The sequence below is a fragment of the Vibrio sp. RM-69-4 genome (assembly GCF_024743775.1).
Lineage (GTDB): Bacteria > Pseudomonadota > Gammaproteobacteria > Enterobacterales > Vibrionaceae > Vibrio > Vibrio anguillarum.
Map to the genome: position 1 here is coordinate 171,128 of NZ_JAMQXI010000070.1, position 57,671 is coordinate 228,798.

The window sequence follows — 57,671 nt, forward strand, 5'->3', positions numbered from 1 at the left end:
GCGTGACTTGACCTTTTTCTTTACTCACGCGCGAAATGTAGTTTGCAACGGCCGTGCGGTTTTCGTCGGGTGAGTCAAAGGCAACAAATTGTGCGCCCGTGCCTGCAAATTTATTACTATAAGCGCGGTAGTTATTGGTGGCGACAATAAAGGTCTGTTTTACATCGATAGGTTTACCTTGATAAGTTAATCCTACAATGCGCTCAGCATCTTTATGCGCCACTTTACAATCACCATCGTATTTGGCGGGTTGAGTCACATCGATTTGATAATTCACCCCATCCATCACATCAAAGTTATACGTGCGGAAATCAGCCCAATTGATCAAGGATTGTGGTTGAGTGCTGTGCGGATCAATCTGATTAAACTGCCCCGCGCTGCATTCCAACCATTCCTTCACTTCTTTACCCGTCATTTTCAGCGCTACTAATGTATTAGGGTAAAGATAGAGATCTGCTGCGTTACGAAATGTCAGTTGGCCAGCTTCGACTTCGGTGAAACCGGCAGGATCATCTTTACGGCCACCGACTTTAAAAGGTGCCGCGGCGGATAACACCGGCAAACCATCAAGATCAGGGTCGCCTTGAATAAAGCGTTCCACATAATCTTTTTGTGCAAGGTTAACGATTTGCACGGTTGGGTCATCTTGTACCAAGGCTAAAAAGCTGTACATCACATCATTCGCTTGGCCAATCGGTTGATTCACGAAATCTCGCGTGCCTTTATGGTCCGACTCTAAGGCTTTCACTATGCCTGTATCGGCTGCTGCCAATGATTTCTTATTGGCTTTATCGAAGATTGGGCGAGCTTGGGATTGACCATTCACGACTGACCATTGGCCATCTTTGCTTTGCAAAGTCAGATCCATCACACCAACATGGCTACCCCAGCGCCCCGGCATGACAGCGGTTACGCCATTAATGGTGCCTTTAGTTACATCTGCTCCTGGCAGTTTGGCAAAATCTTGGCTAGGGAATACCGCGTGAGAGTGACCAAAAGCAATTGCGTCAATGCCTTCTACTTGGGTGAGGTAGTAAACCGAGTTTTCTGCACCAACGGAATATGGGTTAGCTGAGACACCAGAGTGCGGGATTGCCACGATCACATCGGCACCCTCTTTTTTCATCTGCGGGATCAGCTCCTCGGCTGTTTGCTTGATGTCTTTGGCAAACACTTTGCCATCCAGGTTTTTCTTATCCCACACCATGATTTGTGGTGGGGCAAAACCAATGTAACCCACTTTAATTTGGTGCTCTTTGCCATCGGTATCTTTGAACGTGTGCGTTTTAATGAGATAGGGATTGAAGAGGTGTTTGCCCGTTTGTTGGTCATAGACGTTGGCATTGACATACGGGAATGCGGCGTCGTTAATACTCTCCTTTAAAAAGGACAAACCGTAGTTAAATTCATGGTTACCAATGTTACCCACATCGTAGCCGAGCTGATTCATCGCTTTGTAAACTGGGTGAACCTCACCAACCTTGATGCCTTTGGCGGCCATATAGTCGCCCATTGGGCTACCTTGGAGTAAATCACCGTTATCGACCAAAATGCTGTTTTCGACTTCGCTGCGCGCTTGCTTCACTAACGTCGCCGCACGGGATAAACCAATCTGGTTCGATGGCTTGTCTTTGTAGTAATCGTAATCCATCACATTGGTGTGAATATCGGTCGTTTCGACGATACGCAGTTTAATGGTGTCCGCCATTGCTGGGCCAGCCATTGCTAACATACCGCTCAAAATCGCGATGGAGAGAGGTTTCACTGCCACTTTCATTGTGTACTCCAGTTAGGGGTAGGGAACAAATAACTCGTCTAATGTAACAAAATCTTATGAAACGATGATTTCAATGAATATCAATTTGTGATGTTACGCGTTAACTCACCGGCATTCTGTCGACAAGATCTCATCATTGATTGGCTTTTAATCAGAGAGATAGTCACTTCTTATTCGGAATTATCCATTCCCTTATCAGCTTTTGATATAAAAAATGAAATTTTAGAATTTCAGGTAATATGAAGAGCCCGCCATAATGCATCCATGAATTAAGTTATGGATAACAACAATGAGTACGACGGAAACCATTTCTCAGTTGCCAATCAAAGGGCCGCGCTTAGTTGCGGTCAACAATGATGCTTTGGCAAGTAGCGCTCCATCGTACGTCAAAAGCCAATTGACCTGTGGTGAAGTGGCTTTGATTGGTGCAGGGCCGGGCGACCCAGAACTGCTGACGCTCAAAGCGCTGAGCTTTCTACAACAAGCTGACGTGGTGTTGTACGACTACCTAGTGTCTGATGAAATTATGGCGCTGGTGCCGAGCGATACCATCTTAGTCTGCGTGGGTAAGCGCGCTGGACACCACAGTGTTCCTCAAGAAAAAACCAATCAATTGCTGATCGATTTTGCGCAGCAAGGTTACAAAGTCGTGCGTATTAAAGGCGGCGATCCGTTTATGTTTGGCCGCGGTGGTGAAGAGTTGGAAGTGCTGTTTGATGCGGGAGTGAAATTTCAGGTGATCCCCGGTATTACAGCGGCGGCAGGCGCAACAGCCTATGCGGGAATTCCACTGACTCATCGTGATTATGCGCAATCCGCTCTGTTTGTCACCGGTCACCTTAAAGCGGAAAACGATGACATGGATTGGTCAACACTGGCACGTGGTAATCAAACCTTAGTCATTTACATGGGCTTGATGAAGTCGAGTTATATCCAGCAGCAGTTGATTGAACATGGACGCCAAGCCAACACACCAATCGCGATTATTGAACGCGGTACTCAGCGTTCACAAAAAGTCTTCAAAGGGCAGCTCAGTGACTTATCACAACTGGCGGCGCGGGCGCAGGCTCCGGCCTTGATTGTGGTGGGCGAAGTGGTGGCGCTGTCGGAAAAACTGCATTGGTTTGGTGAACAACCCGCGCAGCAAAACCAAGTGAATTACGCCTGATTGCAAGGCTAGTCAGTTAGTTCCAACTCAATACTCAAACCAATTTCTCATTGCACAAGGCTCGCAATGCGAGCGAAAAGGAAGCATGCAGATGGATCAACAACGCTTAACCCATTTACAACAGCTCGAAGCCGAAAGTATTCATATTTTACGTGAAGTGGCCGCTGAATTTGATAACCCAGTAATGATGTATTCGATTGGTAAAGACTCTTCGGTGATGCTGCATTTAGCGCGCAAGGCTTTTTATCCGGGGAAAATTCCCTTCCCACTGCTGCATGTGGACACCGATTGGAAATTTCGTGAGATGATCGAATTTCGTGATCGTATGGCGCACAAGTATGGTTTTGAGCTTTTGGTACACAAAAACCCAGAAGGGATTGCGATGGGGATCAGCCCTTTTGAGCATGGATCTTCAAAGCATACTGACATCATGAAAACCCAAGGTTTAAAACAAGCGTTGAACCAATATGGTTTTGATGCTGCTTTTGGTGGTGCGCGTCGTGATGAAGAGAAATCACGCGCGAAAGAGCGTGTTTATTCTTTTCGTGACAAGAACCACACGTGGGATCCGAAGAACCAGCGTCCGGAGCTATGGAAAACCTACAACGGCCAAATCAATAAAGGTGAGAGCATTCGTGTTTTCCCGTTGTCGAACTGGACTGAATTGGATATTTGGCAATACATCTATTTGGAAAACATCGAGATCGTACCGCTGTATTTATCGGACATTCGCCCAGTTGTCGAACGCGATGGGATGCTGATCATGGTCGATGACGAGCGGATGAAGCTGCAACCTGGAGAAGAAGTACAGCACAAGAGTGTGCGTTTTCGCACGTTAGGTTGTTATCCACTCACTGGCGCAATTGAATCAGAGGCCAATACGCTAACGGGCATCATTGAAGAGATGCTGGTGGCCACTTCCAGTGAACGACAAGGCCGCGCGATCGACCACGATCAATCAGGATCGATGGAATTGAAAAAACGCCAAGGTTATTTCTAAGCCTCTAAGGAAAGATTATGAATAGTGCAGTTCAGGCTCAGCTTTCTGAGATCGGTATTGAAGCTTATCTCACGCAACACCAGCACAAATCGTTACTGAGATTTCTGACTTGTGGCTCGGTTGATGATGGAAAAAGTACCTTGATTGGTCGTTTGCTTCATGACACAAAACAGATTTATGAAGATCAACTGGCCGCCGTCCATTCCGATAGCCAGCGTGTTGGCACGACGGGTGAGCGCCCCGATTTAGCTCTGTTAGTTGATGGCCTGCAAGCGGAACGTGAGCAAGGGATCACCATTGACGTGGCGTATCGCTATTTCTCTACTCAAAAGCGCAAATTCATCATTGCCGATACTCCGGGGCATGAGCAGTACACGCGCAATATGGCGACGGGCGCATCCACTTGCGATCTCGCGGTGATTTTGATCGATGCCCGTAAAGGCATTTTGGATCAAACGCGTCGCCACTCATTCATTGCCAATCTGTTAGGTTTGAAGCATTTTGTGGTGGCGGTGAATAAGATGGATCTGGTCGATTACTCACAAGATCGTTTTGAGCAGATCCGTCAAGACTACGTGGAATTTTCAAAGCATCTGCAAGGTGATACTGATATTCAGATCATCCCGCTTTCTGCTCTGGAAGGGGACAACGTGGTCGAAGCAAGTCAACATATGCGTTGGTATCAAGGCCCATCACTGCTGGAGCTGCTTGAAACGGTGGACGTAGATCAGCAAAAAGGAGCCGGTGAGTTTCGTTTTCCAGTGCAGTATGTGAACCGACCGAATCTCGATTTTCGCGGTTTTGCTGGCACGATTGCAGCGGGCAGCATCAGCGTTGGAGATGCAATCACTGCACTTCCGTCCGGAAAAACATCCACCGTGGCACGTATTGTTACTTTCGATGGAGATTTGCCGCAAGCGCAAGCAGGCCAAGCGGTGACGTTAACGCTCAGCGATGAAATTGACATCAGCCGTGGTGATCTTATTGTGCTGCAAGGAGCGCAGGTTGAATCAACTAACCATCTATTAGCCGATGTGGTCTGGATGACAGAACAACCGCTCAAAGCCGGGCGTGAATACAACATCAAAATTGCAGGTAAGAAAACCGTCGGCCAGTTGCAAGCAGTACGTCACCAGTACGATATTAATAATTTATCGACTTATCACAGTGAAGAGTTGCCGCTCAATGGCATTGGCTTGTGTGAATGGTCGCTAACAGAGTCGATCGCGCTGGATAAATACTTAGACAGTGCCAATACTGGTGGATTTATCATCATCGATCGCCTGACGAATGTGACGGTGGGGGCGGGCTTAGTTCGAGATAGTTTGCAAAACATCGCTCATGCTCAAAGCGCCCACTCTGCATTTGAAGTTGAATTGAATGCCTTGATCCGCAAGCACTTTCCACACTGGGAAGCCAAAGATCTTCGTCAGTTACTCAAGGCTTAACTGTGGTGATTCGGTGGGAGGGATTGCCGCTTACAGCGTCCCTCTATTGGCTAGTTTGAGGCAACAAAGGATTGAGTAATGAGTACGAATTTGGCCAATAAAGATGAAAATGTTGTCTGGCATCAGCATACGGTGGATAAGTCGTTCCGCGCCAACTTAAAACAACAACAGCCAGCAGTATTGTGGTTTACGGGGTTGTCAGGGGCGGGAAAATCAACCATTGCTGGTGCGTTGGAACAGCGTTTAGCTCAACTCGGGTATCACACCTATTTACTCGATGGGGATAATGTACGCCACGGCTTGTGCAGCGACCTTGGGTTCTCAGAGCAAGATCGGCGAGAAAATATTCGCCGTATTGGTGAACTCGCGAAGCTGATGGCCGATGCTGGGTTAATCGTGTTATCAGCATTCATTTCACCGCATCGCGCTGAGCGTCAATTAGTGCGCGATATGCTGCCACAAGGTGAATTCATCGAAGTGTTTGTCAATACCAAGTTGGACGTGTGCGAGCAGCGTGACCCGAAGGGGCTGTATAAAAAAGCGCGCGCTGGTGAAATCAGTAATTTTACGGGCATTGACTCTGAGTATGAGTCGCCGCAAAGCCCTGAGATCGATCTTGCGGCTGGCGAAAAAAGCATTGATGAGCTGGTGGAAATTTGCCTAACAGCGCTGCAAGTGCGAGCGATTATCGCCTAATGTAGAAGAGGGCTCATCAGCTTGAGCCCTTTATTTTTTGAGGCTAGACGGCGTGATGAAAAGAGCTGCTGGCAACTTCGGTGTGGACAGTGAATTTCTGGCTAAGCACCGCCAACATCTGATCGTAGTACTGCATATTCGGTTTATTACCCAGTAGCTTACACAGCTCATTGCCAGTGGGACTGAAACGGTAATAGAGCAGCCTTACCCCTTTACTCATCGATTGCAGTGACAGATTCTTGCCTTGATAGGTCAACAGCAGTGCCGGTTCAAGTTCAATTTCTCCAGATTCCAGTTCAGTGGCATGCAGTAAGCCAAGCTCGATCAGTACCAACAGGCTCGAATAGGGTAATTGGAAACTACCCATATTGATGACAAATGTGCTGATGCGCTTTCCTAAACTAAAAATACCGTTAGTAGCACGAATGCCGACCAACAGCTTGCGGCTGTTATCGCTACCAAAACAGCAGGCTAACGCTGAGGCTTTTTGGAGTATCTGCGCCTCTTTTGGTGTCATGTCTTGTAATACTTGCAGCGCTTTCATTGAGGTTGAACCGGGGTTGGTCACCTCGCGTTTGAGTACTTGCGCCCAAAGTCGCTGCATCGAAGAGTTGTGGATGTCTTGCGCCATATCGAAAAAGCGGTGTAACCAATCTTGATCAGGCTCTCCCGCGGTCTCATTTTTACAAGAGATATGCGCCAGTTTGACGATCTGCTCTAGGTTTTTTTGTCGCTGCTCTTTACGTTGCTGTTCTCTAAATAAGGCGCGATCAAGCGAGGTTTTTTCTGGCGGATCCGTTTGTAGCAGCGCATCTAAGCCGTGATATTGAGCAATATTCAAAATGCGACTACCACTGTCTTTGATGTAGCTCGATTTTTTTTCGTGGCTTTGACCTGAGTTGGCTTGATGTTCAATCACTACAGGGTTGTTGGTATCTGCCATTTTATGTCCGCTTCAATCACCCATTTCATTCATGGATTAAAATGTAACGTGTAACGTATTTTCCATCTAGGAAAAACATTCGTTCTAGATCATAAATTTGCGCTATCCCTAATGATAATAACTTGTTAAAATTGTTATCGGAATTTGTGGGGCGCTTATGAAGTGTTGGAAAGAAAATAGACTGAAAAAGCACCTATCGATTACTTTACTATTGTTGATATATGTCGCTTTGCTAGCGTATTTATCTAAATATATCGTTTAGTTTAGATGAATCAATAGGTTGCTATTTTGTTAACTACATGTCGTCGTATTCTTCGATCGCAGTGCCTTCGATCACATACGCTGTTTCGGCCAGATCGTGGCTAACACTTTCGGTTTTCAGTGTCCCAATCAGATAAATTACATCCCAGAGCTGCTGGATTGGAGCACCTTGCGGATATTTCACATAAATAATTTGGTTTGGTGGCGGTGGCGGCACGTGAATGCATGCGCCAAAGTAGGGCACCAGTAGAAACTCAGTAACGTTATTGGCGTCACCTTCCAGTGGGATCACAAAGCCGGGTATTTTGACCACGCTGCCATTGAGCTCTTTTCTAACTCCGCCGATTTTTGATTGTGCAGCCGTCATTTCGCCATCATGGTTCAATGCTGGCATGCCATCGGCGTTGAATTGGTTACGTTCGTTCTCGGGGATCAGATCGATCCAATCGAGCGTCAGTACTTGTTCATTACTCTGTGCGTACATCGGTAACAAGCCTGATAGCAGCAGCGTGCTGATAAGCAGTAGTTTTTTCATCGTTAAGTCCTAAATTCGAATGGTCATTCCATCGCTAAGTGATTGTCTATAGGCGCGTAGAGCCGGGATAACACCAATAATAATGCCAGCCAGCTGTACATAAGCTAATAATTGCCACTCATAGCCGCTTAAGGTGCTGAGTGTGATTTGAATGCCATAATGCTGCGCAATAAAAGGTTGCGCCAGTGCGAGCAGTGAATATAACCCCGCTAATCCAACGCAGATGCCAATGAAGGTCAGCGTCGTCGCTTCGCTGATAAGCAGAGCAAAAATATGTTTAGGTTGTGCACCCATGGCGCGCAGAATCGCCATTTCACGGCGTCTTTCCTGCAAGCTTGTCAGTAAGCTGCTGAGCATACCAAGTAACCCTGCCGCCACCACAAATACCGACACTGCCATTAAAGCTTGTTCTGCTATCGACATCATACCCCACAGTTCTTGCAGAGCGACGCCGGGCATAATGGCGCTCAAGGGTTCTTGGCGATAGTTATTGATTTCACGTTGCAGTGCAAAGGTTTGAATTCTCGATTTTAAACCGATCAACATGGCGGTGATCTGCTTGGGTTGAAAGTTGTGTTGTTCAAGCTGCTCTTTGGATGGCGAATTGCCTAAATGCGCACCCGATTCCCAACCCACGTGAATGGCTTCAATTGCTTCTAATGAGACATGCACTGTTTTGTCTACGGGCGTTCCCGTTGGCGCTAAAATCCCCACTACTTTGAAAGGGAGGTTGTCGTGGCGGCTAAAACCTACATCGCTGATCCCATGCGCAATAATGATGTCACTGCCAATATGGTAACCTAAGGTTTCGGCGACATCTGAACCCAATACCGTTTCAAATAAACCATGAAACTCAGTGCCTTGAGAGAAGGTGAGTGGTTGCTTACTTCCATATTTGAAATGCTCGAAATAATGGTGATTAGTGCCCATAACGCGAAACCCTTGGTGTGAGTCACCCAAGGAAATGGGGATCGCCCACTTGACGCTGCGATGCTCACTGAAGGCTTGGTAGCTTTTCCAGTCGATATTATTGGTGGCATTGCCAATTCTAAATACCGAATAGAGCAGCAAGTTGACTTGTCCAGAGCGGCCGCCGACGATTAGATCCGTCCCTGAAATGGTATTGGCAAAGCTCTCTTTAGCTTGAGTTCGAATGCGTTCAACCCCCATTAACAGAATGACTGAAATGGCAACCGTCAGAATGGAGAGTAGCGCTGTGGTTTTGCGGTTAAGTACGCTTTTCCACGCCAGATTGGTAATTACATTCATGCTGTCACTCCTGCCTGATTCAATTGAGGGAGGTAAACTGCGCGGTCAAATAAAGCTTCTAAGGTGGGATCGTGGCTCACAAACACCAGTGTTGAACCTGCCCGATTCGCCTCTTCCAATAACAGTTCGATAAACGCGAGTCGATTGTCGTGATCCAGCGCCGAGGTTGGCTCATCAGCGATGATCAGCTTGGGTTCGCCAATCAGTGCTCTCGCCGCCGCGACACGCTGCTGCTGGCCAATACTCAGTTCGATAACCGGTTTAGTCAGTAGTTCAGGTGCAAGATGTAGGCGAGTGAGTAACTGTTTTGCTTTCTCAATCAGATCGCCTGCCACATTCTGCTTGCGAGTGCTGGAAAAATGGCAAGGTAGCGTAACGTTTTCAATCACTGAGAGATAAGGCAATAAATTAAATTGTTGGAAAATGTAGCCAATGTGATCGGCTCGAAAACGATCCCGTTGACGGGAAGTTAACGTCGACAGGTTGGTGCCTAAAATAGAGACCTCCCCTCGTTGTGCTTGGTTGATCCCAGTCAGTAAGCTCAGTAAGGTCGATTTGCCACAACCACTTGGCCCTTTAATAAAAAGGTGCTCTCCACGTTTTACACAAAGATCTTGGATAGATAAGGCTGGTTGTGAGCTATTCGGCCAACGAAATTCGACCTCTTTCAATTCAATGACAGACGTCAGCGATAGAATATGCAAATCACTCATTGTGAATTCCTTTAACGACAGTGAACCTAGAGTAAGTATGTGCTTACTCTAGGTTGTTGCTTATACGCCTTAAAACGTAATGCGAGTGCTGTTTGTTTTCAACTCAGAGGCAGATTGTGCTTTGTCTGTCAGTACATTGGCAGAGATTGTTTGGGTATTTGGGAACAAGTTAAACCATTGCGTGTCGAGGTACTGCAATTGCGGCATGTTATCGCAGTGATATTGGTACTGAATCGTGAATTCACCGTGACCACTGTGCTCGCCTTCATCATGCACATCTTTTTTATGGTCATGGTTTGCGTGTTGAGCATCTTTATCTTGATGTTTATCATCATGTTTTTCATGATGGTCGTGGTCGTGGTCGTGGTCGTGGTCGTGGTCGTGGTCGTGGTCGTGGTCGTGGTCGTGGTCGTGGTCGTGGTCGTGGTCGTGGTGCTCACCATTTAACGTATGGGCGATACGACTTTCTTCTAAATGACACTTGGCCGGAGCGGGCAGTTGGAAAATGCCATCGGCGTGGCTGAACTGCTCCAGGACTTTATTTAAGCGCTGTTGTTGTTCATCATTTTGTGGTGCATGTTCAAAGCCGACTACATCAGAGCCGGGGGCGGTGATTTCAATCAGTAAATCTTGCCCATCTTGAGCAATATTGAACTCGACGTGGCCATGTACATGAGCCTCATGTTGGCGAAACTCTTCATTTGCCAGTGCTGGCATGCTTAAAATTAGGCCGATAGAGAGAGCGAGTTTACGTTGGATAAACATTGGGTGATTCCTTTTAAACATCAAAATAGCCCTTAGCGCGTTGGCTTTGGGTAACAAATCATAAATAACTAGATAAGACGTCTAAAAGTGAGGAGGTGAGCGAGCAAGATAAGCGTAATGAACTGAGGGGCGACGTTGAGTTTTCTCTACTGATGATCGAATTTCGCAGCCACTAACGGCAGGAAGGATAGGCAGCGCACTGCTTAGACCATTTTGAAAGCCAGAAAAAAGTTGGCAATGATGCTGCGCGTGATGCGCAGGATTAGTATCGAGGTGATGATCTACATAAGCGACATTCAACCATAGCATCAACAGCATGGCACATAATGCAATGCTTTGAGCTCGGTAATGGGGGCAACGTAGACGGGTAAACATCAAACCAATACAGTAGTAAAATGATAATTGTTATAATATAACAATATTGTGAGAGTAAAGCGTACTCTTATTTTTATAAAAGCACCTTTCACCACGATATGTTTAGCAAAGGCAGCCGTGTTATCGGCCACCTAAGGTTATTATAAATTCTGTTTGATCAAGCCTAAAACCGTTTGAATTTCCTCATCACTCAATGCACCTTCCTTAACAAACAGTACCTTACCTTGCTTATCTTGAACGATGATCGCTGATGATTCCTCTTTTAAATCCCACGCTTTGGCTACATTTCCCGCTTCATCTAGCACCATGGAAGACCACGGAAACTCTTTCTTGCTGTCTTGAGCGGAAGATTTGACAAACGATCCTGTGCCCCAAATCGCATCATCTTGGTTGATGATCGAGGTGGTTTGATAACTTTCTGCGGGAAATTGTGCGGCCGTAATGGCAGCCATCAATGGTGCATTTAACGCTTTAGCACTGCTGCGACCAGCAATGGCTTGAATGACGCGCACTTTGCCTAGCAGTTGGCTGGTATCCCAAGTTTGAAAGGCCGTTTTATCATCTTGTAGGATGATTTCACCATATTTTTCCACTGAAACATCAGCAACTTGCTGACCTTGGGTAATGTTGTGTGCCATGGCAAGCGCTGGACAGCAGGCCATTAGAATGGCGATCACTCGTTTACTTTTCATTGTAGGGGTCCCTTTTAGTTGAGCAACAAAGGTATAGCATAGAATCAATAAAACCACGAAAAGAGGCCATGAAGCGGTTAACAAAATGCTAACAAAGCCTCAATTCTACACGCTTTATTCGCTGAGCTGAGGTGGGAAGCAGATGCCTGTTCCTCCTAACCCACAATAACCATTCGGATTTTTAGCTAAATATTGTTGATGATAGCTTTCGGCGTAGTAGTAAGGACCAGCGGGTACAATTTCGGTGGTAATTAAGGCTCGTTGACTGGCTGACAACGCCTGCTGGTATCGCTGCTTTGAGGCTTGTGCTATTTGCTGTTGTTGTTCTGAATAGGTATAGATAGCGGAGCGATACTGAGTGCCTTTATCGTTACCTTGACGCATGCCTTGGGTCGGATCGTGCTTTTCCCAAAAATGACTTAATAGCTTTTCTAATGGCAAGCGCTGTGGATCAAAAATTACGCGTACCACTTCAGTATGGCCAGTTTCACCACTGCATACTTCTTCGTAAGTTGGGTTTGGGGTAAAGCCGCCGGCATAGCCTACTGAAGTCGACACCACACCATCGAGTTGCCAAAATAAGCGTTCAGCGCCCCAAAAACAGCCCATACCAATCACTATTTGTTGCTGATGCTCATTAGGCTGCTCAGTGATGTTGCTGTGGTTAACGTAATGAATTTCCTCCACTGGCATAGGGGTTTCTCGTCCTTTCAGTGCTGTTTGTGCGCTGACCATTGTTTGTTTATTGAGCATGAGCTTTCCTTTCGTGTGTCTATTTTGGGCTTTATTTATTGTTGTTGAGCGACTGTTTCACATTCAGCCCGAATAATTGACTGATTTCATACAGACGAAGCGTGCTATTGGCGGTATGATTTCCAGCCATTAACGATCTGTTTACTCAACTGTTCCTTTAATTAAGCATGAGACGAAAATCATTACCAGTTCTATTCACGATGCTACTTATTTCCACTTCCGCGTATGCCAAGGTGGCGTTAACCATTAATGGTTTAGAGGGTGAATTAGAAAACAACGTTGAAGCCTATTTATCGTCGATTCCAGAGAGCGACTATTCAACGCATCTTCGTTTTCAATCTCGTTTAGAGAAAAGCATGACGGAAGCGCTTGTCGCGCTGGGTTACTACCATCCTCAATTTGAGTTTGTGGTGGTGAGCGATGAGCAAGAGCTGATGGTCAATATCAATCCTGGACCGCTAACAACCATTAAAGAGATGGATGTGGTGATCAGCGGGGAAGCTGAATCTGATGCTGATTTTGCCAATCTCATTAACCGCAATGCCCTTAAAGTGGGCGCGGCGGTTAACCATGGTCAGTACGATGCTTTGAAATCGGGTATTCGTAACTTAGCGTTGCAAAAAGGTTATTTTAACGGGAATTTTGAATTAAGCCGTTTGGAAGTTGCGCCAGAGTTGAATGAAGCTTTCGTACGCCTTCATTTTAACAGTGGTATTCGTTACCATTTTGGTCCCTCGCTCATTACTGGCAGCCAAATTGAAGATCAGCGAGTTCGCTCACTTCAGCCCTATAAAACCAATGATCCTTACCTTGTTTCCAAGGTAGGGGAATATAACCAAAACTTATCCAATACCGATTGGTTTTCCTCTGTTTTTGTTGAACCCGATCTTAGCCAACTGGAGAACGGTCGTGAACTGCCGATGAAGGTTTCCCTTGCACCGCAAGCTCGAAATCAGCTTGAAACCGGTTTAGGTTACTCAACGGATGTGGGAGTGCGTGGTTCATTCAAGTGGAAGAAACCTTGGGTTAACAGCCTCGGCCACAGTTTTGATAGCAGTTTCTCCCTTTCTGCCCCAGAGCAGACCATTACCGCTGGCTACAAAATACCGCTAGAAGATGTGCGGCGTGAATATTATCGAATTCAGTATGGAATGAAGAATGTCGATAACCGTGATACGAAGAGTTTGGAGTCTAACTTATCGTTTGAACGCCACTGGTTGCGTGATGGTGGTTGGCATCGAACCCTATTCGTTCGTTATTTGATAGAAAACTACGAACAAGGTTTGCAAAGCGATGTCGGCCAGTTTGTATTACCGGGAGCGACCTATTCTCGTTCGCGTGTTCGTGGTGGTTCAATGCCGATGTGGGGCGATAAACAGAGCATCACACTTGAGTATGGCGATCCAAATTTCGTCTCTGAAACGCGCGTGGTGCGGTTGTTGGCGGGCACGGCTTGGATACGCAGCGCTGGGCAAAACCACCGTGGTTTATTGCGTTTAGACGGCGGCGCAAACTTCAGTGAAGAGTTTGACAAACTCTCGCCTTCTCTGCGCTTCTTTGCTGGTGGCGATAACAATTTACGAGGGTATAGCTATCAATCTATCTCACCTAAAGATGCCAGCGGCGCACTGACTGGGGCCAAATACATCGCCACCAGTTCGTTGGAGTATCAATATCGCTTGGTTGGAAATTGGTGGGGAGCACTGTTTGTCGATTATGGCGATGCCTTTAATGACTCACCGGATTGGAAAACCGGTGTGGGAGCTGGGATTCGCTGGGCTTCTCCGGTTGGACCGATCCGATTAGATTTTGCATGGGGGCTTGACGCTAATCCCGGCGATGAATTTCAGCTGCATTTCACCTTGGGGCCTGAACTATGACCAAAGTGATGTTGAAGATAACCAAATGGGCATCGGCGATTTTATTCACCTTGTTGGGCGCGGTATTTATTGCACTCGCAGCCTTGTTGTTTACCAATACAGGGCTTAACGGTCTGTTGTGGGGAGCGCAAAAAGCGCTGCCACAACTGCAGGTTGCCAGCGCTAAAGGTGCAATTTTTCCACGTTTCACGCTCAACCAAGTCACCTTTTCCGATGAAGCATTAAAGCTCGATCTCGATGTGCAGCGCGTGACATTAGCCATAAGTGCTAGCTGCTTATTGGAGCCTTCAATTTGCTTAAATGAACTTGCGATCAGTGGCTTAAGGCTGGCGCTTCCTGAGCTTCCCCCTTCGACGCAAGGTGAGCCTTCGTCTGCCTCTGATCCCATTACGTCAATCTCTACACCGGTGCCAATTAAGGTTGGCCGTGTGGAGCTCAATGATATTCAGCTGGATATTTTGGGTAATACGCTGGCATGGAAGCAATTTTCTACTCATGCCTCATTTCAAGGTAATCGCTTACGGATTGGCAAAACCAGTTGGAGCGATATTCAACTGAAGCTTGCGACCAATGACGAGGCAGATTCAGCCTCAAGCGCACAATCCAAATCCACTCCATCCACAACCGTATCATCGACGGCGGCACCTGCGGTGAAAACGCCCATCACCTTGCCAGAGGTGATCATTCCGCTGCAATTGGAAGTGGAGCGTTTTGATATCAACCAGTTTACTCTTCAGCAAGCTGAGCCTTTGGTTGTCAAGCATCTTGGTTTGGTCGCCAATGCTTATCAGAGCAGTGTTTCATTAAAATCACTTGAGCTTGAGCTGCCACAATTGATTGCCAACCTAAAAGCTGATGCGCAGCTGAAGGGAGACTATTCGCTCAATCTCTCTTTAAAAAGCACGCTCAAAATGGCCGAAGCTCAGGGGCAAACACTGGCACTAGAGGCTTCGGGGAGCTTGGGTGATTTAACGCTCAACGCGAAATTGGGCGGGCTTGCGCAAGCAAACTTAAATGCGCAATTGGCGCTACTGCAACCTGAGATCCCGTTTGATATTTCGTTAGATGATGTTCAAGCACAGTGGCCATTGATTGGGCAAGGAGACTATTTTGTTCGCGTGCCGAGTTTAAAAACTCAAGGCTCACTCGACGGATATAGCGTGGTGCTCAATGGCCAACTGCAAGGTAAAGATCTGCCCGATGTGACGCTGGATGTTGCTGGTAAAGGTACTTTACAGCAAATCAACTTAGATTCTTTGCTAATCGATACCTTAGGGGGGCAAATTGCTGGCCAAGTGATGGCCAACTGGCAAGCCCCAATTCACTGGCAAGCGGCGCTGAATTTAGAACAGATTCAGCCGGGATTGCAGTGGCCGGAAGCTGAAGGCGTGATCAGCGGTAAGCTCGAAACCACGGGTGAGCTGACCGAGCAGGGCGGTTGGAACGTTGCGCTGCCTATTTTGGATATTGAGGGTGTGTTGCGTGGCTACCCACTGAATATTGAAGGTCAATTAAACGCATCAGATATGACAGGGAAAGGCGCTTTTACTGTGTCGACCAGCGGCTTAACGTTAGCCCATGGACCCAACCAGATTACGGCCAAAGGTGAGCTGGATAAAGAGTGGCGTATGGGCTTATCGGTTGATTTTGCGGATTTGGTGAAAAGTGTTCCTGATTTGCACGGCAAAGTGATTGGCGATATTTATCTGCGTGGTGATTTACAGCAGCCACAAATCAAGCTGCGCCTCAATGCAAATGATCTTGCTTGGCAGCAACAAGCGACCTTAAAGCAGGTGACTTTAACTGGTGATGTTACGCCACTTCCTGTGCCACAAGCCGAAGTGAAATTGCAGGCGAGCCAGTTGAGCTACCAGCAGCAGTTAGTTGATAGTGTGGACTTGCGTTTTTCAGGCACGCAGGCGCAGCATCAACTGAGCTTAGACGTCATTTCAAATCTGATTTCAACCAGCTTGGCGATCAGCGGATCTTTTGAAGATAAGCCGACGATGCAGTGGCAAGGTGCGCTGGAACGAGTACAACTGTCCACAGAACAAGGGCCGTGGCTATTAAACCAAGCGACACCTGTTGCGGTTAATATCGAGAAACAACAAGCCACGATTGCCGCGCATTGTTGGCAGCAAGAGGGAACATCGCTCTGCTTAGATAAAGACGCGACTGTGGGGCAAAGTGGTGCGGCCGAGTTCTCTCTCAATCATTTTGATTTTCAGCAAATCGCAATGTTTTTACCGCAAGAGACTCAACTTAAAGGCCAAGCCGATGTCAGTCTCACAGCTCAATGGGCGCCCAATGCCGCGCCTCAAGCGAAAGTGTCACTCAGCTTAAGCCAAGGTGCAGTCACGCAGCACATCGACCAAGCCATTACTTTAGGTTGGGATAGCGTCACTATTGAAAGTACGCTTGAACAGAACAAGCTGTTTGCTCGTTGGCTAGTGGATGTGACCGATAATGGCGATCTGTCGGGGCAAATCACCATTTCGGATCTAATGGCAAAAGAAAAAATGATGGATGGCGCATTAACGCTTTCCACTTTTAATATTGATTTTCTACAGCCGCTGCTTGGGGATTATAGCCAAGCGAAATCGAAGATTAGCAGTCAACTTGCCTTCAGTGGGCCGATGTTGCACCCGAAAGTGATGGGCAGCGTGGTGGTGGATGACATTGTCGTCAAAGGCGATATTTCGCCGCTGGATGTTACCTCGGGCCGAGTGACGATGGACTTTAATGGTTACCAAGCCTTGCTCAATGCAGCGATTCAAACTGCGGATGGCGAGTTGAGTATCAAGGGGGATGCCGACTGGCAGAAAATGGAGCAGTGGCGTGCCAACCTGCGTGTGTTGGCCGATGAGCTATTGGTGGATCTGCCGCCTATCGTCAAGATTAAAGTTATCCCAGACATGAGCATCACACTAGAACCTCAACTGGCCACTGTGACAGGGAATATTAACCTGCCTTGGGGGCGTATCGTGGTAGAAGAGTTGCCTCCGAGCGCGATTGGTGTCTCCAAAGATCAAGTGATATTGGACGCGGCTTTACAGCCCGTGAGCGAGCAAAGCGCCATGCCATTTAACGTTGAAACGAATGTAAACATCTCGATTGGTGATGATTTCCGGCTCAGTGCCTTTGGTTTGCAAGGCAGCTTGATTGGCCGCCTCAATGTGGCGCAAAAGGATAAAGGTCCTTTTATTACTGGAGAAGTAAACATCCAAAATGGTTCGTATCGATCCTTTGGACAAGATTTGCTGATCCAAGAAGGCAAAATTTTAATGAATGGACCGGTTGATCAACCTTATGTTTCGATTAAAGCGGTGCGCAACCCGGATAACACACAAGATGGCGTGATTGCAGGGGTAAAAGTGACCGGCTCTGCCGATGAACCCGCAGTCTCCATTTTTTCAGAACCCGCGATGCCACAAGCCAATGCACTTTCTTACCTACTTCGTGGTCAGAATATTGATGGCGAGGCGGGTGGCAATGCGATGACCACTGCACTAATTGGTTTGAGCTTGGCACAAAGCGGTAAGGTGGTGGGCGAAATTGGCCAAGCCTTCGGCGTGCAAGATCTGCAATTGGATACGGCCGGTTCCGGTGATGATTCACAAGTGACGGTAAGCGGCTATATTTTACCGGGGCTACAAGTGAAATATGGTGTTGGTATTTTCAGCTCGGTGGGCGAATTTACCGTGCGTTACCGCTTGATGAGGGATTTGTACGTTGAAGCGGTATCCGGCTTAGATAGCGCGGTGGATCTTTTGTATCAGTTTGAATTTAACTAGGGACAGTCATATGCAACATCTGGTTTTTGTCTACGGCACATTACGCCGTGGTGAAAGTAATGCGCATCTGCTTGAGACAAGCGAAATGTTAGGATCGTTCTACACGCCAGCTGACTATACGCTGTATGATCTAGGTCCATATCCTGGCTTGGCTCAGGGACAGCAATCGATAGTCGGTGAGGTATATCGAGTGGATGAGCAGACACTAGCAAAACTCGATCTTTTAGAAGATATTCCCATCGAATATCGCCGTGAAACGATCGAAACCCCATTTGGCCGTGCGTGGATTTATCTCTATCAAGATCACAGCCGTCTTACTGCTGTGATTAATTCTGGAGACTGGTGCCAACGGGTGTAACGAACGGCGTTGAAAATGGAAATAAAAAGCCACACAGCGTATTAGCAGGATGTGGCTTTTTATTTATAACGACACTTATACCCTTCCTACTTGAAGCTGCAGCGGTGTTGGCTACGTTCGTTCACCCCAATCACATAGTTTGCCTATGCTCATAGGGACTCACTCACTTGCCGCCTACCTGCAACTCCAAGTTGTTTGGGTATATAACTATCGTGACTGTTTAATGATGGTGACTATTTTTGAGCGCGTTCAAATGAAGTCAGGATTTCAGCTCGCGCGGCAGCGGCATCTTCCCATCCATCGACTTTGACCCATTTGCCCGCTTCAAGCTCTTTATAGCGTTCAAAGAACTGTGTAATTTGCGCCTTCAGTAGTGCTGGCAGGTCATTTACGTCTTGAATGTGGTCGTACTCTTTGGTGAGCTTGGAGTGAGGAACCGCCACCACTTTGGCATCTTCACCAGACTCATCGGTCATCTTCAATACGCCAACTGGGCGGCAGCGAATCACCGAGCCTGGCATGAGCGGGTAAGGGGTGGGCACCAACACATCGACAGGATCGCCATCGAGCGATAAGGTGTGATTCACATAACCGTAGTTGCATGGGTAGAACATAGGTGAAGACATGAAACGGTCCACAAATACCGCGCCAGATTCTTTGTCGACTTCGTATTTGATTGGGTCGGCGTTGGCTGGAATTTCAATCACCACGTAAATATCATCAGGCAGTGATTTTCCTGCCGGAACGTTGTTTAAGCTCATTTAGCATTTCCTTTTTCGTCGCTGGACTTGAATTGTTTTGGGTTGATTAACAGAACGTAAACGCTTGTGTTGCAACTTTAGCGGTAAATAGGAAACGGTGTAAACCGTAAAAAGAGAGTCTTGCCTCATATTTATCGATAAAAAAAGCGCCTAGAGTTAGGCGCTCATTGAGCTGATTTAATCGCAATTGAGTTCCAAGAACTCTTCCAATTTATGGACCATATTTTTTGAACCGCAGAAGAATGGCACACGTTGATGCAGTTCTGTCGGCTTAATATCCAACACGCGATTGACACCGTCAGAAGCAATACCGCCTGCTTGTTCAATCAAAAACGCCATAGGATTGCATTCATACAATAGACGCAGCTTGCCGTTTGGATGGCTTTGCGTGCTTGGGTATAGATAGATCCCACCTTTGAGCAGGTTACGGTGAAAATCCGCCACTAGCGAACCAATGTAACGTGACGTGTAAGGGCGATTATCTTCAGGCACATTCTCTTGGCAATATTTAATGTATTTTTTGACGCCGGTTGGGAAGCGGATGTAGTTACCTTCATTGATGGAGTAAATTTTACCATCATCGAAGGTCATCATATTGGGGTGTGAAAGATAGAAAGTGCCGAGTGACGGATCATAAGTAAAGCCATTCACGCCGTTGCCGGTGGTATACACCAACATGGTTGAAGAGCCGTAAATAACATAACCAGCCGCAACCTGTTTATTACCGGGTTGTAAGAAGTCTTCTTGTGTTGGTGGCGTGCCGACTGGCGATACGCGGCGATAAATAGAAAAAATCGTGCCGACAGAGACATTGACATCGATGTTGGATGAGCCGTCCAGCGGGTCCATCAACACCACGTATTTTGCGTTTTTGTTGAGCTCTTTGCTGAACGCAACCGCTTCATCTTCTTCTTCACTGGCGACACCACACACTTGATCGCGCGCTTCAAGCGCCGCTTTAAATTTTTCGTTGGCGTAGACATCGAGTTTTTGTTGTTCTTCGCCTTGAATATTATCCGTACCAACTGCACCGGTAATATCAGCAAGGCCTGCTTTGTTGATTTCTCTATTAACAATTTTTGCCGCAAGACGAATAGAGGACAACAGAGATGAAAGATCACCGCTTGCGTGGGGGAAGTCATGTTGTTTCTCAACAATAAACTCGCCAAGAGTGCGAATCTCAGACATGTTATTTCCTTAACATAGCTATATAGGGGGAAGTGATTGTTTCACAACGCATCCTCTTGTTGGGATGTCGGCCGAAACGAGGCACCCATTTGATAACGTTTGGGTAACACTGCGATTTTAGGGCTTAGATCTTTTTAATGGTAATGAAGTAACAGATTGAGATCTCAATTTGTTTGTCGACTTTTTAGAAGTTGCAAACATGCTCGCTTTTCTTAAATGGATGGTGATAATGGAGGCAATCACTCACAACGCCATGTGCGAGGCTAGGATTTATGCATATTCACATTCTTGGGATTTGCGGTACGTTTATGGGCGGTGTTGCCGTTTTAGCACGGCAATTAGGTCATAAAGTTACCGGCAGCGACGCCAACGTTTACCCACCGATGAGTACGTTATTGGAGTCTCAAGGGATCGAGATTATCGAAGGCTTTGACCCTGCTCAATTAGAGCCAAAGCCTGATTTGGTGGTGATTGGCAACGCCATGAGTCGCGGCAATCCGTGTGTTGAATATGTGCTGAACCACAACTTGCGTTACACCTCTGGCCCGCAATGGTTGCAAGAGTTCCTGTTGCATGACCGCTGGGTCCTTGCGGTGGCTGGTACACACGGTAAAACCACCACGTCGAGCATGTTGGCGTGGATCTTAGAAGATTGCGGTTACCAACCGGGCTTTTTGGTGGGAGGCGTACTTGGCAACTTTGGCATTTCTGCGCGTTTGGGCGAAAGCATGTTTTTTGTGGTTGAAGCCGATGAATATGACAGTGCTTTTTTCGATAAGCGTTCTAAGTTTGTCCATTATCACCCACGCACTTTAGTGTTGAATAACTTAGAGTTTGATCATGCGGACATTTTTGACGATCTTGAAGCGATTAAGCGCCAATTTCATCATCTAGTGCGCACTGTTCCGGGCAATGGCCGTATTTTTGCTCCGCAAAAAGAGCGCGCATTAGCGGATATTCTCGCACGTGGCTGCTGGAGCGAAACTGAGTTTACCGGTGAGCAAGCGCAGTGGAAAGCTGAAAAAATCACGCGTGATGGTTCGCAATTTGATGTGTTCTTTGACAATGAACGTGTGGGGCGCGTAACTTGGGATTTGGTTGGCGATCATAATGTCGATAACGCCTTAATGGCGATTGGCGCGGCGCGTCACGTAGGGGTCACTCCAGATTTAGCCTGTCAAGCTTTGGGCAAATTTATCAATACCAAACGTCGTTTAGAGCTTAAAGGCGAAGTGAACGGTATTACGTTGTATGACGATTTTGCTCATCATCCAACGGCCATTGAACTTACTTTGGGTGGTTTACGTAACAAGGTAGGCGATCAGAAAATTATCGCCGTTTTAGAGCCTCGTTCGGCTACGATGAAGTTGGGCGTGCATAAGCAAACTTTAGCGGCGTCATTACAGCAAGCCGATTCAGTTTATCTCTATCAGCCTAACAATCTTGCTTGGTCGGTGCAGGATGTAGCTGATCAATGCTCACAACCAGCGCAAGTGAATGATGATATTGATGCTTTCGTCGCGCAAATTGCGCAGGAAGCCCAGCCGGGCGATCACATTTTGGTGATGAGCAATGGTGGCTTTGAAGGTATTCATAACAAGCTCCTACTTGCATTAAATCAAGCCATGTAATGCCAGCGACACAAACGAAATAGAGAGTTATGACAACAAAACAGAAAGCCATCACTTTAGCCTTTACTGGCGCTTCAGGTGCTCCTTACGGACTTCGTCTGTTGGAGTGTTTATTGGCTGCAGATTACCGAGTGTATCTTTTGATCTCTTCGGCCGCGCGCGTTGTGCTTGCAACCGAGCACGGTTTGAAGTTGCCCAGTGGGACTGAGGCAGCCAAAGCAGCGTTGGTGGAACATTTACACTGCGATGCCTCACAGCTTGTCGTGTGCGGCAAAGAAGAGTGGTTTTCACCAGTGGCTTCGGGCTCTGCCGCGCCAAAACAGATGGTGGTGTGCCCATGTTCGGCAGGCAGCGTTGCGGCGATTGCCCATGGCATGTCCGATAATTTGATCGAACGTGCTGCCGATGTAGTGATGAAAGAGCGTGGTCAACTGGTGTTAGTGGTGCGCGAAACGCCGTTTTCCACCTTACATTTAGAAAACATGCTCAAGTTGTCGCAAATGGGCGTCACCATTATGCCCGCAGCCCCCGGTTTTTATCATCAGCCGCAGTCAATTGAAGACTTGGTCGATTTTATGGTGGCGCGTATTTTGGACCATTTAGGCGTTGAACAAGGGCTTGTGCCGCGTTGGGGATATGACTCACGCCCAACGGTATAGCTTATTGCGTTAATTCCAATTACAATCCACCTCACTCAACGGGGAGCAAATCATTCATCTCAATGAATGCTGCTGAGATCAAGCGTGAGCTTGGGACCCGTAAACCTGAACCAGATAATGCTGGCGTAGGAATTGGGTTAGGATCTCAGAATAGGAATAATGGAATATTCTCATCCTCCTCAAGCCTGTGCCGCTCAACCAAGGAGAGCGACCAGTTGAACACCACTCTTAATACCATTGCACTTGCTACCATCACCTCTTTTTCAGCGCATGCCGCTGACAATATCCTTACTGTTTATACCTATGACTCGTTCGCATCAGAATGGGGCCCGGGACCGGCGATTGAAAAAGCATTCGAAGCACAATGCGCTTGCGATCTTCAGTTTGTGGCACTCGATGATGGGGTATCGATCCTAAACCGTTTACGTCTTGAAGGTAATAACAGTAAAGCAGACATCGTACTCGGTTTAGATAACAACTTAATGGCCGAGGCCAAACAGACTGGCTTATTGGCAGATCATAATGTCGAGATGAGCCAAGTCACGCTACCCGGTGGTTGGAGTGATGAAACATTTGTTCCTTATGATTACGGCTATTTTGCCTTTGTTTACAATAAAGAGAAATTAGCAAACCCACCGAAAAGCTTAAAAGAGTTGGTAGAGAAGCGCGATGATCTTAAAGTGATTTATCAAGATCCGCGTACTTCAACACCCGGTCAAGGCTTACTGCTGTGGATGAAGTCTGTCTATGGTGAGAAAGCCAATTTAGCATGGCAACAGCTCGCCAATAAGACGGTGACAGTCACCAAAGGTTGGTCAGAAGCCTATGCTATGTTTTTAAAAGGTGAGTCCGATCTGGTGCTCTCTTACACTACCTCTCCAGCCTATCATTTGATTGCGGAAAATGACGCTAAGTACGCGGCTGCCGATTTTGCCGAAGGACACTACATGCAAGTGGAAGTGGCTGCGAAAGTAAAACACAGTGATAACGGCAAATTGGCCGATGAGTTCATGCACTTTATTTTAAGTGATCAATTTCAGTCGGTGATGCCAACCGGAAACTGGATGTATCCTGTGACGTCTGTCGCGCTACCGAAAGGTTTTGAAACGCTGGCTGTGCCACCAAAGGCGCTTACCTTTAGCGCACAAGAGGTGTCTGAGACGCGTAAAGTGTGGATCCGTGAGTGGCAAACCGCCTTAACGTTTTAAGGTTCGATAAAGTTTGAATGCTATTCCTAAAATAGGCATTGGGGTCGCGATGCTTGTCGCGACCTTTGTCATCAGTGCGTTGGCGGCGTTACTGTTACAAGCACCCAGCTTAAATGTGATGCACGTATGGCAAGACCCGTATTATCGCCATGTTACTCAATTTAGTTTTTACCAAGCCAGCTTGTCGATGCTGCTCAGTGTTGGTTTCGCGGTTCCTGTTGCTCACGCACTTTACCGTCGTCGATTTTGGGGACGTGCGCTGCTGATCAAATTGTTTGCAACGACCTTAGTGCTTCCGGTGCTGGTGGGCGTATTTGGTTTGTTGGCCATTTATGGTAATAGCGGTCTGCTCGCCTCGCTGCTCGCGTGGTTTGATAGCAAACTGCCGTTTTCCATTTACGGATTAAACGGTATTTTACTGGCGCATCTGTTTTTTAATCTCCCGTATGCCAGCCGTTTATTGCTGCAAGCGTTAGAGTCGATCCCGGCAGAACAACATAAGTTATGCGCGCATCTTGGCATGAGCCATTGGCACAAATTTCGTTGGGTTGAATGGCCGCGTTTGCGTCAGCAGCTTCCTCATGTCTGTGGTTTGGTGTTCATGCTCTGTTTTACCAGTTTTGCCACTGTGATGGCACTTGGCGGCGGGCCTAAATCAACCACGATTGAGCTGGCGATTTATCAGGCGATCAAATTTGATTTTGATTTACAAGCCGGCGCGCTGCTTGCGCTGTGGCAGATGCTGTTATGTGGGCTGCTGTCTCTATCCATTTCACGTCTAGCGAAGCCGTTAGCCATCACCACAGGGCGTCAAGCGAGTGATTATGTGGTTAGTCGAGACAATCGAAAAGCGCAATGTTGGGACGGCGCATGGATCTTCCTTGCGTTGCTGTTAGTACTTCCGCCGCTGGTGATGGTCATCTTGAGCGGTTTAAATTCGCAGCTTTTTCACGTCTTGAGTGATGAGCAATTCTGGCGTGCGCTTTGGGCTTCACTGCAAGTGGCATTATTGGCAAGCGTGGTTGCAGTTTCGGCTGGGGTTGCCATACTCATCACGACTCGCGCTTGGCGCCTGCAGCAGCACAACCGTAAGGCGGACCAATTAGAGTTGATTGGCGCGATTATTTTGGTCACGCCAGGGCTTGTTATCAGCACCGGGCTTTTTCTGTTGCTGCGTATCTGGACCGATGCATTTAGCCTAGCGTATTGGGTAGTTTTTTTCGTCAATGGCTTAATGGCATTACCGTATGTGTTGAAAACATTGGCGCAACCTATGCTGCATATTGCGCAGCAATATCAATGGTTATGTGCCAGCCTTGGCATTAAAGGGTGGCAGCGTTTGCAAGTGATTGAGCTGCGTGCGTTGCGTAAACCCTTAGCGCATGCCTTTGCGATCAGCTTTTTGCTCTCAATGGGGGATTTAAGTGCGATTGCTCTATTTGGTAGCCAAGAGTTTAGAACCTTACCGCTTTACCTGTTCCAACTGCTGGGCAGTTACCAAATGCAAGCGGCGGCGGTGGTTTCTCTTACGCTGTTGCTACTCAGTGTGGGGTGTTTTGCCCTCATTGAGCGGTTATTTCATTCACATTCAAAGGTAAAGCAATGTTAGAACTCAAGGCTGTGCAGTATGAGTATCAACAGGAGTGGTTTGAATTTTCGCTCTCTGTACCGCGAGGGGCGATTCTCTCTTTGATGGGGCCAAGTGGCGCGGGCAAGTCGACTTTACTGAGCTTAGTTGCGGGTTTTATTGCACCGAAAAGCGGCGATATCCAAGTGCAAGGGCAATCCTTACTTGGGCAGGAGCCACACTTGCGTCCTTTTTCGATGCTGTTTCAAGAGCACAATCTTTTTGCCCATCTCACTGTGCGTGAAAATATTAGCCTTGGGTTACATCCGGGGCTGAAATTAACCACTTCGCAAAAGGCGTTAGTTGAGTGCGCCGCGCAGCAAGTGGGTTTGGCAGCGCTACTTGATCGCTTGCCTGAGCAGCTCTCAGGGGGGCAGCGTCAACGAGTTGCTCTGGCGCGCTGTTTTGTACAACCACATCCTATCTGGCTGCTGGATGAGCCCTTTTCCGCCTTGGATCCGCTACTCAGAGAAGAGATGCTGCTTTTGGTTAAGCAGTTAGCCGCAGAAAGAGCGATCACTGTTGTGATGGTGACGCACCATATTAGTGATGCCAAAGCGATTGCGAGCCATTTTGCGTTTATGGCTCAAGGACATGTGTTAGTGAGTGATCGCATTGAGGCACTTTCCGCGCAACACGCAGACGCGCAGCTCAGTGATTTTGTGCGTGCAGGGGAATAAAAAAAACCTCACACGTTTAGGTGAGGTTTTTGCGTCTAATCAGCACTATGACAGGTTAAACTGACTTATCGTTATGCTCTCTGAGCACTTGGAAAATCTCTCGTGATGCTCTTGGTGGTTTGCTGTTGGCTTTCTCTTTATTTGCTTGACGCGCTAATTGGCGCAGACGTTGACGATCCATCTCTGGATAGAGTGCCATCGCATCTTCAATCGCGCTGTCACCTTTCTCCACAATACGATCACGCATCTGTTCGAGTTTGTGCAGCATAGCGGTATTTTGTGAGTGCTTGTTACGCAGTTTATCCAATGCCGCTTGAATCGGTTCGGCATCGATGGTACGCATCATTTTACCAATGTATTGCAGTTGGCGGCGTCTGGCTTCCATGCTAAAACGCTGAGCATCTTTGATGGCATCCATCAAGTCTTCAGACATCGGAATTTTTGCTAACTGAGACGGCTTCAGAGCAACCAGCTCTTCACCCAGTTTTTGTAGCTCAGTCATGTCGTTTTTCATTTCGGTTTTGCTAACCCAAATGATCTCCTCTTCTTCTTCCCAAGGAGCTTTTTGATTCTTACGCGCCATTTTCTTCATCTATTGAGTTATGTATGTCAGCTATTTTAGCAAGAATCGTGGGGAGAAAGCGAAATTCTTGTTATCCTAATGACATTGTTTGCTAATAATTGATGAGATATGGACGTAAAACAACAAGTTGCTCAGCAGCGCATCGAACTTGAAGCGGCGGTTGCTAAGGCATTAGAGATGGCTGCGCTCAGTTCTGATGCTGCCGAAGTGGCGATCACCAAAAGTACCGGCCTGAGTGTTTCGACGCGAATGTGTGAAGTTGAAAACGTAGAATTTAACAGTGATGGGGCGTTAGGCATCACCGTGTATCGTGGGCAACGTAAAGGCAGTGCGTCGACGTCAGATCTCAGTGAAAAAGCAATTGCGCAGACGGTCGCTGCAGCGCTTGATATTGCGCTTTACACTTCTGAAGATCCTTATGCAGGCCCTGCACCTAAAGAGTTAATGGTGCGAAATATTCCTGATTTAGATCTCTTCCATCCCGATGAACCTAACCCGGACATGGCCGCTAAAATTGCCATTGCTGCAGAAGAGAAAGCGTTAGCTTACAGCAACAAGATCAAACAAAGTGATGGCGCAAGTTATGACAGCCATTACGGTGTGAAAGTGTATGGTAATAGCCATGGTTTGCTCGCGAGTTATGCCTCTAGCCGTCATAGCATTAGCTGCTGCGTGATCGGTGAGGGTAAAAATGGTGAGATGGAGCGTGATTATAGCTATACCGTTGCACGTCACCGCGACGATTTATGGTCGCCAGAGCTGGTCGGGCAACAAGCCGCAGAAAAAACCATCAGCCGTTTAGATGCAAAAAAACTGAAGACGGGCAAAGTTCCGGTGATGTTTGCCGCAGATGTAGCGACAGGTTTGATTGGCCATTTGGTGATGGCGATCAGTGGTGGCAGCTTGTATCGTAAATCTTCCTTTTTACTTGATAAGTTAGGCGAGAAAATTTTACCCGATTGGTTCAATATTGCCGAAAAACCCCATGTATTACGTGCGTTGGCATCAAGCCCATTTGATAGTGAAGGGGTATTTACGCAAGACCGCCAAATCATTACCGATGGTGTGCTCTCTACTTATCTTCTGAGCAGCTATGCCGCTCGTAAAATGAAGATGACTCCAACTGGTCACGCGGGTGGCATCCATAACTGGTATGTTCAATCCACAGGGCAAAATTTTGAGCAGATGCTCAAAGCGTTGGGTACAGGCTTGTTAGTCACTGAAGTGATGGGCCAAGGTGTTAATGCAGTGACAGGTGATTATTCGCGTGGCGCCGCTGGTTTCTGGGTTGAAAACGGTGTGATTCAATACCCTGTATCTGAGATTACTATCGCGGGCAATTTGAAAGATATGTTCCAGCAAATGGTGGCGGTAGGGAGTGATGTCGAAACACGCTCGCAAATCCAAACTGGGTCTATTTTACTTGAATCGATGAAAATTGCGGGCGAATAATCGCTTAAGCTGAATATAAAAAAGCTTGGTATAACAACCAAGCTTTTTTTATGGGTGGTTTGAGTATGTATCACTATAGGGTTACATCAAAATATGGCTACATCAAAATGGTCGCCAAGCCGAGAAAGACCGAAAGCCCAACCACATCGGTGACGGTTGTTAACGCCATTCCGCCAGCAAGAGCCGGGTCGATTTTCATTTTTTTCAGTAAAATTGGGATGGTGACGCCGGCGATCCCGGCAATGAGTAGGTTGGCCATCATTGCTGCGGAAATGATGCCGCCAAGCATCCAATTGCCTTTCCATGCCACCACAATGCCGCCAATAATGGTAGCCCACATGATGCCATTTAAAAAACCGATTGCCGCTTCTTTGAATAGCAATTCGCGTTGGTTACTGTCACCGATATGTCCCAATGCTAAACCACGAATGACCAAGGCCACGGTTTGGTTACCTGCGACACCACCCATTGAGGGCACTATGGTCATTAGCACGGCAATGGCGGCCATTTGATCCAGTGTTGCTTCAAACATGTTAGAAACAGAGGCTGCGGCGAGGGCGGCCAAAACATTTGCCCCAAGCCAGATGGTCCGTTTACGTGCGGATTTGACTACCGGAGCAAAGGTATCTTCGTCATCGTTCATACCAGCCATGCTCATCATTGAGTGTTCGGCATCTTCACGAATGATGTCAACGACGTCATCAATGGTGATCCGACCGACCAAGTGCTGGTTTTCATCCACCACAGGCGCGGACACCCAGTTGCGACGTTCAAACAGGCTGGCAACATCGGAGTCGCTGGTGGTGACCAAAATCGCCTCATCGGCATCATCCATGACTTCACTTACTGGAATATCCGGTTGCGTGGTCAGCAAGGTGGTGAGTGAGAGATGCCCAATCAGCTTACTTTCATCGTCAATCACGTAAAGTGCATCGGTTGCTTCGGGCAGATCGCCGCGCATGCGTAAATAGCGTAAAACCACGTCAATATCAACGTCACCACGAATGGTGATCACGTCGGTATTCATGATCCCGCCGGCTGTTTCCTCTGAATAGGAGAGCGCGGTTTCAACGCGCTGGCGATCAGCGCTGTCCATCTGCGAAAGCACTTCGCGTGACACGTCATCTGGCAAGCTACGCAGTACATAGGCCACGTCATCGGTGTCCATGCCTTCGGTCGCTTCTGCCAGTTTTTCGGGTGCCATTTTGGAAACTAGGGCATCTTTGACGTCTTCGTTGAGCTCATCAAGGATTTCACCGTAGTCTTCTGGGTCGGTGAGTTGCCATAACACCTCCCGGCTTTTACGTGGAGAGGCTTCTAAGAGGTGAGCAATATCTTCTGGCTCCATGTCCTGCAATTGGCGACGGACATGGACAAAACGACCATTTTCTAAAGCTTCGCTGACTTCTTGGAGGGTTAGGTGAGCTTGATCAAATTCAATTTGCTCGGCCATGGTTTCCCCCTACTTAGGATTCTTACAATGTGTTGAATAGTAACTTAATTCTAGGCCTTATTTAATAAGTTCTTATTAAGCACTGAATTTATTTTGACTATCAGGGGCGCGCATGCGCTGTCTGTGGGAGAGTGGAGTGTAAGCCTTGTGCTTACTCGTCTTCATCGAATTTATGTTCAATCAGCGAACTAACCGCTTGCAAAGCAGGCTCTGCTTGTGAGCCTTCAGCATTGATGGTGATGTATTGACCTTGTGCGGATTCGAGCATCAATAAACCCATTACACTATCTGCAGTGGCTTCTTTTCCTTCTTCACTTTGAATGGTGACCACCGCATCAAAAGATTGCGACAGTTCAACCAGCTTAACGGCTGCACGAGCATGAAGGCCCAAGCGATTTTGGATTAAAACCGTTTTACTTAATAGTGGCATACCATCGCTCCTATTGCTGTTTTTCTAATGATGTATGGCGTATCTGTACTTGGTGACCCAATTGAGCAAAGTACTCGCCAAGCTGTTGAGTCAGGTAAACGGAGCGGTGCTTACCACCGGTGCAACCAATCGCAATTGTGAGATAACTGCGGTTGTTTTTTTCGAGCATCGGTAGCCAGTATTCAACAAACTTTTGAATTTGTTGTTTAAGTTCAATTACTTCACTATGGCGTTCAAGAAACGACTTAATTGGTGCATCCAGGCCAGTTAATGGGCGAAGATCGGGTTCCCAATGTGGGTTGGGTAAAAAACGCACATCAAACACGTAGTCTGCATCGCTGGGTAGTCCATATTTGAAGCCAAAAGACTGAAAGACCATCACCAGATCTTTGCGCTCACGTCCTTCAATTCGCATGCGTACGGTTTCGCTCAACTCATGCAACGATTGATTACTGCTATCGAGCACTAAATCGGCTTGCTCTTTGAGCGGCGCAAGCAGCGACTTTTCCAATTCAATCGCTTGCGCAAGCGAAGGTTTATCGGCGTTTAATGAGAGAGGATGGATACGACGCGTTTCGCTGTAGCGCTTGAGTAGTGTCTCTTTACTGGCATCGAGAAACAGCACACTAACGTCGTTATTCTGTTTTAGCTGCTCTAAAACATCCGCAACCAAACTAGGCTCCTGGGGCAAGTTACGGATATCAATACTCACCGCGACATTTTGTTTGCTGCCTTGGACTGATTGAATAAACGCATCCAACAAGTTGACGGGAAGGTTATCGACACAATAGTAGCCGAGATCCTCCAGTACTCGTAAAGCAACGCTTTTCCCTGCGCCTGATTGACCACTCACAACGATTAAACGCATAGTTTCGGCTCGGTGGTTATTGGTTAGTCATGATGTCGTACAGCTCTTGATCGCTTTGTGCACTTCGAAGCTGTTTTAAAACTTGTTTGTCATTGAGGCGCTCGGCCATACAAGCGAGCGTTTTTAAATGCTCTTTGCACTGCTCTTCAGGAACGAGCAACGCAAACAGTAGATCGACAGGTCGATTATCAATAGCATCAAACTCAATCGGTTCTTCACACTGCAGCAAAACGGCAATGGCACGATCACTGTTGGTCATTCTTGCATGAGGAATGGCGATGCCATTACCAATACCAGTACTGCCCATTTTTTCTCGGCTGAGCATGCATTCAAACAGCTCGGTGGAATTTTGACCTGAATACTCAGCAGCGATTTCGCTAATGATTTCTAGGGCTCTTTTTTTACTGGTGCATTGGACCGCACTTTTCGTGCAGTCCAATGAGAGTACTTCGCTTAATTGCATGATTAATGACTACTTAGCTTTTCTTTATGCTTGTTGAGTTGTCTTACGAGTTTATCCACTAAACTGTCAATGGCAGCATACATATTTTCATTGTCGGCCACGGCGTGGATATCACCTTGATTTATGTGGAGCGTAGCTTCAGCGATCTGTTGTACTTTTTCAACACGTAAAACAACCTGTACGTTATTGATATGGTCAAAAAATCGCTCAAGTTTTTGAAACTTCGAGTTTACATAGTCTTGCATTGAATCGGTCAGATCAATGTGATGGGCATTAATGTTGATTTGCATAGACTTTCCTTCTCTGTTTTGTGCCTTACAGTAGGCGTTTGCGCTGACTCGATGGAGCAATGCCCAACGATTCACGGTATTTAGCTATCGTCCGTCTAGCTACCTGAATCCCTTGGTCAGCCAGTAGATCTGCAATTTTACTGTCACTTAATGGTTTGGCTGTATTTTCAGCGGCCACCAGTTTTTTAATCAGTGCTCGTATTGCAGTCGATGAACACTCTCCCCCGCTGTCGGTACTGACATGGCTGGAGAAGAAGTATTTCAATTCGAAAATACCACGCGGAGTATGCATGTACTTCTGCGTTGTCACCCTTGATATGGTGGATTCATGCATTTCTACCGCTAAAGCAACGTCATTGAGTACCATTGGCTTCATCGCCTCTTCACCATACTCAAAGAAATCACGTTGATGTTCAACAATACACTTGGCAACTTTGAGCAGTGTCTCGTTTCTACTTTCTAAACTCTTAATTAGCCATTTTGCTTCTTGCAAATTACTGCGAATGTAGTTGCTATCGGCACTGTTACCTTTGCCTAAGGCTGCATATTGTTGATTTATCTTAAGTTTTGGTACGCTATCTGGGTTTATTGTGACCACCCATTTGCCGTGATCTTTGTAAACAGACACGTCAGGCACAACGTATTCGGCGTGCTCGGTTGAAATATTATTTCCCGGTCTTGGGTCAAGTTGTTGAATGAGCTGCAATACCTCTCGCAGATCTTCTTCTTTTAACTTGGTTTCTTTGATGATCAACTTGTAGTCACGATTGCCGAGCAGATCAATGTGTTGGATCAGCAGCTGTTTAGCTTCTTCTAACCAAGGGGTACTGGCAGGGTAGGTCGCTAATTGTAAAAGCAGGCAGTCTTGAAGGTTGACTGAAGCCACACCGAGGGGATCAAACTGCTGAACACGTTTACGAACGGCTTCAATTTCATCAAGCTCGATATTTTCATCGGCAAAGCTTTCTAAAATATCATCCAAAGAAACGGTGAGATAACCGTAGTCATCGATGGCGTCAATCAAGGCAAGAGCAATGCTGCGGTCGGTGTCGCTAAACGGTGTGAGATCTAATTGCCACAGTAGATAATCTTGCAGGGTTTGCGTTGTTTCACCTTGGTACACGGGCATGTCATCATCAAGGGCGATCCCTGTGCTGCCAGTGTTTGCGCTGTAGACATCATCCCATGTGGTGTCGATCTCAAGCTCGCTGCTGATTTCGGATTTTTCAATTAAGTCAGAGCTGTCTTGTGGCTCAATATCTAACACCTCAGCACTGGTTTCTTTCTCCTCATTGATGCTATGAACATCGGCGGTGGCATTCTCTTCATAGGCCTCTTCAACATCCAATAATGGATTAGACTCTAGAGCCTCTTGGATCTCTTGCTGGAGTTCCAATGTGGAGAGTTGCAACAAACGAATGGCTTGTTGTAACTGCGGTGTCATCGCTAATTGTTGGCCGAGCTTCAGTTGTAATGAGGGTTTCATTCAGTGCCAGTTACCTTAATTATTTTTAGAATTGATGTCACTCTCTACTTAATCATAGACGGAATTGTTCACCGAGATAAACTTGTTTTACCTCTTCATTATTGAGCACGTCATGTGGTGTACCTTCTGCGATCAAACGACCCTGGCTTACAATATAGGCTTTTTCACAGACGTCCAATGTTTCTCGAACGTTGTGGTCTGTGATTAAAACGCCTAAGCCACGATCTCGCAGGTGTTGGATGATCTTTTTAATGTCGATAACGGAAATGGGGTCGACCCCTGCAAAGGGTTCATCAAGCAAAATAAATTGTGGGTTTGCGGCAAGAGCGCGGGCAATTTCAACTCGGCGACGTTCACCACCCGATAGCGCCATTCCCGCACTATGGCGGATATGTTGAATGTGAAATTCTTCTAGTAGATCTTCGAGTTTATCTTGGCGCTCTTCACGGGTCATCGATTCACGGGTTTCAAGTACCGCCATGATGTTATCTTCGACCGATAATTTTCGAAAAATAGACGCTTCTTGAGGTAAGTAGCCGATCCCTAAGCGTGAGCGACTGTGCATAGGTAAAATGCTGATGTCGTGATCATCAATGCTGATCTTACCTTCATCACGAGCGACAAGGCCGACGATCATGTAAAACGATGTGGTTTTTCCTGCGCCGTTAGGGCCGAGTAAGCCAACAATCTGCCCCGATTCTACTTGCAAGCTGACGTCAGAGACGACTTTGCGCTTTTTATAGCTTTTCGCTAAATGTTCTGCTTTAAGTATGGCCATAATTATTCTTGTGTCGTAGTGGCTTGCGGCTGAAGCACGGTCGATACTCGCTCGTTAGAGTTACCATCAGCCATCAGTTTCTGTGACGAAATTTTGTAACGAATTTTCGTACCACGGATGATGCTATCGTCTTGTGACAACATGGCTTGATCGATCATCGTCAACTGATCATCGGCCAATTTGTAATAGAGCTCTTTCGCCTCACCATACAAGGTTTTGCCATCGTCGGTTAATTGCGAAAAAGTGGCGAGGTTGCCATATCCTTCAATTTCTTGAATGGAGCCATCTTTTGCATCACGGGTTACAATCACTTTGTCGGCGTTGATATTGATACTGCCTTGTTTGAGATTGACATTACCAAGGAGTGTCATTTGGTTGCTTTTCATGTCGAGCAGTTGGCTGTCTGCATTCAGATAAATCTGCTGAGCACTGTCGGTAGACAACGCGGATACGTGACCAGAAATCGCTAAACAAGCAATAAGACTAAGGTGTGAGAGTTTCATATCTACCTTGTACATGGTTATAAAGAATAGCGGTATTGTCGGCAAAGTTGCCTTTCATCGCTTGTCCTTGTGTTTCGAATTGTGGCCCAACCAAATCGACCTGATTATCGGCCCAAAAATCGCGATTATTGAGTTGAATGCTCATCTTAATGGTTGAAAGCGTATCAAAACTAGAATCTGCTAATAGGTTTTTTGCCAGTACGTCGTCATACAGTGTGAGTACTTGCTCTTCATCGAGTACGCCGCGTTTAGCGGTAATCTCCCACTCTTGCAAAATACCATCACGGAAGACTTTGAGTATCGGGTACTCGAAAATGGTGTCGCCACTTTTTGCGTAATGATCCAGATGCGTCGATTGAATGATGTAGCTGCGGATACCTTGCTCGTTATAGGTGGTGTTGTCGAGATTTTTTCCACTAAACGACGGTAACTCCAAGTTCGGAGCAACTTGTATATCGGTATTTTGTTCTTTATCGAACAAGTAATAGGCTGACCACGATGCGATAAAAATCAGTATCACATAGAGGACACGAGATAAACTCATACACTTAAGCCTTTGTGCACATCTAACTCACCGCGAGCTTGCAAAATCAAATCACACACTTCGCGTACAGCGCCATGCCCACCTTTTATATGGGTCACGTAGTTTGCGCGTTTAACTAATAGCGGGTGACCATCCGCGACACAGACTCTCAGCGCGACTTTTTCCATTACTGGCCAATCAATCAAGTCATCACCGATATACCCTGTGTGTTCTGGGGCAATATTGAGCTGGCGACAAATATCGTTATAGGCTTTGACCTTGTCATCCTGACCTTGATAAACCAATGTAATGCCTAATACGGCCATACGGTTTTCGACAATTTTTGACTGCCTACCTGTAATGATCGCCACTTCAATGCCAGCATTCATCAATGATTTTATGCCGTAGCCATCTCGAGTGTGGAAGGTTTTTAGCTCTTCGCCTTGATTGCCCATATAAACTAAGCCATCAGAGAAGACGCCATCCACATCGCAGATCAGCAGTTTTATCTGCTTAGCTATGTCGAGAATAGGCGGTGAGACCGGGCCGTAGAGTGTATCAATCATGGTCATCACATCACTCCTGCTTTGAGCAAATCGTGCATGTTTAATGCACCGACCAATGTGCCATTTTCGCACAGCATCAAGCCATTGATTCGTTTATCTTGCATTAGGTTTAACCCTTCGACCGCGAGCATGTTAGGGCTTGCTACCGTTGGGTTTTGCGTCATCACCTCGCTGATTGCCGCGCTGTGAATATCGATTCGTTTGTCTAAGATGCGGCGTAAATCGCCATCAGTAAAGATGCCAATAAGCTGCATGTTGCTGTCAACTACCGCTGTCATCCCCAAGCCTTTTTGACTGATCTCAAGTAAGGCATCGCGGATCAATGCATTTGGTTGCACTGTTGGTAATGCATCGCCAATGTGCATGATATCAGAGAGCTTGAGCAACAATTTTCGCCCTAAAGCCCCACCGGGATGAGACAGCGCAAAATCTTCAGCGGTAAAGCCGCGTGCTTGCAAGAGTGCGACGGCTAACGCATCGCCCATCACTAGCGTTGCTGTGGTGCTGGAGGTTGGCGCAAGGCCAAGCGGGCATGCCTCTTGTGGGACAGTGATTTGCAAATGAAGATCGGCCAACTTTGCCATATTCGATGACGGGTTGCCTGTCATGCTAATGATGCGAATATTGAGCCGTTTTAGCACAGTAAACAGTGATAAAATTTCCGAGGATTCGCCAGAGTTTGAAATAGCAATTACGATGTCGCCACGCTCGATCATACCAAGATCACCGTGCGCCGCTTCTCCTGGATGTACGAAAAATGCCGAAGTGCCAGTACTGGCTAAGGTCGCGGCAATTTTTTTACCGATATGGCCTGATTTACCCATACCCATCACCACCACTTTGCCGTGATCATTGGCAATGATCATTTCACACGCTTGGCAAAATGAGTCGTCAAAGTATTGCTCTAGCTGCTGTAAAGCCGCCATTTCGGTGGCGAGAACTTGCTGTGCAACACTGCGATAATCAAACTGATTCGACATTCGATACTCCGAGTTTGGGTTAAGCGGTCATATTCATAAGTAGATAAGCTTGGTATCCGATAAAAGCGAGGAAGAGCATGCCTCCCTCAATGCGGTTAATACTACGCGATTTCCCTAAAGCCATGGCAACCAGTAGAAGAGATACGCCAAGCATTACCCAAAAATCGCGTCCCATCGCATGCTCACTGAGTATCGATGGATTAAGAATGCCGGGTAAGCCCATCACGGCAAGAATATTGAATACGTTCGAGCCAATAATGTTGCCCACAGCCATATCATCTTCGCCTTTCAACACACTTGTGAGTGAGGCGGCCAACTCTGGCAAGCTGGTCCCAACAGCGATGATCGTCAGGCCAATTACCAAGTCGCTCATGCCAAAAAACTTAGCGATAATGACGGCGTTATCGACTAACACGCTGGCAGCAATCGGCAGAATGATAAGCCCAATCACTACCCAAATAGCCGCTTTTGCGTTGCTCACGCCCTGCGGTATTTCAGATTCCTGCTCGGTAAGCAGCGCGTCACCATGTTTTTGCTCGTTACGGCTAATGCGGAGCATCGCGATGATAAACACGGCGAAAAGTGCAAACAGCAACACACCTTCATAGAATCCTAAGTGGTTATCCCACAATAACGCACCAGCAAGTAGTGTGACCGCAATCATCAGCGGCAGTTCACGGCGGAGTACCGCAGAACTGACGGAAAGCGGTTTGATGAGTGCTGTAATACCCAAGATCAAAGCAATGTTAGCGATGTTAGAACCGAGCACGTTACCGACGGCAGTATCGGTTTTCCCATCCAAAGCGGCCGTTGCCGATACCATCATCTCTGGTGCTGATGATCCCATTGCTAAAATAGTCATGCCGATCACTAATGGCGAGATGCCAAAGTTGCGAGCAAGCGCGGCAGAACCAAAGACTAACTTGTCAGCGCTCCAGACTAAAAACACCAAACCTACAATGAGAAACGCTACCGCTTCGATCATGATGATACCTAATTAATGAAATGAGTGAAAAAATGATGCAATTAACCGCTAATTTTGACGTGTTGGTTGCGAAAAGGGAAGCTGAAGATCCAATTAATTACGTTCAATTCATGGTTTAGTTAGCTATCCATCAATAAATGACCGGAAGATTGTTTTGGCGAAAGATGATGCTTTACTTTAGGATGTAATTGAACAGTGCTTTTAATTTTAGAACGTTATGCTTATGATTGCCCATCATTTTGGGGCGGACAACAATAGTGAAACACTCATGATGCCAATCAACGATCTTGTCACAATCAAGAATTTAACCTTCTCCCGTTCAGGACGGAAGATTTTCGATGACGTGAGTCTCAGCGTTCCGCAAGGAAAAATTACCGCCATTATGGGGCCATCGGGTATTGGTAAAACCACTTTGCTACGTCTTATTGGCGGACAACTGTTTCCTGAACAAGGTGAGATTTGGTTCGACAAACAAAACATCCCGATGCTCAGTCGCAAAAAGCTGTATCAAGCTCGTAAAAAAATGAGCATGTTGTTTCAGTCGGGTGCGTTATTTACCGATTTAAATGTGTTCGACAATGTGGCTTTCCCTTTACGTGAACACACTCAATTAGATGAATCGCTGATTAAGACATTAGTTTTACTAAAATTAGAAGCGGTTGGTCTGCGCGGTGCCGCCTTGCTCATGCCGAGCGAATTATCCGGTGGTATGGCAAGAAGGGCAGCATTAGCGCGCGCGATTGCGCTAGATCCGGAACTGATCATGTATGATGAGCCGTTTGTGGGGCAAGACCCGATCACCATGGGCGTGCTGGTGGAGTTGATCCGCAATTTGAATCAAGCTTTAGGGGTGACCTCGATAGTGGTCTCTCATGATGTTCCTGAAGTGATGAGCATTGCCGATTGGGTTTATTTGCTGGCTGACGGCAAAGTGATTGCCAAAGGAACGCCAAACGATCTTTATCAAAATAGCGATCCTCGCGTACAACAATTTTTACAAGGCGAGGCTGATGGCCCAGTACCATTTCGCTTTCCAGCGCAAAGCCTAGAAAAGGATTTATTCTCATGATGTCTACATTGACTGACTGGATTGAAGGGCTCGGTCGCCGTACGCTCGAATTTTGCCAAGCCTTTGGCAAAGCTAGCTTGATGCTGTTTGGCGCATTAGTGAGCCGCCCACGGCCTATTCAGAATTTTCCATTGTTAGTGAAGCAGCTCTACAGTGTTGGCGTTCAGTCGCTGGCGATTATTGTCGTTTCTGGCTTGTTCATTGGCATGGTGTTGAGCCTGCAAGGCTATGTGATTTTGGTCGATTACGGCGCGGAAGGTAGCCTTGGGCAGATGGTTGCGCTCTCTTTATTGCGTGAACTTGGGCCCGTGGTGACTGCGCTGCTGTTTGCTGGGCGTGCTGGTTCTGCACTTACCGCTGAGATCGGCCTGATGAAAGCCACCGAGCAGCTTTCCAGTTTAGAGATGATGGCGGTTGATCCGCTCAAACGTATTATCGCTCCTCGCTTTTGGGCTGGGCTAATATCAATGCCGTTGCTAGCGATGATTTTTATGGCGGTCGGCATTTGGGGAGGCCAGCTTGTTGGCGTGGATTGGAAAGGGATTGATCACGGCAGTTTTTGGTCTGCGATGCAGTCATCGGTAGAGCTAGGACAAGATATTGGCAACAGTATGATCAAGTGCGTGATGTTTGCCATCACAGTGACTTGGATTGCACTGTTTAACGGTTACGATGCTATTCCAACCTCGGAAGGTATTAGCCGTGCCACCACAAGAACCGTAGTGCATTCATCTTTAGCTGTATTAGGGCTAGACTTTGTACTCACCGCATTGATGTTTGGGAATTAATCATGCAGCAAACACGAAAAATAGAACTTTGGGTCGGTAGCTTTGTCCTTGCTGGAATTTGCGCAATTCTGGTGATGATTTTTCAGGTCGCTGACGTAAAAGGGTTGGGTTCCAACCATACTTACCAATTGAAAGCTGAATTTGACAATATCGGTAGTTTAAAAGTGCGCTCGCCAGTCAAAGTGGGTGGTGTAGTCATTGGGCGAGTGGCCGAGATTAAACTCGATAGAGAGAGCTTGCTGCCTGTGGTTACTATGGCTATTAACAGTCAATATGATCAATTTCCAGAAACGTCGAGTGTGCAAATTCTAACTTCTGGATTGATTGGCGAGCAATACATTGGGCTTGTGCCCGGGTTTGTCTTTGAAGATGAACAGATGTTAAAAGAGGGCGACTTAATTGAAGACACAAAATCCGCCCTCGTATTAGAAGATTTGATTGGTCAAGTGCTGTATAGCGTCGGTGGTGGCTCACAAGAAAAAGGTAAGGAGTAACAACAGTGTTTATAAAAACAGTGTTTAAACGGACGTTGATTTTTGTATTTACCCTCTTTGCCGCTATGTTTGTGCAAGCGGCCAATGTGGATAAAACCCAGCCCTATACCATGATGAAGCAGGTGTCTGAAACGGCATTTACTCGTTTGAAAGCCGAACAAGAAGCGATTCACCACCATCCTGAATATTTGAAAGAAATCGTGGAACAAGAGCTGATGCCTTACGTCAATGAGCAGTATGCGGCACTGAAGTTATTGGGCCCAAACTTAAAAGGGGCCAAGCGTGAAGATGTCGCCACTTTCATTACCGCATTTCGTGCCTATCTTGTCAGTGCATATGCGCAAGTATTGACTCAGTACAGTAACCAAATTATTGAGTTCGAGCCTGAACAGGCGGTGTCGGATGATAAACGCATTACCAGCGTGAAGGTGGATATTATTGATACGCCACGACCGAACATCAAGCTTGAGTTTAAATTGCGCAAAGAGAAAAATGGCGAATGGCAAGTCTTTGATATGATTGCAGAAGGAGTGAGTTTGCTCTCCAGTAAGCAATCTGAATGGAGCGGTAAAATTCGCCAAGATGGCATCTTAGCGGTTGCCAATGAACTGCAACAATTGGCGGATCAGCCGATCCGTTTTGAAGGTAAAGCGCAATGATTCATCCGCAGTGGCATCAAACTGATATACCGATTGCGGCTTTGTCGGGCGCATTAGACAGAGAGCATGTGCCTGATTTCTGGGTGTTTATCCAAAAATGGAACCCGGTGAGTACACAGTTTGAGATTGAACTGAAAAACGTTGAACGCATAGACTCTGCCGGAATGGTGATGTTAATCCACCTAATAGAGCATGCAAAAAAACGAAACTGTCATATAATGCTCAGTTTCGTGCCAGAGCAACTGCGCACACTATTCCAATTGAGCAACATTGATCGTTTAATGGCTCAACATATAAAGAATTAAGCAGGGGAACATTGTGGATAGCGCAAAAGTACAACAGTTATTAGAACAAGCACTAAACCTTGAAGAGATCCACGTCAAAGGTGAAGGTAGCCACTATGAAGTTATCGCTGTTGATGCTTGTTTTGCAGGGATGAGTCGCGTTAAAAAACAACAACTTATTTATGCTCCACTGATGGAGTACATTCAAAGAAACGACATTCATGCCCTTTCTATTAAAGCGTTCACACCAACAGAGTGGGCTCGTGATAAAAAGTTGATGTCGCTGTAAGGTTTATTGATGGAAAAGTTTCGAGTTATTGGGTCAACACAACCTCTTCAAGGTGAAGTGACCATTTCAGGTGCCAAAAACGCTGCACTGCCTATTTTATTTGCGTCTATTTTGGCCTCTGAGCCAGTAGAAGTGGCCAATGTGCCACACCTTCGCGATATTGATACCACAATGGAACTGCTCAAACGTTTAGGCGCTAAAGTCGAACGTAATGGCTCAGTTCATGTCGATCCTAGTCAAATTGATGAATATTGCGCGCCGTATGATTTAGTCAAAACCATGCGTGCTTCTATTTGGGCTCTCGGTCCATTAGTGGCTCGTTTTGGTTATGGCCAAGTTTCGCTACCTGGAGGCTGTGCCATTGGCGCTCGTCCTGTCGATCTGCATATTCACGGTTTAGAGCAGCTTGGTGCCACCATCACCTTAGAAGATGGCTACGTGAAAGCCAGTGTCGAAGGTCGTCTACAAGGTGCACACATCGTCATGGATAAAGTGAGCGTGGGTGCCACCATTACCATTATGTGCGCCGCAACCCTTGCCGAAGGCACAACCGTACTCGACAACGCTGCGCGTGAGCCTGAAATTGTCGATACCGCACTGTTTTTGAATAAGCTGGGTGCAAAAGTATCCGGTGCAGGCACCGATACCATTACCATTGAAGGTGTTGAACGTTTGGGTGGTGGTAAACACGCTGTTGTGGCTGATCGCATTGAAACGGGCACGTTTTTAGTCGCGGCGGCTGTTTCTCGCGGAAAAATTGTTTGCCACAACACTCACTCGCATTTGTTAGAGGCCGTGTTAGCAAAACTGGAAGAAGCGGGCGCTGAGATTGAAACGGGTGAGGGCTGGATAAGCCTTGATATGACCGGAAAAGAGCTTAAGGCGGTTTCGATTCGCACTGCGCCTCATCCTGGCTTTCCAACCGATATGCAAGCACAATTTACCCTACTCAATATGATGGCAAAAGGTGGTGGCAAGATCACTGAAACCATCTTTGAAAACCGTTTTATGCACGTTCCTGAACTGATGCGTATGGGAGCAAAAGCGGAGATTGAAGGGAATACTGTGATTTGTGGTGATGTGGAATCGTTGAGTGGCGCGCAGGTGATGGCGACCGATCTACGTGCTTCAGCCAGCCTAGTGATTGCCGGTTGTATCGCAAAAGGTGAAACCATCGTCGATCGCATCTACCATATCGATCGCGGTTACGAAAGAATTGAAGATAAACTGTCGGCTCTTGGCGCTAATATTGAGCGCATTCAAGTCAGCAGTTAAACTCTCGCTCATGCAATGGAGCCGAAATCTCTGGGTTTCGGCTTTTTTATCCTTGCTCATTTTTTATCTTTGTTCCATGGAGAACTGAAATGATTGCTCTTTTGCGTCTATTGGCAGTCGCACTGTTTGCCATTGTGATGTTTGTTTTTGGATGTGGCTACTGTTTACTTAGCCCACGTAATCCCAAACATGTATTTACGTTTGGGCGTTTATTCGCCCGCATGTCAAAATTGATGGGTATTAAATTAGAACTGCGTATCCCAGAAGATGCTTATCAACGCGGCCAGCACATCTACATTGCGAATCATCAAAATAACTGGGATCTGTGTACTGTTGCTGCGGCGGTAACGCCGAAAGTCGTGACAGTAGGGAAAAAAAGTTTAGTTTGGACACCTGTGTTTGGTCAGTTGTATTGGTTAGCAGGGAATATTTTAATTGATAGATCCAATCGCAACAAAGCCAAAGGCACCATTGATCAAGTTGTCGATAGCATAAAAACCAGTGATGTGTCTGTGTGGATGTTTCCAGAAGGTACTCGCTCGCGTGGCCGTGGCATGCTGCCCTTTAAAATGGGTGCATTTCATGCGGCAATTGGCGCAGGTGTACCGATTATCCCTATCGTTTGTAGCTCAACTAATGATATTAAGCTGAACCGTTGGGACAATGGTCATGTGATTGTTGAGATGCTGCCACCGATCAGTATTGAAGGATATGGAAAAGAAAATTTACGGGAATTAGCGACATTATGCCGTGAGCAGATGATGGCCAAATTAGCGCAGCTGGATGAAGAAGTGGCGATGCTTGATGGTAAGAAAGTCACATCACGCAGTCAGTAACCGCTTTACTAAATGGTGGGAAAAAGAAGTATGAAGGTGGTGCCTTGTCCCACTTCAGATTCGACCTGCATTTTCCCACCATGCTTTTCAACAATACTGTATGAAATCGATAAACCCAAACCCGTCCCTACGCCGACAGGTTTGGTGGTGAAGAAAGGATCAAACACCTTGTTGATGATGTCTTGATTCATGCCATGCCCATTATCTGCCACTGTCACCCTCACCCAGCGTTTCCCTTTTTCGACCACAGAATCTGTGCTAATCGTTAACTTTCCTTGTGCTTCGCAAGCGTGAGAGGCGTTAATAAATAGGTTCATAAACACTTGTTGTAGCTCTGCTGATATCCCATTGATTTTCGGCAAAGCCTCATCCAATCGCTGCTCGACCTCCATCGTATATTTAAATTGGTTCCAGACCATGTGTAGTGTTGATTCAATACACGAATTTAACTCACACTCGACAAATCGGCCATCACTGGAGTGAGAAACGCTTTGTAGGCTAGTGACAATGTCTTTTACGCGGAGCAATCCACCCGAAGTCTCTTGAAGCATGTCAGTTAAATCACTTTCGACAAAACCAATATCATGTCGTTGATAATAATCTTGATAATTGCGGTAGAAATCCGTGTTAGCAATTTCGGCTTTGTGCTGTGCTACCAAAGCGACAATTCCTATATAGGTGTGAGAGTAATCACGCAGCGTATTTAAATTACTCAGACAAAAACCGATTGGGTTATTGATCTCGTGAGCAACGCCAGCCGCCAGCAGACCGACGGAGGCCATTTTTTCTGATTGTACAAGCTGTGCTTGCGCGCTATGAAGTTGATCTAGAGTCTCTTGCAGCTCTAAAATTTTATCGTAAAGCTCGCGGCTTTTTTCTTGCAGTAACCGCTCTGCCAGCAAACGAGCCTGACGCTCACGCTCATAAATGCGTTGGTATTGCTCTATTTCACTCATGTTTGCCCTTAAAGGTGACAACAATTTCACAAAATGAAGCACCATGATGCATGCATTGGGGCTGCTCGATTTCGACTTCTTCACCAAATTGTTCTGAAGCGCCGATGATGAGTCCTTCCGCCGCAGCGCACAATTTTCTTTTCGAGGTGTAATACATGGTTAATCGATCGCCCTCGCTTTTACATTGAAATTGCGGCAAATAGGCATCGGGGTAGAGCCGCTTCACTTCTTTATGGATCACTTGATCGACCGAAATCAAAAACTCTAATAAGTTGTTTTTATTTGGATAATTTTCAGGAAGGCTGTTGTACAGGCGAGAAAATAGGTATTGCCCATAAAGCCGGACTAAATCATCAGTGGGGATGTTTTTCTGCTCGCTCAAATAAGCCACCATTGCAAGCAGTTCGTCATCGGAGTATTGCTCTCCAGCGGTGTAGATGCCTTGAGAGCTAGGTTTTAAATCCTCGAGCATTTGATCCCAAAACAGTGCGCCAAATTTTTCGATGACTAAATCAGAAAGAACGGTATAGATAATCCCTTGCATCTCACTACCTCGAACGGTTCAAAAGTACGATAAGTGTTGGTGACTAACCCTAAAGTAGCAAGTATGAGGTGTAAAAATTGATTTTTTTTGGATTAAACAAAAACCTCGAACGGGGTTCGAGGTTTGAAAAAGCACATTCACGTCAGAGTGGCATGCTGGTGGTGCTTACACTGTGCTGATTATGAGCAATGCTTACTTACGTACCGCAATCGCTTCAATTTCAATACCCACATCTTTAGGTAAGCGAGCGACTTCTACGCATGAACGCGCAGGGTAGTTTGCCACGTTATGCTCATCAAAAAATTTACCGTAGACTTCATTCACCGTGCCAAAATCATTCAGATCTTTAACAAATACAGTCATTTTTACGATGTCAGAAACCGTTAAGCCAGAAGACTCCACCACGGCTTTTACGTTGTCGAGAGATTGACGAGCCTGCACTGCGATATCTGCTGACACTTCGCCGGTGACTGGGTTGACTGGAATTTGCCCTGAAGTTAGCACCATATTGCCAAGATCGACACCTTGTACATAAGGGCCAATTGCGGCAGGAGCGGATTCGGTATGAAGTACTTTAGTCATGATTGTGTTCCATCTGTTTTTATGTGAAGGGTAGGCGTCAGTTTGCCTTTAAAGAAACGGCAGGTAAAGTGCAAAATGCCCCACTAAAGTGAGGCATCGATAGACTTAAACGGGGTTAATTATGACTCGCGTTCGGTCACAATCTCACGTGAGTAAACTTTCTCACAATACTTACATTTCAAACGAATATCGTTTTTCTTTTCGAAAACCTTAAAGCTGCTTTCGACCGGTTCATTGTGGGAAATACAGTTGCTGTTTGGGCAGGCAAAAACATCATTGATCTGCTCAGGCAGTGTCAACGCTAGCTTTTTCACCACTTGGTAGTTTTCGATTTGGTTGACAGTCGCATGCGGTGCATAAAGTGCTAATTTATTGGCTTGGGCTTCATTAATGAACACATTTTCAATCTTCAGCAGATCTTTTGCGCCCAGCGCGGAAGAGGGTAAATTTAAGCCAATCGTGACACGTTGATGAGAATTGTGCATATCGAATAACTTTAATACTTTAATACCGATTTGTGCAGGAATGTGGTCGATAACCGTGCCGTTTTTAATGGCTTCAACCTGCAATTGAGTCTCTTTAGTCATGGTTGGGGCTCCTTTATTACAGGGTTTCGTTTAACACAAGCGCCAGCAAAGCTTCACGGGCGTAGACCCCGTTTTCTGCTTGTTGGAAGAAGTAAGCGTGCTTCGTTTTGTCCACATCAACGGTGATTTCATCCACGCGCGGAAGCGGATGTAGCACTTTTAAGTTATCGCGCGCACCTTCAAGCATGGCGGCTGTCAAAATGTACGCCGATTTAATGTGCGCGTACTCTGATTCATCAAAGCGCTCTTTTTGGACGCGCGTCATATACAGAATATCTAACTGTGGAATAACGCTTTCCATATCGGTGTGCAGGCTGTACTCAATGCCTACATCATCTAACTCTTCGCAAATATAGTCAGGCATAGCCAGCGCATCCGGCGCAACAAAGAAAAAGCGAATGTGGTTAAATTTAGCCAAAGCTTGGGTTAAAGAATGGACGGTTCGGCCATATTTCAAGTCGCCAACAAAGGCGATATTAATGTTATCTAAACGGTCTTGTGTTTCGGCAATGGTGAACAAATCAAGCAGTGTTTGGGTTGGGTGCTGGTTAGCGCCGTCGCCAGCGTTAATCACAGGAACGCCGTTTGAAAATTCAGAGGCTAAACGCGCTGCGCCTTCTTGGGGGTGGCGCATCACAAACGCATCCACATAAGAGGAGATCACTTGTACTGAATCGGCCAGTGTTTCGCCTTTTTTCGCCAGTGACGTATTGCCACCATTATCAAAGCCAATCACGCTGCCGCCGATGCGTTGAATAGCGGTTTCAAAAGACAAACGAGTACGAGTCGACGGCTCAAAAAAGCAGCTTGCTACCACTTTGTGCTTAATCAGCTCTGGTTTTGGTTCCGCTTTGAGTTGGCCTGCGGTTTTCACAATCAATTCCAGCTCGTCACGAGAGAGCTCCGGAATCGAAATAATGTGCTTTTGATAAAGCGAATTCACCATGGTCGTCTTCCCTATAATTTTCTAGTAGCCATAAAAAAGCCCCCCAATAGGGAGGCTTTAAAAATCAAGAGAGGGGAAAAATAACGCGCCCAGTAAGTCAGCACGCTGACCTACATTGAATCGAATTGCGTTGTAGATGTGAATAACAACGTCCGTTTTCATGGCTACCCCTCAGACAAATTGCTGTGAATTATACGCTTTCGTTGTGTGAGCGCAAGCGATTACCTCGCAATCCTCTTCATCATTGGCACTGTCGCGGCGTTAGCTGCTTTCACTCACCCAAATCACTTACTCATGTAAGCTCATCGGGCTTCGTTCTCTTGCTGCCTTGCGACAGCACTAATGATTTTGAGGATTAAAAGTCGCTTTGGCACTGTCGCGGCGTTAGCTGCTTTCACTCACCCGAATCACTTACTCATGTAAGTTCATCGGGCTTCGATCCATTGTTGCCTTGTTTTTTAAGCGCCGAGAGTCGCGACCATCACAGCTTTGATGGTGTGCATGCGGTTTTCAGCTTCATCAAACACAATCGAATATTCAGACTCAAACACCTCTTCGGTGACTTCCAAACCTTTCATACCATATTTTTCCGCCACCTCTTTGCCTACGGTGGTTTCGTCGTTATGAAACGCAGGCAAGCAGTGCATAAATTTTACCTGTGGATTACCAGTTTGCTTAATCACATTCATATTGATTTGGTAAGGCGTCATTAAGGCCACGCGTTCATCCCATGCATCGGCTGATTCGCCCATAGAAACCCAAACGTCGGTATAGAGAAAATCGCATCCTTGCACGCCTTCTTGTACATTTTCAGTGAGCGTGATTTTGGCTCCCGTCTGCTTGGCAATTTCTTGGCAAGTGGTGACAAGTGACGCTTCTGGCCAAAACTGTTTGGGTGCGACGAGGCGAATATCCATGCCCATTTTTGCTGCGCCCACCATCAGTGAATTGCCCATGTTATTGCGTGCATCGCCTAGATAAGCCAGTGACACTTGGTGCAACTGTTTACCACGGCCATGCTCAATCATGGTTAAAAAGTCAGCTAAAATCTGTGTTGGGTGGAACTCGTTGGTGAGCCCGTTCCATACAGGAACGCCAGCATGTGCGCCAAGCTCTTCGACAATTTCTTGTCCAAAACCGCGATATTGGATGCCATCGTACATTCTTCCGAGTACGCGCGCGGTGTCTTTCATCGACTCTTTATGACCAATTTGCGACCCTGATGGCCCGATGTAAGAGACTTGAGCGCCTTGATCAAACGCGGCCACTTCAAATGCACATCGCGTCCGTGTTGAGGCTTTCTCAAAAATCAGCGCAATATTTTTACCCGCTAATCTTTTCTGTTCTGATCCGGCGTATTTCGCTTTTTTGAGATCAGCAGAGAGATCGAGCAGAAATTGGATCTCTTTCGGCGTGAAATCGAGCAGTTTGAGAAAGTTGCGGTTGCGTAAATTGAAAGCCATATCCCAGTCCTAAACGGTGAATGATGAATGGCCTTAGTAAAACATATAAATGCTAAATTTGTGAATAATTATTTTAAAATAAAGACGAGATATTAATAATATCTCGTCTAATGTGACTATAAATTCTCTTCAGCGAATTCGGCCAAGCGGCTGCGAACAACGCCGTTTAAGTGAATGTTGGCGCTGCCTTCAAAGTTTTTAAAGCGCTCAACCATGTAGGTCAAACCCGAGGTCACCGGGGTTAAGTAGTGGGAATCAATCTGCGCTAAGTTACCAGAACAGACAATTTTAGTGCCCTCACCACAGCGCGTGATGATAGTTTTGATTTGAGAAGCGGTTAAATTTTGACACTCATCGAGTAGCACAAAGGCATTTTGGATTGAGCGCCCACGCATAAAGTTGATCGATTTAAACTGGATATTGGCTTTATCGCAGATGTATTTGAGTGAACCTTCGGTGCAGTGATCGTTTTTGTGCAAGGCTTCCAATGTATCCGTAACCGCCGCCAGCCACGGCATCATTTTCTCTTCCTCTGTTCCGGGTAAGAAGCCGATCGATTCTCCGATATCTGGCGTGTTACGGGTGACGATAATCTTATCGAACATCTTCTTCTCAATGGTTTGTTCAAGAGCGGCGGCCATAGCGAGCAGCGTTTTCCCGCTACCAGCGGCTCCGGTTAAAATTACCAAATCAATGCTTGGATCAAGCAAGGCATCAAGAGCCATCGCTTGGTAGATATTTTTCGGGGTGATGTCCCACGCTTTGCGGTGCATCATTCTCTCGCGGCCAATATCAAGCAGCGTAATTTTTTCTGCGTTGATTTCATGCACGCGCGCCGCAAAATCGCTATCTTCATCAATGACATATTGATTAATAAAGGTCGGATCAAACGGCGCTTTATCTAACGTATGGAAGGCTTTTCCGCCGACGGTTCTACTCTCAACTTCATCGACGTTGTTCCAAAAATTTCCTTCACGAACTTGGAAGCCTTTGGTCAGGTACTGCACATCATCAATCAATTGGTCAGTGCGGTAATCCTCAACATAGCGCACGCCTGCACCTTTAGCGCGCAATCGCATGTTGATGTCTTTGGTGATGAGAACCACAGAACGTGGCGCTCGTTTCGCTTGCAGGTAAAGTACAGCGTTGAGGATACGGTTGTCGCCAGCTTTGTCAGTAAAGGCTTTGACGGTTTCTTGCAACTCAAAGTCGGCAAGGATCGAGATAGTTCCCGTCTTGCTGGCCTCTTTAGAAAATGGAATACCTTCGGTAATTTCGTCTGGGGTGGCATCGTGGAATAAGTGCTCTAAAGCACGAATAGCGACCCGCGCATCTCGTGCAACATCGCGTTTGCTGTCTTTGATCCGGTCAAGTTCTTCAAGAACGGTCATCGGAATGACCACATCATGCTCTTGGAAGGAGTAAATGGCTAAAGGTTCATGAAGCAGGATGTTGGTATCAAGTACAAACAGTTTCCGATCGGTATCGCCCATAAGCGTCTCCTTGCTGCTGTGCAGCGTGCTTAACAAAAGGTGCTAGCAAGTAGAGGTTATCGATCAATGGATGCCGGTAGTGACTCGATTGCTCGATGACTTACTGCAAGCCTGTGTTGATACTCATTGTCTGTTTGGTCTGCATGCTTCGTGCCAGAGTCATCCTTTTGACTGGCAAAGCAAGCATCGTTACAACAAGTATAGCAACCTTGTTTACTACAAATGCCACCGATTTCTTACAGTTTGATGTCAACCAAAAGTTGAAGAAAAAAATCTTGGTTATCCTTCGCTTTACACGTGACCTGTATCACGCCATCAAGTAAGATTAGCGACCTTTTTCTGCACCACACTCCAACAACAATCATAATTAGGAGTTGCCTTCACGTGGTAGCAGATCGATACAATCCATTCCAAATAAATAAGGTAGTCGATTCATGAGTTTTGCTTTGGGGCAACGCTGGATAAGCGATACAGAAAGTGATCTTGGTTTAGGTACTGTGGTAGCGCTTGATGCGCGTACTGTGACCTTGATGTTTGCTGCATCAGAAGAAAACCGCGTTTATGCACGCAGTGACGCCCCGGTAACACGAGTGACGTTCAATAGCGGTGATGTGGTTGAAAGCCAAGAAGGCTGGTCGCTACGCGTTGAGCAAGTTGTTGAAGAACAAGGACTACTCACTTATCTCGGTACGCGCGAAGACAACGATGAAAGCGGCGTGGCGCTACGTGAAATTTTCTTAAGCCACCAAATCCGTTTCAACAAACCGCAAGATAAATTGTTCGCAGGTCAAATTGATCGCATGGATAATTTTGTGTTGCGTTATCGCGCCCTCACTAACCAATATCAACAACACAAAAGCCCAATGCGTGGTTTATGTGGCATGCGCGCGGGCCTGATTCCTCATCAGCTTTATATCGCACATGAGGTTGGCCGTCGCCATGCGCCCCGCGTGTTATTAGCCGATGAAGTGGGGTTAGGTAAAACCATTGAAGCGGGGATGATCATTCATCAACAAGTGCTTTCTGGTCGCGCGGAACGTATTTTGATTGTGGTGCCGGAAACCTTGCAGCACCAATGGTTGGTGGAGATGATGCGTCGCTTTAATCTTCATTTCTCCATTTTTGATGAGGAGCGTTGTGTTGAAGCGTTCGCTGAAGCACACAACCCTTTTGATACTCAGCAATATGTGCTTTGTTCGCTCGATTTTCTGCGTAAAAGTCGTCAACGTTTTGAACAAGCACTTGAGGCGGAGTGGGATCTATTGGTGGTGGATGAAGCGCACCATCTAGAATGGAGCCAAGATAAACCAAGCCGCGAATACCAAGTGGTCGAAGGGCTAGCGCAAAACACCCCAGCGGTATTGCTGCTAACGGCAACGCCGGAGCAATTGGGCCGTGAAAGCCACTTTGCGCGTTTGCGTTTGCTCGATCCCGATCGTTTTTACGATTACGAGGCGTTCGTTGAAGAAGAAGAGCAATATGCGCCTGTAGCCGATTCCGTCAGTGCCCTGTTTTCGGGTGAGAAGTTGCAAAACGAAGCCAAAAACCAAATCACTGAGCTACTTTCAGAGCAAGACGTTGAGCCGCTGTTTCGCATTATTGAAAGCGATGCCGATGAAGAGAGCAAAGCCTCTGCTCGCCAAGAGCTGATTGATAATCTGATGGATCGCCATGGTACAGGCCGCGTGCTGTTTAGAAACACCCGCGCTGCGATTAAAGGATTCCCTGTGCGTAATGTGCACTTGATGCCGATGGAAATCCCCGCGCAATACACGACCTCGATGCGAGTGGCTGGCATGATCGGCGGTAAGCTCAGTGCTCAGGCTCGCGCGATGAAAATGCTCTACCCCGAAGAGATTTTCCAAGAGTTTGAAGGCGATGATGCAAGTTGGTGGCAGTTTGATTCTCGCGTGAATTGGCTGCTTGAAAAAGTGAAAGAGAAACGCAGCGAAAAGATTTTAGTGATCGCTTCTCGCGCTAGCACCGCGTTACAACTGGAGCAAGCACTGCGTGAGCGTGAAGGCATTCGCGCCACCGTTTTTCATGAAGGTATGTCGATTTTAGAACGTGATAAAGCCGCCGCTTATTTCGCACAAGAAGAGGGTGGCGCGCAAGTGCTTATCTGTAGTGAAATCGGCTCTGAAGGGCGTAACTTCCAATTTGCTAACCAGTTGGTGATGTTTGATCTGCCGTTTAACCCAGATCTTTTAGAGCAACGCATTGGCCGTTTGGATCGTATTGGTCAACACCGTGATATCGATATCCATGTGCCGTACCTTAAAGGCACATCGCAAGCGATTTTGGCGCGTTGGTTTGATGAAGGCTTGAATGCATTTGCTGAAACCTGCCCAACAGGCCGCGCTGTGTATGATAAATATGCCGATGATCTGATTGACATGCTGGCTTCGGGAAATATCGATACGTTGGATGAGATCATTGAACAGTCGGCAACGCTCAACAAAACGTTGAAGGCTCAGCTTGAACAAGGGCGTGACCGATTGCTTGAAATGCATTCAAACGGTGGCGAAAAAGCATTGAAAATCGTCGAAAGTATAGCATCAACGGATGGCGATACTAACTTGGTTACTTTCGCTTTGAGCTTATTTGATGCGATCGGTTTAAACCAAGATGATCGGGGTGAAAACGCGCTGGTGGTCACACCATCAGAGCACATGATGGTGCCAAGCTACCCCGGTTTGCCGTATGAAGGAGCGACCATCACTTTTGATCGTGATACGGCATTATCGCGTGAAGATATGAATTTCATCAGTTGGGAACACCCGATGATTCAAGGCGGGATCGACCTACTGATGAGCGAAGGCGTGGGAACATCGGCGGTTTCTCTGCTGAAAAATAAAGCTCTGCCTGTTGGGACTTTGCTACTTGAGTTGATCTATGTGGTGGATGCACAAGCGCCAAAACGCAGTGGTATCAGCCGCTTCCTTCCTCAAACACCGATCCGTTTGATGATGGATGCGCGTGGTAATGATCTCTCCGCGCAAGTTGAGTTTGAAAGCTTCAACCGCCAATTAAGCCCAGTGAATCGTCATTTGGCCAGCAAGCTCGTTACGTCGGTACAAAATGATGTGCATAGCTTAATTGCTGCCAGTGAAAGCCAAGTTGTGAGCCGTGTTGAAGCGATTCGTGAACAAGCGCAGAAAGAGATGCAGTCGAGCTTAAACGGTGAACTGGAGCGCTTATTGGCGCTTAAAGCAGTCAACCCGAACATTCGTGATGAAGAGATCAGCGCGATTGAAGAGCAGATTAACGAGTTAAGCGGTTACATCGGTAAAGCGCAATTCCAACTGGATTCGTTGCGTTTAATCGTTGTGACGCATAACTGATCCCTTTACTTGGCCCTTGTGGCGTTACATTAAAAATAACAAAGGCCTTTTTCGATAAGGCCTTTGTTTTGTCTGCTGTTACATAACCCACTTCCACCAAATAAATAGCGCTAAAAAGCCAAACAGATAAACAAGCCCTACGATAGACAGTGCTTTGAGTTTTTTTCCTACTGCGAGTTCAGCCGGTAAAGGTGTTTTAGTCACCAGAATATAATTGAGCAGCGCAAAAATTGGCGTGGTCATAAATGCCATGATCATCGCAAAATTCAGCATTGGCATCAGTGCAGAAGCCCAAAAGGCAATGATGGCCAGCGCTAAAGCCGATACCACGAGGACCCAAGCTTGGTAGCAACGTGGGCTTTGGCTCTCTTTGTTTTGCAAAAGACGTTGTGATTCTGCAATCACTCGTGAATAGCCATCAATGACGGTGATGGTACTGCCAAAAATACAGAAAAAGGCGATCACTGCAATTAAATAACGTGACCACTCACCTATGGTTGAAGCGTACAATCCGACCAATTGATGCGAAAAGCCGACGCCAGATTTCGAGAGCTCAACGCCTGTTCCGTGTAGTACTAAGGCACCAAGCGCCAAAAATACAATCGCCAAGATTGCAGTACCGATATAGCCCACATTGAAATCAAATAGTGCGGATTGCGGCGTCACTTGCTGCTCTTGGCATTGACGCTTGAGCCACACCGAAGTGATGCTCGAAATCTCAATGGGTGCGGGCATCCAGCCCATTGTCACCACCAAAAAACCGATCGCGGCGAGTGTCCAAGGTGAAGGTGAAATGGTTTCTACCACTATCTGCGCTGGGGTTGCGACGGCAATCACCACGGCGAGTAAGGTGGCGATTGTCAGTACTGCCATAATAATTTTAGAAAGTGAGTCGAGCGCGCGAAAGTGGCCTGCAAAAAGGATCAGCAAACAAGTGGTCAGCACAATCACGGAAAGAACAATATTGCCTAGCTCAAAAGGGACAAAATAGGCCAGTAAGCTGGCGCTAAACAGCAGTAACGCGGCGGTGTTTATAATGGCCGATACCACGCTTAAGAGGGCAAAAACCCATAAGTAAGCGCGCCCGAGATGAGCATAGCCTTGTACTAAACTTTTGCCTGTCCCCATGGTGTATTGAATGCCAGCCTTAAAAAAGGGGTATTTTAATAAGTTGACCAGCAAAATGAGGCCTGCGAGTTGCCAGCCATAAATTGCACCTGCTTGAGTTGACGCGACGAGATGAGAGCCGCCGACGGCTGCTGCTGCCATCATAATGCCCGGCCCGAGCGAACGAAGCAGTTGTGGCAGGGTTAAACGTTTGGCCGATTGATAAGGGACGCTGTGTTCCATTCTTGTTCCTTAGACTTGATGTTGTGTTATTTATAATTTTTGATTTTGAAGCTGACTTTAATGTCAAGCTCATCAATCAATATCACACCCAGTTAATCTGTCAATTTTAAGTTACATTTCAAGTGATATTTCTAAGCAAGGCTAACTTACTGACGATTTCATGATTTAACGAAACTAAGATGACTCTTCTCTATTGGCTTGGCGGAGAGGTTGTTATAATGCGCCGATTTTTTTAGGAGAAACCTTCGATGGCTATGCTTGAATACACGCCGCCCACAGATCCTTGGATTGATATTGTCTATGAAGATGATCAGATTCTCGCGGTGAATAAACCTTCAGGTCTGCTGTCGGTTCCAGGACGCTTGCCTGAGCATCACGACAGTATGTGGAGTCGTTTGGCTGAGCAATATCCAGAGATCCAAGTTGTGCATCGTTTGGATATGTCGACTTCTGGCTTGATGGTGCTGGCAAAAAATAAATACGCGGAAGGGGCATTGAAAAAGCAGTTTCAATACCGTTTAACGCATAAAATTTATTACGCTCGCGTATGGGGCGTAATGGAGCTTGACGAGGGGGTGGTTGAGTTACCTCTGATTTGCGATTGGCCAAATCGGCCTAAACAGAAAGTCTGCTTTGAAGATGGAAAACCATCAAAAACTTTATATCAAGTAGCGAAAAGAGAAGAAAAAACGACAATTGTACGTCTTCTTCCTGTAACTGGCCGTTCGCACCAATTACGTGTTCACATGCAAGCTTTGGGTTATCCGATTGTGGGTGATGAGTTTTATGCCCCGCAAGAAGCGCAAGATTTTTCCGATCGCTTAGCATTGCATGCCGCAGAGCTCAGTTTTTATCATCCAAAGAGTCATTGGCTGCGCAATATTTTTGTCGGCTGTGATTTTTATCCCGAAGCACAAGAGCAAATTTTGCAACACTTTGATCCTGAGCGAAAATTACCAGATTACAAAACGTTGCCCCGACCTTAGTGTGATGTGGGTGGCGACAAGGAGCTAATATGTCACTACCCACGGTTGTCTTTCTCGATAGGGCCACAATCCCTGCTTATATTCGATTGCCAAGCTTACCTTTTGCTCATCATTGGCTTGAGTTTGACTTTACTTCTGCCGAACAAGCGCTCGATCGCCTATCTCAAGCCGATATCGTAATCACCAATAAAGTGGTGCTGGATAGGGCGCTACTCTCACAATGTCCGAAATTGCGCTTGATTGCTGTGTCGGCCACAGGCGTCAATAATGTCGATATCGATTACTGTCGTGAAGCAGGCATCGCACTGGTGAATGTTCAAGGCTACGCCACCCGTTCTGTTCCGGAACATGTCGTTGGGATGATTTATGCCTTAAGGCGTAACTTGTTTGCTTATCATCAAGATATTGCCAATGGCGAGTGGCAGCGCAATCAACAATTTTGCTTTTTTACTCATCCGATAGGGGATGTTGCAGGTTCAACGCTTGGTATTGTGGGGAGTGGCGCGCTCGGACAGGCAACTGCAACGTTGGCACGAGCGATAGGCATGCAGGTGATATTTTCTGAACGAAAGGGGGCCAAGTTATGCCGACAAGGTTTTATGCCCTTTGAACAAATGTTAGCGGAGGCGGATGTTGTGAGTTTACATTGCCCATTGAGCGAGCAAACCCGAAACCTGATAGGTGAGAACGAATTAAAGATGATGAAGCCTAATGCATTGTTGATTAACGCAGGCCGTGGTGGTTTGGTTGATGAGCAAGCACTTGTGACAGCATTGAAATCTGGGCAAATTGCTGGCGCTGGAGTGGATGTATTCAGTCGAGAACCAGCGGATAAAACAAATCCCTTACTAGCCAATATGGATTTGCCAAATTTGTTACTCACACCACACGTGGCATGGGGTAGTGACTCAGCTATTTCACAATTGGCAACGATTTTGATGGATAACATTGCCGCGTTTGAGCGTGGAGAGCACAAAAATCGCGTCTGCTGATGGCGTGAATAAATAAAAAAGGTCGGTATTTTCACACCGACCTTTTTAATGGTAACGCAATCGCGATTATAGCGCGGCTATTGTCGCTTTCTGTTCTTCCAGTTTAACCAAGGTATCTTGATAGCCATTCAGCTTTTGACGCTCGATAGCGACAACGGCTTCGGGTGCTTTAGCGATGAACCCTTGGTTATTGAGTTTGCCTTCAATGCGTTTGATTTCGCCTTGAGTTTTAGCAATCTCTTTTGCTAAGCGCTCTAGCTCCGCATCTTTATCAATCAAACCAGCCATTGGGATCATCAGCTCAGATTGACCAACCAGTGCCGTTGCACAAGCGGGAGTCTCTTCACCCTCTTCAAGAACGCGTAGTGCCTCCAGTTTAGCCAGTGACAACAGTACCGCTTTGTTCGCTTCTAAACGTGCCACTTCTTGCTTGTTGGCGGCTTTTAGCATCACGTTAAGAGGTTTGCCTGGGTTGATATCGTACTCGGCACGTAGGTTGCGAATGCTAGTAATAAAGGCTTTCACCCATTCGATATCATCCAGCGCCGCTTGGTTGAAGTTCGCTTCATCGTACTGAGGCAGCGCTTGCAGCATGATGGTATCCCCTTCAACGCCGTCCACTAATGGCTTAATGCTTTGCCAAATAGTTTCAGTGATATACGGGATCACTGGGTGCGCGAGGCGTAATGTTTTCTCTAATACCGTAATTAATGTACGGCGTGTTGCACGTTGCTGCGCTTCACTGCCTTTCCATAATACGGGCTTAGTCAGCTCTAAGTACCAGTCGCAGAATTGGTTCCAGATGAATTCGTAAAGGGTATTTGCCGCCATATCTAAACGGAAGTTGTTGATATGGTTGTTGAACTCTTTAGCCGTCAATTCAAATTGAGACTCGATCCATTTATCGGCTAACGAATACTCAAGCTCGCTACCTGCGTTAAAGCCACAATCGAGATCTTCGGTATTCATCAACACGTAACGGCTCGCGTTCCAGAGCTTGTTACAGAAGTTGCGGTAACCTTCTAGGCGTTTCATGTCCCAGTTGATATCACGACCGGTTGAAGCCATCGCTGCTAGCGTGAAACGCAGTGCGTCGGTTCCATAAGGTTCGATACCATTTTCAAAGGTTTTACGTGTATTTTTCTCGATCTTGGCTGCAAGCTGTGGCTGCATCATGTTGCCACAACGTTTTT

General features: G+C 46.6%; 57 protein-coding genes and 1 riboswitch (2 of these 58 running past the window's edge). Of the genes, 24 read left to right on the top strand and 33 right to left on the bottom strand.

What is annotated here, in order from left to right:
* A protein-coding gene (gene cpdB, locus NB504_RS11300; RefSeq protein WP_258428919.1) for a 2',3'-cyclic-nucleotide 2'-phosphodiesterase crosses the window boundary here: on the bottom strand, positions 1-1,777 show its 5' portion. It extends 185 nt beyond the left edge of the window; the window shows 1,777 of its 1,962 coding nt (coding positions 1-1,777); the start codon lies at positions 1,775-1,777; the stop codon falls past the left edge of the window.
* Positions 1,778-2,066: 289 nt separating this feature from the next.
* Here cpdB and cobA point away from each other — a divergent pair, with 289 nt between their 5' ends.
* The 4 genes from cobA to cysC all read left to right on the top strand — a co-directional run bounded on the left by cobA (position 2,067) and on the right by cysC (position 6,089).
* Entirely contained in the window at positions 2,067-2,945 is an 879-nt protein-coding gene (gene cobA / locus NB504_RS11305; RefSeq protein WP_094133341.1) for a uroporphyrinogen-III C-methyltransferase, read from the top strand.
* 91 nt (positions 2,946-3,036) lie between these two features.
* Positions 3,037-3,945, top strand: a complete 909-nt coding sequence (gene cysD, locus NB504_RS11310; protein WP_026029179.1) for a sulfate adenylyltransferase subunit CysD — start codon at positions 3,037-3,039, stop codon at positions 3,943-3,945.
* A gap of 17 nt (positions 3,946-3,962) precedes the next feature.
* Positions 3,963-5,393: a sulfate adenylyltransferase subunit CysN gene (gene cysN / locus NB504_RS11315; protein WP_017049184.1), complete on the top strand. Its 1,431-nt coding sequence runs from the start codon at positions 3,963-3,965 to the stop codon at positions 5,391-5,393.
* Positions 5,394-5,471: 78 nt separating this feature from the next.
* Entirely contained in the window at positions 5,472-6,089 is a 618-nt protein-coding gene (gene cysC, locus NB504_RS11320; protein ID WP_013855944.1) for an adenylyl-sulfate kinase, read from the top strand.
* Between the two features lie 43 nt (positions 6,090-6,132).
* On the opposite strand, the gene NB504_RS11325 is transcribed toward cysC, so the two are convergent.
* From NB504_RS11325 to msrA, 8 genes are all read right to left on the bottom strand, one after another.
* Entirely contained in the window at positions 6,133-7,032 is a 900-nt protein-coding gene (locus tag NB504_RS11325) for a TIGR03899 family protein (protein WP_013855945.1), read from the bottom strand.
* Between the two features lie 295 nt (positions 7,033-7,327).
* Positions 7,328-7,828, bottom strand: a complete 501-nt coding sequence (locus tag NB504_RS11330; RefSeq protein ID WP_013855946.1) for a DUF3299 domain-containing protein — start codon at positions 7,826-7,828, stop codon at positions 7,328-7,330.
* Between the two features lie 9 nt (positions 7,829-7,837).
* The gene (locus NB504_RS11335) at positions 7,838-9,097 is read right to left on the bottom strand and encodes an FtsX-like permease family protein (protein ID WP_017046979.1); all 1,260 of its coding nucleotides are present in this window, start codon (positions 9,095-9,097) and stop codon (positions 7,838-7,840) included.
* Positions 9,094-9,810: an ABC transporter ATP-binding protein gene (locus tag NB504_RS11340; RefSeq protein ID WP_013855948.1), complete on the bottom strand. Its 717-nt coding sequence runs from the start codon at positions 9,808-9,810 to the stop codon at positions 9,094-9,096. The genes NB504_RS11335 and NB504_RS11340 overlap by 4 nt, the downstream gene beginning before the upstream one ends.
* A gap of 69 nt (positions 9,811-9,879) precedes the next feature.
* Entirely contained in the window at positions 9,880-10,575 is a 696-nt protein-coding gene (locus NB504_RS11345) for a DUF2796 domain-containing protein (RefSeq protein WP_258428920.1), read from the bottom strand.
* Between the two features lie 81 nt (positions 10,576-10,656).
* Positions 10,657-10,950, bottom strand: coding sequence for a DUF2607 family protein (locus NB504_RS11350; protein WP_081989810.1), 294 nt, complete (start codon positions 10,948-10,950; stop codon positions 10,657-10,659).
* A gap of 140 nt (positions 10,951-11,090) precedes the next feature.
* Positions 11,091-11,642: a YtfJ family protein gene (locus NB504_RS11355; RefSeq protein ID WP_026027808.1), complete on the bottom strand. Its 552-nt coding sequence runs from the start codon at positions 11,640-11,642 to the stop codon at positions 11,091-11,093.
* Between the two features lie 114 nt (positions 11,643-11,756).
* Positions 11,757-12,395: a peptide-methionine (S)-S-oxide reductase MsrA gene (gene msrA, locus NB504_RS11360; protein ID WP_258428922.1), complete on the bottom strand. Its 639-nt coding sequence runs from the start codon at positions 12,393-12,395 to the stop codon at positions 11,757-11,759.
* 167 nt (positions 12,396-12,562) lie between these two features.
* On the opposite strand from msrA, the gene NB504_RS11365 reads away from it, so the two are divergent.
* From NB504_RS11365 to NB504_RS11375, 3 genes are read left to right on the top strand one after another with little or no spacing between them, the layout of a single operon-like run.
* Positions 12,563-14,275, top strand: coding sequence for an autotransporter assembly complex family protein (locus NB504_RS11365; protein WP_222715723.1), 1,713 nt, complete (start codon positions 12,563-12,565; stop codon positions 14,273-14,275).
* Positions 14,272-18,069, top strand: coding sequence for a translocation/assembly module TamB domain-containing protein (locus NB504_RS11370; protein ID WP_258428923.1), 3,798 nt, complete (start codon positions 14,272-14,274; stop codon positions 18,067-18,069). The genes NB504_RS11365 and NB504_RS11370 overlap by 4 nt, the downstream gene beginning before the upstream one ends.
* A 10-nt stretch (positions 18,070-18,079) precedes the next feature.
* A complete protein-coding gene (locus NB504_RS11375; RefSeq protein ID WP_172859027.1) occupies positions 18,080-18,427 on the top strand; it encodes a gamma-glutamylcyclotransferase in 348 nt (115 codons plus the stop codon).
* Between the two features lie 233 nt (positions 18,428-18,660).
* On the opposite strand, the gene ppa is transcribed toward NB504_RS11375, so the two are convergent.
* Entirely contained in the window at positions 18,661-19,188 is a 528-nt protein-coding gene (ppa, locus tag NB504_RS11380) for an inorganic diphosphatase (protein ID WP_010318803.1), read from the bottom strand.
* Between the two features lie 177 nt (positions 19,189-19,365).
* Positions 19,366-20,376, bottom strand: a complete 1,011-nt coding sequence (gene fbp, locus NB504_RS11385) for a class 1 fructose-bisphosphatase (protein WP_258428924.1) — start codon at positions 20,374-20,376, stop codon at positions 19,366-19,368.
* 272 nt (positions 20,377-20,648) lie between these two features.
* Between fbp and mpl the strand changes: the two genes are divergently transcribed.
* The 5 genes from mpl to thiQ all read left to right on the top strand — a co-directional run bounded on the left by mpl (position 20,649) and on the right by thiQ (position 26,181).
* Positions 20,649-22,007, top strand: coding sequence for a UDP-N-acetylmuramate:L-alanyl-gamma-D-glutamyl-meso-diaminopimelate ligase (gene mpl, locus NB504_RS11390; RefSeq protein WP_258428925.1), 1,359 nt, complete (start codon positions 20,649-20,651; stop codon positions 22,005-22,007).
* A gap of 29 nt (positions 22,008-22,036) precedes the next feature.
* Entirely contained in the window at positions 22,037-22,666 is a 630-nt protein-coding gene (locus tag NB504_RS11395; protein ID WP_017047027.1) for a flavin prenyltransferase UbiX, read from the top strand.
* Between the two features lie 29 nt (positions 22,667-22,695).
* Positions 22,696-22,815, top strand: a riboswitch (TPP riboswitch).
* Between the two features lie 66 nt (positions 22,816-22,881).
* Complete coding sequence (gene thiB / locus NB504_RS11400) at positions 22,882-23,874, top strand: thiamine ABC transporter substrate binding subunit (RefSeq protein WP_258428926.1); 993 nt, start codon at positions 22,882-22,884, stop codon at positions 23,872-23,874.
* A 13-nt stretch (positions 23,875-23,887) separates the two neighbouring features.
* The gene (thiP, locus tag NB504_RS11405) at positions 23,888-25,483 is read left to right on the top strand and encodes a thiamine/thiamine pyrophosphate ABC transporter permease ThiP (protein ID WP_222715726.1); all 1,596 of its coding nucleotides are present in this window, start codon (positions 23,888-23,890) and stop codon (positions 25,481-25,483) included.
* Positions 25,477-26,181: a thiamine ABC transporter ATP-binding protein gene (gene thiQ, locus NB504_RS11410; RefSeq protein WP_094124239.1), complete on the top strand. Its 705-nt coding sequence runs from the start codon at positions 25,477-25,479 to the stop codon at positions 26,179-26,181. Before thiP ends, thiQ begins: the two co-directional genes overlap by 7 nt.
* A 55-nt stretch (positions 26,182-26,236) precedes the next feature.
* Here the strand turns inward: thiQ and yjgA are convergent, their stop codons facing one another.
* The gene (gene yjgA, locus NB504_RS11415) at positions 26,237-26,764 is read right to left on the bottom strand and encodes a ribosome biogenesis factor YjgA (RefSeq protein WP_010318810.1); all 528 of its coding nucleotides are present in this window, start codon (positions 26,762-26,764) and stop codon (positions 26,237-26,239) included.
* A gap of 108 nt (positions 26,765-26,872) precedes the next feature.
* Between yjgA and pmbA the strand changes: the two genes are divergently transcribed.
* The gene (gene pmbA, locus NB504_RS11420) at positions 26,873-28,216 is read left to right on the top strand and encodes a metalloprotease PmbA (protein WP_010318811.1); all 1,344 of its coding nucleotides are present in this window, start codon (positions 26,873-26,875) and stop codon (positions 28,214-28,216) included.
* Between the two features lie 97 nt (positions 28,217-28,313).
* Here pmbA and mgtE read toward each other — a convergent pair whose 3' ends face one another.
* The 12 genes from mgtE to NB504_RS11480 form a co-directional block, all read right to left on the bottom strand.
* Complete coding sequence (gene mgtE, locus NB504_RS11425; RefSeq protein ID WP_013855966.1) at positions 28,314-29,669, bottom strand: magnesium transporter; 1,356 nt, start codon at positions 29,667-29,669, stop codon at positions 28,314-28,316.
* Positions 29,670-29,820: 151 nt separating this feature from the next.
* The gene (locus tag NB504_RS11430) at positions 29,821-30,099 is read right to left on the bottom strand and encodes an HPr family phosphocarrier protein (RefSeq protein ID WP_013855967.1); all 279 of its coding nucleotides are present in this window, start codon (positions 30,097-30,099) and stop codon (positions 29,821-29,823) included.
* 10 nt (positions 30,100-30,109) lie between these two features.
* The gene (rapZ, locus tag NB504_RS11435) at positions 30,110-30,967 is read right to left on the bottom strand and encodes an RNase adapter RapZ (protein WP_010318814.1); all 858 of its coding nucleotides are present in this window, start codon (positions 30,965-30,967) and stop codon (positions 30,110-30,112) included.
* 16 nt (positions 30,968-30,983) lie between these two features.
* Positions 30,984-31,430, bottom strand: a complete 447-nt coding sequence (gene ptsN / locus NB504_RS11440; protein ID WP_013855968.1) for a PTS IIA-like nitrogen regulatory protein PtsN — start codon at positions 31,428-31,430, stop codon at positions 30,984-30,986.
* Positions 31,431-31,432: 2 nt separating this feature from the next.
* The gene (hpf, locus tag NB504_RS11445; protein ID WP_013855969.1) at positions 31,433-31,720 is read right to left on the bottom strand and encodes a ribosome hibernation promoting factor; all 288 of its coding nucleotides are present in this window, start codon (positions 31,718-31,720) and stop codon (positions 31,433-31,435) included.
* Between the two features lie 25 nt (positions 31,721-31,745).
* Positions 31,746-33,206: an RNA polymerase factor sigma-54 gene (locus NB504_RS11450; RefSeq protein ID WP_069212112.1), complete on the bottom strand. Its 1,461-nt coding sequence runs from the start codon at positions 33,204-33,206 to the stop codon at positions 31,746-31,748.
* Between the two features lie 52 nt (positions 33,207-33,258).
* On the bottom strand, positions 33,259-33,984 hold the full coding sequence (gene lptB / locus NB504_RS11455; RefSeq protein WP_013855971.1) for an LPS export ABC transporter ATP-binding protein: 726 nt from the start codon (positions 33,982-33,984) through the stop codon (positions 33,259-33,261).
* 2 nt (positions 33,985-33,986) lie between these two features.
* The gene (lptA, locus tag NB504_RS11460; protein WP_017046455.1) at positions 33,987-34,487 is read right to left on the bottom strand and encodes a lipopolysaccharide transport periplasmic protein LptA; all 501 of its coding nucleotides are present in this window, start codon (positions 34,485-34,487) and stop codon (positions 33,987-33,989) included.
* Entirely contained in the window at positions 34,468-35,031 is a 564-nt protein-coding gene (gene lptC, locus NB504_RS11465) for an LPS export ABC transporter periplasmic protein LptC (protein WP_017046456.1), read from the bottom strand. Before lptC ends, lptA begins: the two co-directional genes overlap by 20 nt.
* Positions 35,028-35,582 (bottom strand): 3-deoxy-manno-octulosonate-8-phosphatase KdsC, encoded by a 555-nt coding sequence (gene kdsC, locus NB504_RS11470; RefSeq protein WP_202599533.1) that lies wholly within the window; start codon positions 35,580-35,582, stop codon positions 35,028-35,030. The genes lptC and kdsC overlap by 4 nt, the downstream gene beginning before the upstream one ends.
* Positions 35,582-36,556 carry an arabinose-5-phosphate isomerase KdsD gene (kdsD, locus tag NB504_RS11475; protein WP_017046458.1) on the bottom strand — a complete coding sequence of 325 codons (975 nt, stop codon included), beginning with the start codon at positions 36,554-36,556 and terminating at the stop codon, positions 35,582-35,584. Before kdsD ends, kdsC begins: the two co-directional genes overlap by 1 nt.
* Before the next feature lie 19 nt (positions 36,557-36,575).
* Positions 36,576-37,541: a calcium/sodium antiporter gene (locus tag NB504_RS11480; RefSeq protein WP_064625914.1), complete on the bottom strand. Its 966-nt coding sequence runs from the start codon at positions 37,539-37,541 to the stop codon at positions 36,576-36,578.
* Positions 37,542-37,812: 271 nt separating this feature from the next.
* Here NB504_RS11480 and mlaF point away from each other — a divergent pair, with 271 nt between their 5' ends.
* The 8 genes from mlaF (at position 37,813) to NB504_RS11520 (ending at position 43,235) form a co-directional block, all read left to right on the top strand.
* Positions 37,813-38,610, top strand: a complete 798-nt coding sequence (gene mlaF, locus NB504_RS11485) for a phospholipid ABC transporter ATP-binding protein MlaF (RefSeq protein ID WP_026029128.1) — start codon at positions 37,813-37,815, stop codon at positions 38,608-38,610.
* Positions 38,607-39,398, top strand: a complete 792-nt coding sequence (mlaE, locus tag NB504_RS11490; protein WP_013855979.1) for a lipid asymmetry maintenance ABC transporter permease subunit MlaE — start codon at positions 38,607-38,609, stop codon at positions 39,396-39,398. The genes mlaF and mlaE overlap by 4 nt, the downstream gene beginning before the upstream one ends.
* 2 nt (positions 39,399-39,400) lie before the next feature.
* Positions 39,401-39,892 carry an outer membrane lipid asymmetry maintenance protein MlaD gene (gene mlaD / locus NB504_RS11495; RefSeq protein ID WP_258428927.1) on the top strand — a complete coding sequence of 164 codons (492 nt, stop codon included), beginning with the start codon at positions 39,401-39,403 and terminating at the stop codon, positions 39,890-39,892.
* Between the two features lie 20 nt (positions 39,893-39,912).
* A complete protein-coding gene (gene mlaC, locus NB504_RS11500) occupies positions 39,913-40,551 on the top strand; it encodes a phospholipid-binding protein MlaC (RefSeq protein ID WP_026029129.1) in 639 nt (212 codons plus the stop codon).
* Positions 40,548-40,856, top strand: coding sequence for a lipid asymmetry maintenance protein MlaB (locus NB504_RS11505; RefSeq protein ID WP_258428928.1), 309 nt, complete (start codon positions 40,548-40,550; stop codon positions 40,854-40,856). The genes mlaC and NB504_RS11505 overlap by 4 nt, the downstream gene beginning before the upstream one ends.
* 13 nt (positions 40,857-40,869) lie before the next feature.
* Positions 40,870-41,124, top strand: coding sequence for a BolA family iron metabolism protein IbaG (ibaG, locus tag NB504_RS11510; RefSeq protein WP_013855981.1), 255 nt, complete (start codon positions 40,870-40,872; stop codon positions 41,122-41,124).
* Positions 41,125-41,133: 9 nt separating this feature from the next.
* Positions 41,134-42,399 (top strand): UDP-N-acetylglucosamine 1-carboxyvinyltransferase, encoded by a 1,266-nt coding sequence (murA, locus tag NB504_RS11515; protein ID WP_026029130.1) that lies wholly within the window; start codon positions 41,134-41,136, stop codon positions 42,397-42,399.
* Positions 42,400-42,488: 89 nt separating this feature from the next.
* On the top strand, positions 42,489-43,235 hold the full coding sequence (locus tag NB504_RS11520; protein WP_013855983.1) for a 1-acylglycerol-3-phosphate O-acyltransferase: 747 nt from the start codon (positions 42,489-42,491) through the stop codon (positions 43,233-43,235).
* An 8-nt stretch (positions 43,236-43,243) separates the two neighbouring features.
* Here the strand turns inward: NB504_RS11520 and NB504_RS11525 are convergent, their stop codons facing one another.
* The 7 genes from NB504_RS11525 to NB504_RS11555 form a co-directional block, all read right to left on the bottom strand.
* Complete coding sequence (locus NB504_RS11525; RefSeq protein ID WP_017049799.1) at positions 43,244-44,191, bottom strand: sensor histidine kinase; 948 nt, start codon at positions 44,189-44,191, stop codon at positions 43,244-43,246.
* Entirely contained in the window at positions 44,184-44,735 is a 552-nt protein-coding gene (locus NB504_RS11530) for a heme NO-binding domain-containing protein (RefSeq protein ID WP_013855985.1), read from the bottom strand. Before NB504_RS11530 ends, NB504_RS11525 begins: the two co-directional genes overlap by 8 nt.
* 192 nt (positions 44,736-44,927) lie before the next feature.
* The gene (locus NB504_RS11535; protein ID WP_013855986.1) at positions 44,928-45,317 is read right to left on the bottom strand and encodes a RidA family protein; all 390 of its coding nucleotides are present in this window, start codon (positions 45,315-45,317) and stop codon (positions 44,928-44,930) included.
* 119 nt (positions 45,318-45,436) lie between these two features.
* The gene (pyrI, locus tag NB504_RS11540; RefSeq protein ID WP_010318833.1) at positions 45,437-45,904 is read right to left on the bottom strand and encodes an aspartate carbamoyltransferase regulatory subunit; all 468 of its coding nucleotides are present in this window, start codon (positions 45,902-45,904) and stop codon (positions 45,437-45,439) included.
* 16 nt (positions 45,905-45,920) lie between these two features.
* Positions 45,921-46,850, bottom strand: a complete 930-nt coding sequence (pyrB, locus tag NB504_RS11545; RefSeq protein WP_081245156.1) for an aspartate carbamoyltransferase — start codon at positions 46,848-46,850, stop codon at positions 45,921-45,923.
* 458 nt (positions 46,851-47,308) lie between these two features.
* A complete protein-coding gene (argF, locus tag NB504_RS11550; protein WP_013855990.1) occupies positions 47,309-48,313 on the bottom strand; it encodes an ornithine carbamoyltransferase in 1,005 nt (334 codons plus the stop codon).
* Between the two features lie 116 nt (positions 48,314-48,429).
* Complete coding sequence (locus tag NB504_RS11555; protein WP_258428932.1) at positions 48,430-49,806, bottom strand: PhoH family protein; 1,377 nt, start codon at positions 49,804-49,806, stop codon at positions 48,430-48,432.
* 434 nt (positions 49,807-50,240) lie between these two features.
* On the opposite strand from NB504_RS11555, the gene rapA reads away from it, so the two are divergent.
* A complete protein-coding gene (rapA, locus tag NB504_RS11560) occupies positions 50,241-53,150 on the top strand; it encodes an RNA polymerase-associated protein RapA (RefSeq protein WP_013855992.1) in 2,910 nt (969 codons plus the stop codon).
* A gap of 78 nt (positions 53,151-53,228) precedes the next feature.
* Here rapA and NB504_RS11565 read toward each other — a convergent pair whose 3' ends face one another.
* Positions 53,229-54,500: an NRAMP family divalent metal transporter gene (locus tag NB504_RS11565; RefSeq protein ID WP_088721303.1), complete on the bottom strand. Its 1,272-nt coding sequence runs from the start codon at positions 54,498-54,500 to the stop codon at positions 53,229-53,231.
* 248 nt (positions 54,501-54,748) lie between these two features.
* Here NB504_RS11565 and NB504_RS11570 point away from each other — a divergent pair, with 248 nt between their 5' ends.
* On the top strand, positions 54,749-55,486 hold the full coding sequence (locus NB504_RS11570; protein ID WP_064625906.1) for an RluA family pseudouridine synthase: 738 nt from the start codon (positions 54,749-54,751) through the stop codon (positions 55,484-55,486).
* A 29-nt stretch (positions 55,487-55,515) separates the two neighbouring features.
* Positions 55,516-56,478, top strand: coding sequence for a D-2-hydroxyacid dehydrogenase (locus NB504_RS11575; RefSeq protein WP_064625905.1), 963 nt, complete (start codon positions 55,516-55,518; stop codon positions 56,476-56,478).
* 66 nt (positions 56,479-56,544) lie between these two features.
* On the opposite strand, the gene NB504_RS11580 is transcribed toward NB504_RS11575, so the two are convergent.
* Positions 56,545-57,671, bottom strand: partial view of a valine--tRNA ligase gene (locus tag NB504_RS11580; RefSeq protein WP_258428933.1) — the 3' end only. 1,735 nt of this gene lie beyond the right edge of the window; the window shows 1,127 of its 2,862 coding nt (coding positions 1,736-2,862); its start codon lies beyond the right edge, outside the window — the gene reads right to left on this strand; the stop codon is at positions 56,545-56,547.

Coding starts and splice junctions, on each gene's coding strand:
- cobA (WP_094133341.1), top strand. CDS start 2,067: ATGAGTACGACGGAAACCATTTCTCAGTTGCCAATCAAAGGGCCGCGC.
- kdsD (WP_017046458.1), bottom strand. CDS start 36,556: ATGTCGAATCAGTTTGATTATCGCAGTGTTGCACAGCAAGTTCTCGCC.
- NB504_RS11370 (WP_258428923.1), top strand. CDS start 14,272: ATGACCAAAGTGATGTTGAAGATAACCAAATGGGCATCGGCGATTTTA.
- mlaF (WP_026029128.1), top strand. CDS start 37,813: ATGCCAATCAACGATCTTGTCACAATCAAGAATTTAACCTTCTCCCGT.
- yjgA (WP_010318810.1), bottom strand. CDS start 26,764: ATGGCGCGTAAGAATCAAAAAGCTCCTTGGGAAGAAGAAGAGGAGATC.
- NB504_RS11530 (WP_013855985.1), bottom strand. CDS start 44,735: ATGCAAGGGATTATCTATACCGTTCTTTCTGATTTAGTCATCGAAAAA.
- hpf (WP_013855969.1), bottom strand. CDS start 31,720: ATGCAAATCAACATTAATGCCCATCACATTGATCTGACCGATTCAATG.
- NB504_RS11365 (WP_222715723.1), top strand. CDS start 12,563: ATGAGACGAAAATCATTACCAGTTCTATTCACGATGCTACTTATTTCC.
- fbp (WP_258428924.1), bottom strand. CDS start 20,376: ATGTCTGAGATTCGCACTCTTGGCGAGTTTATTGTTGAGAAACAACAT.
- NB504_RS11325 (WP_013855945.1), bottom strand. CDS start 7,032: ATGGCAGATACCAACAACCCTGTAGTGATTGAACATCAAGCCAACTCA.
- cysN (WP_017049184.1), top strand. CDS start 3,963: ATGAATAGTGCAGTTCAGGCTCAGCTTTCTGAGATCGGTATTGAAGCT.
- NB504_RS11520 (WP_013855983.1), top strand. CDS start 42,489: ATGATTGCTCTTTTGCGTCTATTGGCAGTCGCACTGTTTGCCATTGTG.
- ptsN (WP_013855968.1), bottom strand. CDS start 31,430: ATGCAATTAAGCGAAGTACTCTCATTGGACTGCACGAAAAGTGCGGTC.
- NB504_RS11340 (WP_013855948.1), bottom strand. CDS start 9,810: ATGAGTGATTTGCATATTCTATCGCTGACGTCTGTCATTGAATTGAAA.
- NB504_RS11430 (WP_013855967.1), bottom strand. CDS start 30,099: ATGCCACTATTAAGTAAAACGGTTTTAATCCAAAATCGCTTGGGCCTT.
- NB504_RS11505 (WP_258428928.1), top strand. CDS start 40,548: ATGATTCATCCGCAGTGGCATCAAACTGATATACCGATTGCGGCTTTG.
- lptB (WP_013855971.1), bottom strand. CDS start 33,984: ATGGCCATACTTAAAGCAGAACATTTAGCGAAAAGCTATAAAAAGCGC.
- NB504_RS11395 (WP_017047027.1), top strand. CDS start 22,037: ATGACAACAAAACAGAAAGCCATCACTTTAGCCTTTACTGGCGCTTCA.
- NB504_RS11480 (WP_064625914.1), bottom strand. CDS start 37,541: ATGATCGAAGCGGTAGCGTTTCTCATTGTAGGTTTGGTGTTTTTAGTC.
- pyrB (WP_081245156.1), bottom strand. CDS start 46,850: ATGGTGAATTCGCTTTATCAAAAGCACATTATTTCGATTCCGGAGCTC.
- cysC (WP_013855944.1), top strand. CDS start 5,472: ATGAGTACGAATTTGGCCAATAAAGATGAAAATGTTGTCTGGCATCAG.
- NB504_RS11575 (WP_064625905.1), top strand. CDS start 55,516: ATGTCACTACCCACGGTTGTCTTTCTCGATAGGGCCACAATCCCTGCT.
- NB504_RS11375 (WP_172859027.1), top strand. CDS start 18,080: ATGCAACATCTGGTTTTTGTCTACGGCACATTACGCCGTGGTGAAAGT.
- NB504_RS11565 (WP_088721303.1), bottom strand. CDS start 54,500: ATGGAACACAGCGTCCCTTATCAATCGGCCAAACGTTTAACCCTGCCA.
- mlaE (WP_013855979.1), top strand. CDS start 38,607: ATGATGTCTACATTGACTGACTGGATTGAAGGGCTCGGTCGCCGTACG.
- mpl (WP_258428925.1), top strand. CDS start 20,649: ATGCATATTCACATTCTTGGGATTTGCGGTACGTTTATGGGCGGTGTT.
- NB504_RS11535 (WP_013855986.1), bottom strand. CDS start 45,317: ATGACTAAAGTACTTCATACCGAATCCGCTCCTGCCGCAATTGGCCCT.
- mlaD (WP_258428927.1), top strand. CDS start 39,401: ATGCAGCAAACACGAAAAATAGAACTTTGGGTCGGTAGCTTTGTCCTT.
- argF (WP_013855990.1), bottom strand. CDS start 48,313: ATGGCTTTCAATTTACGCAACCGCAACTTTCTCAAACTGCTCGATTTC.
- NB504_RS11355 (WP_026027808.1), bottom strand. CDS start 11,642: ATGAAAAGTAAACGAGTGATCGCCATTCTAATGGCCTGCTGTCCAGCG.
- NB504_RS11570 (WP_064625906.1), top strand. CDS start 54,749: ATGGCTATGCTTGAATACACGCCGCCCACAGATCCTTGGATTGATATT.
- lptC (WP_017046456.1), bottom strand. CDS start 35,031: ATGAGTTTATCTCGTGTCCTCTATGTGATACTGATTTTTATCGCATCG.
- pmbA (WP_010318811.1), top strand. CDS start 26,873: ATGGACGTAAAACAACAAGTTGCTCAGCAGCGCATCGAACTTGAAGCG.
- msrA (WP_258428922.1), bottom strand. CDS start 12,395: ATGCTCAATAAACAAACAATGGTCAGCGCACAAACAGCACTGAAAGGA.
- NB504_RS11525 (WP_017049799.1), bottom strand. CDS start 44,191: ATGAGTGAAATAGAGCAATACCAACGCATTTATGAGCGTGAGCGTCAG.
- rapZ (WP_010318814.1), bottom strand. CDS start 30,967: ATGCGTTTAATCGTTGTGAGTGGTCAATCAGGCGCAGGGAAAAGCGTT.
- NB504_RS11555 (WP_258428932.1), bottom strand. CDS start 49,806: ATGGGCGATACCGATCGGAAACTGTTTGTACTTGATACCAACATCCTG.
- NB504_RS11330 (WP_013855946.1), bottom strand. CDS start 7,828: ATGAAAAAACTACTGCTTATCAGCACGCTGCTGCTATCAGGCTTGTTA.
- ppa (WP_010318803.1), bottom strand. CDS start 19,188: ATGAGCTTAAACAACGTTCCGGCAGGAAAATCACTGCCTGATGATATT.
- NB504_RS11345 (WP_258428920.1), bottom strand. CDS start 10,575: ATGTTTATCCAACGTAAACTCGCTCTCTCTATCGGCCTAATTTTAAGC.
- rapA (WP_013855992.1), top strand. CDS start 50,241: ATGAGTTTTGCTTTGGGGCAACGCTGGATAAGCGATACAGAAAGTGAT.
- pyrI (WP_010318833.1), bottom strand. CDS start 45,904: ATGACTAAAGAGACTCAATTGCAGGTTGAAGCCATTAAAAACGGCACG.
- NB504_RS11350 (WP_081989810.1), bottom strand. CDS start 10,950: ATGTTTACCCGTCTACGTTGCCCCCATTACCGAGCTCAAAGCATTGCA.
- murA (WP_026029130.1), top strand. CDS start 41,134: ATGGAAAAGTTTCGAGTTATTGGGTCAACACAACCTCTTCAAGGTGAA.
- lptA (WP_017046455.1), bottom strand. CDS start 34,487: ATGAAACTCTCACACCTTAGTCTTATTGCTTGTTTAGCGATTTCTGGT.
- cysD (WP_026029179.1), top strand. CDS start 3,037: ATGGATCAACAACGCTTAACCCATTTACAACAGCTCGAAGCCGAAAGT.
- kdsC (WP_202599533.1), bottom strand. CDS start 35,582: ATGACCATGATTGATACACTCTACGGCCCGGTCTCACCGCCTATTCTC.
- NB504_RS11450 (WP_069212112.1), bottom strand. CDS start 33,206: ATGAAACCCTCATTACAACTGAAGCTCGGCCAACAATTAGCGATGACA.
- NB504_RS11335 (WP_017046979.1), bottom strand. CDS start 9,097: ATGAATGTAATTACCAATCTGGCGTGGAAAAGCGTACTTAACCGCAAA.
- thiQ (WP_094124239.1), top strand. CDS start 25,477: ATGTTAGAACTCAAGGCTGTGCAGTATGAGTATCAACAGGAGTGGTTT.
- mgtE (WP_013855966.1), bottom strand. CDS start 29,669: ATGGCCGAGCAAATTGAATTTGATCAAGCTCACCTAACCCTCCAAGAA.